The 49,643-nt window shown below is 58.1% G+C and carries 36 protein-coding genes; 20 read left to right on the plus strand and 16 right to left on the minus strand.

Annotated features, from left to right (window positions below; all coding sequences use genetic code 11):
• Positions 1 to 41 precede the first annotated feature (41 nt).
• From ACRESJ_RS15870 to purE, 4 genes are all read right to left on the minus strand, one after another.
• Positions 42 to 575 carry a DUF3299 domain-containing protein gene (locus tag ACRESJ_RS15870; RefSeq protein ID WP_023659290.1) on the minus strand — a complete coding sequence of 178 codons (534 nt, stop codon included), beginning with the start codon at positions 573 to 575 and terminating at the stop codon, positions 42 to 44.
• A gap of 78 nt (positions 576 to 653) precedes the next feature.
• Positions 654 to 899, minus strand: coding sequence for a GlsB/YeaQ/YmgE family stress response membrane protein (locus tag ACRESJ_RS15875; RefSeq protein WP_003213408.1), 246 nt, complete (start codon positions 897 to 899; stop codon positions 654 to 656).
• Positions 900 to 1,002: 103 nt separating this feature from the next.
• On the minus strand, positions 1,003 to 2,088 hold the full coding sequence (locus ACRESJ_RS15880; RefSeq protein ID WP_017476761.1) for a 5-(carboxyamino)imidazole ribonucleotide synthase: 1,086 nt from the start codon (positions 2,086 to 2,088) through the stop codon (positions 1,003 to 1,005).
• A 12-nt stretch (positions 2,089 to 2,100) separates the two neighbouring features.
• The gene (purE, locus tag ACRESJ_RS15885) at positions 2,101 to 2,592 is read right to left on the minus strand and encodes a 5-(carboxyamino)imidazole ribonucleotide mutase (protein WP_003213411.1); all 492 of its coding nucleotides are present in this window, start codon (positions 2,590 to 2,592) and stop codon (positions 2,101 to 2,103) included.
• A 394-nt stretch (positions 2,593 to 2,986) separates the two neighbouring features.
• On the opposite strand from purE, the gene ACRESJ_RS15890 reads away from it, so the two are divergent.
• The gene (locus ACRESJ_RS15890; RefSeq protein ID WP_431758747.1) at positions 2,987 to 3,574 is read left to right on the plus strand and encodes a reprolysin-like metallopeptidase; all 588 of its coding nucleotides are present in this window, start codon (positions 2,987 to 2,989) and stop codon (positions 3,572 to 3,574) included.
• Positions 3,575 to 3,667: 93 nt separating this feature from the next.
• On the opposite strand, the gene ACRESJ_RS15895 is transcribed toward ACRESJ_RS15890, so the two are convergent.
• On the minus strand, positions 3,668 to 4,576 hold the full coding sequence (locus tag ACRESJ_RS15895) for a LysR substrate-binding domain-containing protein (RefSeq protein WP_431758748.1): 909 nt from the start codon (positions 4,574 to 4,576) through the stop codon (positions 3,668 to 3,670).
• A 180-nt stretch (positions 4,577 to 4,756) separates the two neighbouring features.
• Here ACRESJ_RS15895 and aspA point away from each other — a divergent pair, with 180 nt between their 5' ends.
• From aspA to ACRESJ_RS15910, 3 genes are all read left to right on the plus strand, one after another.
• On the plus strand, positions 4,757 to 6,181 hold the full coding sequence (gene aspA / locus ACRESJ_RS15900) for an aspartate ammonia-lyase (RefSeq protein ID WP_431758749.1): 1,425 nt from the start codon (positions 4,757 to 4,759) through the stop codon (positions 6,179 to 6,181).
• A 427-nt stretch (positions 6,182 to 6,608) separates the two neighbouring features.
• Positions 6,609 to 8,057, plus strand: a complete 1,449-nt coding sequence (locus ACRESJ_RS15905) for an alanine/glycine:cation symporter family protein (RefSeq protein ID WP_431758750.1) — start codon at positions 6,609 to 6,611, stop codon at positions 8,055 to 8,057.
• 112 nt (positions 8,058 to 8,169) lie between these two features.
• Positions 8,170 to 9,174, plus strand: a complete 1,005-nt coding sequence (locus ACRESJ_RS15910; RefSeq protein WP_431758751.1) for an asparaginase — start codon at positions 8,170 to 8,172, stop codon at positions 9,172 to 9,174.
• A gap of 58 nt (positions 9,175 to 9,232) precedes the next feature.
• On the opposite strand, the gene ACRESJ_RS15915 is transcribed toward ACRESJ_RS15910, so the two are convergent.
• On the minus strand, positions 9,233 to 12,640 hold the full coding sequence (locus ACRESJ_RS15915) for a dermonecrotic toxin domain-containing protein (protein WP_431758752.1): 3,408 nt from the start codon (positions 12,638 to 12,640) through the stop codon (positions 9,233 to 9,235).
• A 219-nt stretch (positions 12,641 to 12,859) separates the two neighbouring features.
• Here ACRESJ_RS15915 and ACRESJ_RS15920 point away from each other — a divergent pair, with 219 nt between their 5' ends.
• The 5 genes from ACRESJ_RS15920 to ACRESJ_RS15940 all read left to right on the plus strand — a co-directional run bounded on the left by ACRESJ_RS15920 (position 12,860) and on the right by ACRESJ_RS15940 (position 25,596).
• The gene (locus ACRESJ_RS15920; RefSeq protein ID WP_431758753.1) at positions 12,860 to 13,858 is read left to right on the plus strand and encodes an AraC family transcriptional regulator; all 999 of its coding nucleotides are present in this window, start codon (positions 12,860 to 12,862) and stop codon (positions 13,856 to 13,858) included.
• A gap of 287 nt (positions 13,859 to 14,145) precedes the next feature.
• Positions 14,146 to 15,183, plus strand: a complete 1,038-nt coding sequence (locus tag ACRESJ_RS15925; protein ID WP_431758754.1) for a histone deacetylase family protein — start codon at positions 14,146 to 14,148, stop codon at positions 15,181 to 15,183.
• 5 nt (positions 15,184 to 15,188) lie between these two features.
• Positions 15,189 to 16,289, plus strand: a complete 1,101-nt coding sequence (locus tag ACRESJ_RS15930) for a polyamine ABC transporter substrate-binding protein (RefSeq protein WP_431758755.1) — start codon at positions 15,189 to 15,191, stop codon at positions 16,287 to 16,289.
• A gap of 159 nt (positions 16,290 to 16,448) precedes the next feature.
• Positions 16,449 to 21,023, plus strand: a complete 4,575-nt coding sequence (locus tag ACRESJ_RS15935) for a hypothetical protein (protein ID WP_431758756.1) — start codon at positions 16,449 to 16,451, stop codon at positions 21,021 to 21,023.
• Between the two features lie 28 nt (positions 21,024 to 21,051).
• A complete protein-coding gene (locus ACRESJ_RS15940) occupies positions 21,052 to 25,596 on the plus strand; it encodes a hypothetical protein (protein WP_431758757.1) in 4,545 nt (1,514 codons plus the stop codon).
• 35 nt (positions 25,597 to 25,631) lie between these two features.
• On the opposite strand, the gene ACRESJ_RS15945 is transcribed toward ACRESJ_RS15940, so the two are convergent.
• A complete protein-coding gene (locus tag ACRESJ_RS15945) occupies positions 25,632 to 27,185 on the minus strand; it encodes a PLP-dependent aminotransferase family protein (RefSeq protein ID WP_431758758.1) in 1,554 nt (517 codons plus the stop codon).
• A gap of 92 nt (positions 27,186 to 27,277) precedes the next feature.
• Here ACRESJ_RS15945 and ACRESJ_RS15950 point away from each other — a divergent pair, with 92 nt between their 5' ends.
• From ACRESJ_RS15950 to ACRESJ_RS15960, 3 genes are read left to right on the plus strand one after another with little or no spacing between them, the layout of a single operon-like run.
• Positions 27,278 to 27,901, plus strand: coding sequence for an FMN-binding negative transcriptional regulator (locus ACRESJ_RS15950; RefSeq protein WP_431758759.1), 624 nt, complete (start codon positions 27,278 to 27,280; stop codon positions 27,899 to 27,901).
• A 10-nt stretch (positions 27,902 to 27,911) separates the two neighbouring features.
• Entirely contained in the window at positions 27,912 to 28,358 is a 447-nt protein-coding gene (locus ACRESJ_RS15955) for an N-acetyltransferase family protein (RefSeq protein ID WP_431758760.1), read from the plus strand.
• A gap of 17 nt (positions 28,359 to 28,375) precedes the next feature.
• Positions 28,376 to 29,047 (plus strand): GNAT family N-acetyltransferase, encoded by a 672-nt coding sequence (locus tag ACRESJ_RS15960; protein ID WP_431758761.1) that lies wholly within the window; start codon positions 28,376 to 28,378, stop codon positions 29,045 to 29,047.
• A gap of 61 nt (positions 29,048 to 29,108) precedes the next feature.
• On the opposite strand, the gene ACRESJ_RS15965 is transcribed toward ACRESJ_RS15960, so the two are convergent.
• The gene (locus ACRESJ_RS15965) at positions 29,109 to 30,008 is read right to left on the minus strand and encodes a homocysteine S-methyltransferase family protein (protein ID WP_431758762.1); all 900 of its coding nucleotides are present in this window, start codon (positions 30,006 to 30,008) and stop codon (positions 29,109 to 29,111) included.
• 110 nt (positions 30,009 to 30,118) lie between these two features.
• On the opposite strand from ACRESJ_RS15965, the gene ACRESJ_RS15970 reads away from it, so the two are divergent.
• Together ACRESJ_RS15970 and ACRESJ_RS15975 are read left to right on the plus strand one after the other, a co-directional pair.
• Positions 30,119 to 30,940 carry an ABC transporter substrate-binding protein gene (locus ACRESJ_RS15970; RefSeq protein ID WP_431758763.1) on the plus strand — a complete coding sequence of 274 codons (822 nt, stop codon included), beginning with the start codon at positions 30,119 to 30,121 and terminating at the stop codon, positions 30,938 to 30,940.
• Positions 30,937 to 31,773, plus strand: coding sequence for an amino acid ABC transporter permease (locus ACRESJ_RS15975; protein ID WP_431758764.1), 837 nt, complete (start codon positions 30,937 to 30,939; stop codon positions 31,771 to 31,773). Before ACRESJ_RS15970 ends, ACRESJ_RS15975 begins: the two co-directional genes overlap by 4 nt.
• Positions 31,774 to 31,831: 58 nt before the next feature.
• Here ACRESJ_RS15975 and ACRESJ_RS15980 read toward each other — a convergent pair whose 3' ends face one another.
• The 4 genes from ACRESJ_RS15980 to ACRESJ_RS15995 form a co-directional block, all read right to left on the minus strand.
• Positions 31,832 to 32,110 carry a helix-turn-helix domain-containing protein gene (locus tag ACRESJ_RS15980; protein WP_431758765.1) on the minus strand — a complete coding sequence of 93 codons (279 nt, stop codon included), beginning with the start codon at positions 32,108 to 32,110 and terminating at the stop codon, positions 31,832 to 31,834.
• On the minus strand, positions 32,107 to 33,459 hold the full coding sequence (locus ACRESJ_RS15985) for a HipA domain-containing protein (RefSeq protein ID WP_431758766.1): 1,353 nt from the start codon (positions 33,457 to 33,459) through the stop codon (positions 32,107 to 32,109). The genes ACRESJ_RS15980 and ACRESJ_RS15985 overlap by 4 nt, the downstream gene beginning before the upstream one ends.
• 257 nt (positions 33,460 to 33,716) lie before the next feature.
• Entirely contained in the window at positions 33,717 to 35,525 is a 1,809-nt protein-coding gene (gene oadA / locus ACRESJ_RS15990; protein WP_431758767.1) for a sodium-extruding oxaloacetate decarboxylase subunit alpha, read from the minus strand.
• An 11-nt stretch (positions 35,526 to 35,536) separates the two neighbouring features.
• Complete coding sequence (locus ACRESJ_RS15995; RefSeq protein WP_431758768.1) at positions 35,537 to 36,952, minus strand: acetyl-CoA carboxylase biotin carboxylase subunit; 1,416 nt, start codon at positions 36,950 to 36,952, stop codon at positions 35,537 to 35,539.
• A 189-nt stretch (positions 36,953 to 37,141) separates the two neighbouring features.
• Here ACRESJ_RS15995 and ACRESJ_RS16000 point away from each other — a divergent pair, with 189 nt between their 5' ends.
• Positions 37,142 to 38,104: a LysR family transcriptional regulator gene (locus tag ACRESJ_RS16000; RefSeq protein WP_431758769.1), complete on the plus strand. Its 963-nt coding sequence runs from the start codon at positions 37,142 to 37,144 to the stop codon at positions 38,102 to 38,104.
• Here the strand turns inward: ACRESJ_RS16000 and ACRESJ_RS16005 are convergent.
• From ACRESJ_RS16005 to ACRESJ_RS16015, 3 genes are all read right to left on the minus strand, one after another.
• Positions 38,046 to 38,258: a PA3496 family putative envelope integrity protein gene (locus ACRESJ_RS16005; RefSeq protein WP_431758770.1), complete on the minus strand. Its 213-nt coding sequence runs from the start codon at positions 38,256 to 38,258 to the stop codon at positions 38,046 to 38,048. The genes ACRESJ_RS16000 and ACRESJ_RS16005 overlap by 59 nt on opposite strands.
• 157 nt (positions 38,259 to 38,415) lie before the next feature.
• Positions 38,416 to 39,282, minus strand: coding sequence for a transcriptional regulator HexR (gene hexR, locus ACRESJ_RS16010; RefSeq protein WP_431758771.1), 867 nt, complete (start codon positions 39,280 to 39,282; stop codon positions 38,416 to 38,418).
• 185 nt (positions 39,283 to 39,467) lie between these two features.
• Entirely contained in the window at positions 39,468 to 42,338 is a 2,871-nt protein-coding gene (locus ACRESJ_RS16015) for an EAL domain-containing protein (RefSeq protein ID WP_431758772.1), read from the minus strand.
• A gap of 256 nt (positions 42,339 to 42,594) precedes the next feature.
• On the opposite strand from ACRESJ_RS16015, the gene uvrD reads away from it, so the two are divergent.
• The 4 genes from uvrD to ACRESJ_RS16035 all read left to right on the plus strand — a co-directional run bounded on the left by uvrD (position 42,595) and on the right by ACRESJ_RS16035 (position 46,977).
• Entirely contained in the window at positions 42,595 to 44,778 is a 2,184-nt protein-coding gene (uvrD, locus tag ACRESJ_RS16020) for a DNA helicase II (protein WP_431758773.1), read from the plus strand.
• Positions 44,779 to 44,933: 155 nt separating this feature from the next.
• Entirely contained in the window at positions 44,934 to 45,374 is a 441-nt protein-coding gene (locus ACRESJ_RS16025) for an EamA family transporter (RefSeq protein WP_431758774.1), read from the plus strand.
• 179 nt (positions 45,375 to 45,553) lie between these two features.
• A complete protein-coding gene (locus tag ACRESJ_RS16030; RefSeq protein WP_431758775.1) occupies positions 45,554 to 46,432 on the plus strand; it encodes a Tim44 domain-containing protein in 879 nt (292 codons plus the stop codon).
• A gap of 137 nt (positions 46,433 to 46,569) precedes the next feature.
• Complete coding sequence (locus ACRESJ_RS16035) at positions 46,570 to 46,977, plus strand: SMI1/KNR4 family protein (RefSeq protein ID WP_431758776.1); 408 nt, start codon at positions 46,570 to 46,572, stop codon at positions 46,975 to 46,977.
• Positions 46,978 to 46,998: 21 nt separating this feature from the next.
• Here the strand turns inward: ACRESJ_RS16035 and ACRESJ_RS16040 are convergent, their stop codons facing one another.
• On the minus strand, positions 46,999 to 48,762 hold the full coding sequence (locus ACRESJ_RS16040) for a cation:proton antiporter (RefSeq protein WP_431758777.1): 1,764 nt from the start codon (positions 48,760 to 48,762) through the stop codon (positions 46,999 to 47,001).
• A 286-nt stretch (positions 48,763 to 49,048) separates the two neighbouring features.
• Between ACRESJ_RS16040 and ACRESJ_RS16045 the strand changes: the two genes are divergently transcribed.
• Complete coding sequence (locus ACRESJ_RS16045; RefSeq protein WP_431758778.1) at positions 49,049 to 49,531, plus strand: acyl-CoA thioesterase; 483 nt, start codon at positions 49,049 to 49,051, stop codon at positions 49,529 to 49,531.
• Positions 49,532 to 49,643 lie beyond the last annotated feature (112 nt).

Below are 49,643 nucleotides of genomic sequence, written 5' to 3' on the forward strand. Positions count from 1 at the left end.
TTCGCGAGCAAGCCCGCTCCCACATTAGGTTCTGCATCAGATCAGAGATCCGATTCCTTGACCGCCCGCACCTTCCCCGCATCCAACGCATACGCCGCATCGGCCAGGTCATTGTTGACCTTCTCCACCTTCAGCGTGCCCGTCACCCACAGCGGCGTGTAGATGTCATCCAGCTTCAAGCCCTTGGGATAACGCACCAGCACCAACTGGTTGGGCGGCGGTGGCGGCACGTGGATGCAGGCGCCCGGATAAGGCACCAGGAAGAACAGCGTGCTGCGGCCCTTGGCGTCGGTTTCCAGCGGCACGGGGTAGCCGCCAATGCGAATATTCTTGCCGTTCATGGCAGCCACCGTCTTGGTGGAATACATAACCGCCGGCAAACCCTTGCTCTGCTTCAGGCCACCCTTTGCGGTGAACGTGCCTTGGGCTTCCGGGGAGTTGTGGTCGATTTCCGGCATTTCTTCGAGGGCTTTCTGGTCCGACTTGGGCATCAGTTCCAGCCAGTCGGTTTCCGGCAGTTCGCCAGCGTGGGCCAACCCGGTGCATAGAAGAAGGGATAACAGAAGACGGCGCATGGAGAGGCTCGGCAAGGATTACAGTGCCGGCATTCTAGCCCTCTGCGCCTGCGCAGCGCAGAGGGCCTGGTCGCTAAATTACTTCTTTTTCAGCAGACCGTAGATCACCAGCAGCACCACGGCACCCACCAGCGCACCAATGAAGCCTGCGCCCTGGCCCGCCTGATAGATGCCCAGTGCCTGGCCACCATAAGTCGCAACCAGCGAACCGGCGATACCCAGCAGGATGGTCATGATCCAGCCCATGCTGTCGTCGCCTGGCTTCAGGAAACGCGCCAGCAGGCCGACGATCAAACCGATAAAGATGGTCCCAATGATACCCATGGCATTTCCCTCTGATTGAAGTGAATTCAGTCAAAGCCTAGTCAGACTTTGGCTTCCTGCAATCAGAGGGTGGCGGGTACCAATGGTTCCGCCCGGCCTTGGGTTATTGCTCGGCGATCAGCGCTTCGACCTTGAGGATCTGCGCTTGCAGCGTCGCGCGATCCTTGCAGCGCAGGTTGGCGTGGCCGACCTTGCGCCCGGCCTTGAACGCCTTGCCGTAGTGATGCAGATGGCAGTCATCAATCGCGATCACGCGATCAACCGGCGGCACCACGCCGATGAAGTTGAGCATGGCGCTCTCGCCGACTTTTGCCGTGGAGCCCAATGGCAAGCCCGCTACCGCCCGCAGGTGGTTTTCGAACTGGCTGCACTCGGCGCCTTCGGTGGTCCAGTGCCCGGAGTTGTGCACGCGCGGGGCGATTTCGTTGGCCTTGAGGCCACCGTCGACTTCAAAGAACTCGAACGCCATCACGCCGACGTAATCCAGTTGCTTAAGCACACGGCTCGAATAATCTTCGGCCAGGGCTTGCAGCGGGTGATCGGTGCTGGCCACGGACAGCTTGAGGATGCCGCTGTCGTGGGTGTTGTGCACCAGCGGGTAGAAACGCGTTTCGCCATCGCGGGCACGCACGGCAATCAGCGAGACTTCACCGGTGAACGGCACGAAGCCTTCCAGCAGGCAGGCAACGCTGCCCAGTTCGGCGAAGGTACCGACCACGTCGGCGGCGGTGCGCAGGACTTTCTGGCCCTTGCCGTCGTAACCCAGGGTGCGGGTCTTCAACACGGCCGGCAGGCCGATGGAGGCGACTGCGGCGTCCAGGTCAGCCTGGGACTGGATGTCGGCGAAAGCCGGTGTCGGGATGCCCAGGTCCTTGAACATGCTCTTCTCGAACCAGCGGTCACGCGCGATGCGCAAGGCTTCGGCGCTCGGGTATACCGGCACGAACTGCGACAGGAAGGCCACGGTTTCAGCCGGGACGCTTTCGAACTCGAAGGTCACCAGGTCGACTTCATCGGCCAGTTGGCGCAGGTGATCCGGGTCGCTGTAGTCCGCACGCAGGTGTTCACCCAGCGCAGCTGCGCAGGCATCTGGTGCCGGATCCAGGAAAGCGAAGTTCATCCCCAGCGGCGTACCCGCCAGGGCCAGCATGCGGCCCAGTTGGCCGCCACCGATTACACCGATTTTCATCAATCAACCACCTCAGGCAATGCGTGGGTCTGGATTGTCCAGGACGCTGTCTGTCTGCTCAGCACGGAATTTTTTCAGCGCCGCGTGGAACTGCGGGTGCTTGGCGCCGAGGATGCTGGCGGACAACAAGGCAGCGTTGATCGCGCCGGCCTTGCCGATCGCCAGGGTGGCCACCGGAATACCGGCGGGCATCTGCACGATGGACAACAGCGAATCCACGCCCGAGAGCATCGACGACTGCACCGGTACGCCCAGCACTGGCAGGTGAGTCTTGGCCGCACACATGCCTGGCAGGTGAGCTGCGCCGCCGGCACCGGCGATGATGACCTCGATGCCACGGGATTCTGCTTCATCGGCATACTGGAACAGCAAATCCGGAGTGCGGTGGGCGGAAACCACCTTCACTTCGTAGGGAATGCCGAGTTTTTCCAGCATATCGGCGGTGTGGCTAAGGGTGGACCAATCGGACTTGGAGCCCATGATCACGCCAACCAATGCACTCATCGTCGTGCCTCTTCTCTCTGGGCGCCCGCAGGCGCATCAAAAAACAACAAGCCACGCAGAATGCGTGGCTTGATTGTACGAATTATGGCCAGGCGAACCGGCCGAAGGCCGCGCAGTATACCTCAATGAAGCAGATAAACAGCCCCCGAGTTGACCATCTGTCGTGCGATCGATAAAGGCGTACTTCTTGACTATCAAGTCAATCATTTAGGCTCAGGCATGTAGTGAAGTGCTTGATCTCTTACTTCACTACATTCCACGATACTTATAACTTGCAGCTTCCATCTTTTTAACTTCAAACACATAAAAAAACAAATCATAACTAGAAAAATACTTACACCCAACCTAGTTTAAATTAACAAAACACTTAACTTAAACAGGAAGTTCAGCAACCATGAAAATGAGCATTACAATAATCATAGTCATTCATCGTGACCTGGAGAATTATCAAAAAAATACTTTATATACCGATTATTTTGTCTGGCTGAAAACAGAGCTTGAATCCATCTCGGGGCGTGAAGTCAAATTTGCAATATATCATTGGGACGAAGCTCCAATATTTGCAGAATATAACTATCAGAACGATGATATCTCTGCCGCCTTGCAAGGTTGGACAGACTTGTTACACGACTGGTATGCGAGTCATTCAGAGAGGGATCGTGATGAAACGAATCTCATGAAAACGCTGTTACTTACCCGTCACCCTATCAGCGTAAGGTTCGGTGGACTTAATAACATACAAGGCGTAGCGACACGGGAGGGTCACTGCGCAATTGCATCGATCAACTCTTACCGAGTTCCCGCACATGAAATAGGTCATATGTTGGGGGCTACCCACGAAGATAGCGATGTGATCTATGACGGATGGTGGCACGACACGATCATGCTCAGCGATGATTTTTCGCCTCTGCGCGGAAATGCATACCGTTACAGCGACAAAAATAGGGAAAACATTCGCCAGTACCTCAATCGCTTTCCATAAGTTCAGGCCGCGCAGTGACATTTACCCGGCTGACTATGCTTGACGCTCAAGTTCGTTAGCGGCAGAGCCATACGGCTCTGCGCTATTTAATTATTAATGACTGCTCGCCGCTCCACCCTCAAGCTTGCGCCACAGCAACCGCACGTTTGCCTTGCGTACCAGCGCACAGCGGTACAAACGAATCTCCAGCGGCACATGCCATTGCGGGCCGCCGCAGACCACCAACTCACCGCGCGCCAGTTCAGCACGCACACTCAGTTGCGGTACCCAGGCAATTCCCAACCCCTCAAGCGCCATGCTCTTGAGGCTGTCAGCCATGGCCGTCTCGTAAATGGTCGTGAAGCGTAATGCGCGCTGGCGCAGCAAACCGTTCACCGAACGGCCAAGAAACGCACCGGCGCTATAGGCCAGGAGCGGCACGCTAGCCTCGCCTTCCAGATCAAACAGCGGTTTACCGTCAGCATCCGCCGCGCAAACCGGCAACATTTCGGTGTGCCCCAAGTGCATCGAGGGGAAAATTTCCGGGTCCATCTGCATTGCCGCGTCCGGGTCATAGAACGCCAGCATCAAGTCGCAGCCACCTTCGCGCAATGCATGTACCGCATCGCCCACGTTGGTGGCCACCAATCGTGTGGCAATGTTCAAACCCTCATTGCGCAACTGTGCGATCCAGCGCGGGAAGAACCCCAGTGCCAAGGAGTGCGCAGCGGCGACTTGCATCACTTCACCCTGCCCGCCTTCCAGATGATGCAGATGGCGCAGCACTTCACCGAGCTGATCGACTACGGTGCGTGCTGTCACCAGAAACAACTGTCCCGCCGCCGTCAGTTCGATCGGCGTGCGCGAGCGGTTGACCAAGGTCAGTCCCAGCGCGGCTTCGAGACTGCGTATCCGGCGACTGAATGCAGGCTGGGTCACGAAGCGTCGTTCCGCCGCCTGGGAGAAACTACGGGTAGCAGCCAGGGCACTGAAGTCCTCCAGCCATTTACTTTCAAGATTCATCTAGCCCTCCCGGACACGCACCAAAACAGGTCACACGCTCGCCGCGAACACGGCGTCACACGGGCATTATGCCGAATGTGCATAGGCCAGTGTTTAACAGCATTGGCCCAAAATTCTTCACAAGCCTAGCATTTGCAGTGTTCCGGCACAGACCGGGTCCATATCGAGATGATTTCTATCATGTCCTCCGCTGCATCTTTCCGCACAGAAAAAGACCTGCTTGGCAAACTCGAAGTACCTGCTCAAGCGTATTACGGCATCCAGACCCTGCGAGCGGTGAACAACTTCCGTCTCTCCGGCGTTCCGATTTCGCATTACCCGAAGCTGGTTGTCGGCCTGGCGATGGTCAAACAAGCCGCCGCTGACGCCAACCGCGAGTTGGGTCACCTGAGCGAAGCCAAGCACGCTGCCATCAGCGAAGCCTGTGCCCGTCTGATCCGCGGCGATTTCCACGAAGAGTTCGTGGTGGACATGATTCAAGGCGGCGCTGGCACTTCGACCAACATGAATGCCAACGAAGTCATCGCCAACATCGCACTGGAGGCCATGGGTCACCAGAAAGGCGAATACCAGTACCTGCACCCGAACAACGACGTGAACATGGCGCAGTCGACCAACGACGCTTACCCGACGGCGATTCGCCTGGGTCTGCTGCTGGGTCACGACACGTTGCTGGCCAGCCTCGACAGCCTGATCCAGTCGTTCGCCGCCAAAGGTGAAGAATTCAGCCACGTTTTGAAGATGGGCCGTACCCAACTGCAAGACGCCGTGCCGATGACCCTGGGCCAGGAATTCCGCGCTTTCGCCACCACGTTGGGTGAAGACCTTGCACGCCTGAAAACACTGGCGCCAGAACTGCTGACCGAAGTGAACCTGGGCGGCACCGCGATTGGCACCGGCATCAACGCCGACCCGCGTTACCAGCTCCTGGCCGTTCAGCGCCTGGCCACCATCAGCGGTCATCCGCTGGTTCCGGCAGCCGACCTGATCGAAGCCACCTCCGACATGGGCGCTTTCGTACTGTTCTCCGGCATGCTCAAGCGTACCGCGGTCAAGCTGTCGAAGATCTGCAACGACCTGCGCCTGCTGTCCAGCGGCCCGCGCACCGGCATCAACGAAATCAACCTGCCGGCGCGTCAGCCAGGCAGCTCGATCATGCCTGGCAAGGTCAACCCGGTTATTCCGGAAGCCGTAAACCAGGTTGCGTTCCAGGTCATCGGTAACGATCTGGCCCTGACCATGGCGGCCGAAGGCGGCCAACTGCAACTGAACGTGATGGAGCCGCTGATCGCTTTCAAGATCCTCGACTCGATCCGCCTGCTGCAACGCGCCATGGACATGCTGCGCGAGCACTGCATCACCGGTATCACCGCCAACGAAGAACGTTGCCGTGAACTGGTCGAGCACTCGATCGGTCTGGTCACCGCGCTGAACCCGTACATCGGCTACGAAAACGCCACCCGCATCGCCCGTATCGCTCTCGAAAGCGGCCGCGGCGTGCTGGAACTGGTGCGCGAAGAAGGCCTGCTCGACGACGCCATGCTTGCCGACATCCTGCGCCCGGAAAACATGATTGCTCCGCGTCTGGTTCCGCTTAAAGCCTGATCCGACGCGTTATTGGTAGCACCGCTCACCAGGTCGAGGGACTAGACACCTCTCACCTTTTGAGGGCCTGGAGATCACTCTCCAGGCCCTTTTTTTATCCGCTGCCGATGCAATGACTGTGGGAGCGAGCCTGCTCGCGATGAACCTGAGGGCGCCGCGTTCCCAAGCGAATACGGCGTACTCCTGACGCCCATCGCGAGCAGGCTCGCTCCCACAGAAAAGCATCGGTATAGTGCCGCCCCTCTTCGCAGGGGCGGTCGTCGGTAGCGAGCCCACAACCCATGCGAAACCCGAACTCATAACAAACCCGCAATTTGGAACCGGGACGAAAAATCGCCTCGCCTGTTTTGCCGCGCGCAAACCGGTGTAACGCGATGTTTCTCACCACCCAGCATTTGCCTACATAAAAAACAGCGAGGAATAATCCATGCTCGAAGTCATTAACGACTTCCTCTCAGGGAAAGTACTGATCGTGCTCATTGTCGGGCTCGGTAGCTACTTCACGATCCGCTCGCGTTTCGTACAACTGCGTCACTTCTTCCACATGTTCGCGGTGTTCCGCGACAGCCTCAAAAGCAGCGCCGGGCAACTCAGCTCGTTCCAGGCACTGATGCTTAGCCTCGCCGGCCGCGTCGGTGCGGGCAACATCGCCGGCGTCGGTATTGCCGTGACCCTGGGTGGACCCGGTGCGGTGTTCTGGATGTGGGTGACCGCACTGGTCGGCATGTCCAGCAGCTTCTTCGAATGCTCTCTCGGCCAGCTCTACAAGCGCTGCGACTCCGAAGGCCAATTCCGTGGAGGTCCGTCCTACTACATCCAGCACGGTTTGCAGAAGCGCTGGCTGGGTATGATCATGGCGTTCCTGCTGCTGATCACTTTTGGATTTGCCTTCAACGGCCTGCAATCCCACGCCGTGACCCACTCGCTGAACAATGCGTTCGGTCTGGACACGACCTACACAGGTATTGCTCTGGCGGTACTGCTGGGCCTGGTGTTCATCGGCGGTATCAAGCGGATCGCCAAGGTCGCTGACCTGCTGGTGCCGGTCAAAACCCTGGTGTACATCGGCGTCACCATCTACGTCATCGTGCTGCAGTTTGACCATGTTCCAGCCATGTTGATGACCATCGTCAAAAGCGCCTTCGGGCTCGACCAGGCTTTCGGTGGCCTGATCGGTAGCGCCATTATCATGGGCGTGAAGCGTGGTGTGTTCGCCAACGAAGCCGGCCTGGGCAGTGCGCCTAACGTGGCTGCGGTTGCATCGGTCGAGCACCCGGTGGCGCAAGGCGTGGTTCAAGCCTTCAGCGTGTTCCTCGATACCTTCGTGATCTGCACCTGCACCGCGTTGCTGATTCTGCTCTCGGGTTTCTACACCCCGGGCTTCGAAGGCGACGGCATTGCCCTGACCCAGAACTCCCTGGCTGCCGTGGTCGGTGACTGGGGTCGGATGTTCATCTCCGTGGCGCTGGCATTGTTTGTATTCACCTCGATCCTCTACAACTACTACCTGGGCGAGAGCAACCTGCGCTTTTTGATTGGAGAAAACCGCAAGGCGCTGATCGGATACCGCGCGCTGGTGCTGGTGCTGATTTTCTGGGGTGCCATTGAAAACCTCGGCACGGTGTTCGCCTTCGCCGACATCACCATGACCATGCTGGCCTTCGTAAACCTGATCGCGCTGTTCCTGCTGTTCAAGGTCGGCATGCGCATCCTGCGTGACTACGATGACCAGCGCGCCGCTGGCATCAAGACGCCGGTTTTCGATTCGAGCAAGTTCCCCGATCTGGATCTGGACCGCCAGGCCTGGCCGGCAAACCCGCCTGTTGCTCCGCAGGCAAAACCAGTGTCGCTAGGCGTACCCGCAGCGCAACGCTGATTGGTAAAAAGCGGGCGCATCCCTTGCGCCCGTCAGCTAGAGTGCGCAAATCCATTGTGGGAGCGGCGGTGCGGCGATCCCACAATGCAGTCATTGTTTCGGAGAATCTCCCATGAATGCATCGATCTACCCTGCCGCCCAGCACGTCATGGTGCTCTACACCGGCGGCACCATCGGCATGCAGGCCAGCGCCAACGGCCTGGCCCCGGCGTCCGGCTTCGAAGCGCGGATGCACGACTATCTGCAAAGCCAGCCTGAACTGGTGGTGCCGCAGTGGCGCTTCCGTGAGATGTCACCGCTGATCGACAGCGCCAACATGACTCCAACGTACTGGCAGCAACTGCGTGAAGCCGTCGTTGATGCGGTTGATGTACAAGGCTGCGACAGCGTACTGATCCTGCATGGCACCGATACACTGGCCTACAGCGCAGCGGCGATGAGCTTCCAGCTGCTGGGCCTGCACGCCCGCGTTTGCTTCACCGGTTCGATGCTGCCGGCCGGCGTCACTGACAGTGATGCCTGGGAAAACCTCGGCGGTGCATTGGTGGCCTTGGGCAATGGCTTGGCGCCTGGCGTGCATTTGTACTTCCACGGCGAAATTCTGGACCCGACACGATGCGCAAAAGTGCGCAGTTTCGGTCGGCACCCGTTCAAGCGGCTGGAGCGTCAGGGCGGTGGCGTTAAAGCGTCATCGCTGCCGGCACAGTTGAATTACAACCAACCCAAGCAATTGGCGAACGTCGCCGTGCTGCCACTGTTCCCAGGCATCAGCGCCGGGATCCTCGACGGCTTGCTCGACAGCGGCATTCAGGGTCTGGTGCTGGAGTGTTACGGCAGCGGCACTGGCCCCAGCGACAACCCTGAGTTTCTCGCCAGCCTCGGCCGGGCGCGGGACAAAGGTGTCGTGGTAGTCGCGGTGACTCAATGTCATGAAGGTGGCGTTGAGCTGGATGTCTACGAGGCCGGAAGCCGTTTGCGTGGTGTTGGCGTGTTGTCCGGTGGTGGCATGACCCGTGAAGCGGCGTTCGGCAAATTGCATGCATTATTGGGCGCTGGGCTGGCGAGCGATGAAGTCCGTCATCTGGTTGAACAGGATCTGTGTGGCGAGCTGAGCTGAATCCCAACGCAGCCTTCCTGCTGGTTACCCGCAGGAAGGTTTGCGCTGCTCACCCAGGCTACACGTCGAGGAAGATCTCCTTCGCCATCGCCAGACCAATATCGCCTCGCCAAATGCCGGTCACTGAATGGCCGGTGGCTTCTTGATTCTTTTGAAATTTCAGACCGAGGCTGCGTTGTGCCGCTGTTTTGAGGTGGGCCTTGGTAAAGGATGCTGGCGGCGCGTCCTTTTTCAGGTAATGAAAATGGGCATACCACAGCACATTATTGTCGGTGTCGCGGATCTCGTATTCCTGCAGAAAATCAGTGCCCTTACCCGCAGAGCTATCCTTTCGCCCCCCTAGCTTGCGGATGCTTATCTCTTCTTGCCCTGACAGATACTGCACCGCGCCAGAGGTCGGGTTCCTCGACTTGTACATTTCAATGCGTGTTCGCCGTGCCAGCTCCGTAAGCCGCCTGGCTGTATCCCTCAACTCATCGACCACAGGCTGTAAGGACTCTTCACCCACCGGCCGGGTCAACCGCTCGATCTCGTCGGCAGCGGTTTCAATCGGGGGCACCTTAAGCAAGATGAGATCCTCTACGTCGAGTGGAGAACGATTGCTTTGGGACATCCTCTTGGCGTCAGCCACCTGCTCGCTGAACCCGGCCAACAACGTTCGTGCCTGCTTCTCCAGCTTCTTGAGTTTCTTCCTGGCCGAGACGCTCAGCCCTGCGCCTCCCAACAGGCGGGGGTGGTAATCGTAGGTCCAGCGCCCCTGCTCGTCAGCTTTGAGCCTGGGTCCCGTCCGCGCCACAAACTTCGGATCGATGATCACGGCACCGTCGAAAGTGCGTGACACTCGAAACCAGTTGCCTTCGACGCTGGCGTACCAGTTGCTGCCTTGTTGATAAAGTCCTCGAAACTCGCCGGTATTGATCAACGAACCTCCACGCGGTGGCACCGAGAGCTTGAATGTGTCGAGATTGGCCAAATCCTTGAGCGAAAATCGGCTTCGCGCGCTGGTCCATCCGTAAAAGAGCCTCGCTTTTCCTCCAAAAGGGGCTTGAGTCGTTGCCGAGACAGAGCGCCGGTCGATGGCGTTGTCGAGCGGGATAGGACGATCGAGCGACACTTCAGCACGCGCCAAGGCGCGCACCGGTGAACCTGTATGCACCAGTATCAAGGCCAGGTTCATCAAGACATCTGCCGCTGCTTCCCATCGGTTCTCTGCATTTTCGCTTTGGACGAGTACTTCAACGCTCGCCGTGAGTTGGACCAATAGCCCAATAGCTGCCAGCGGGCCGTCAAATAATGGCTGTAGCAAGTTGAACAATGCCCATCCGAAGTCCTTGAGCCGGTCCCAACGTGCCTCTGAGTTCGACACGGAATCGCCGTTGGCCTGCTCGATCAGCGCCTGGGCACAAGCTTGATACAGGGCGCTGAACACATCGACTGACAGCGAGCTACTGGCGAGCGAAACGCTTTGCGACTCAAGCGCGTCGAAGTCACCGAAAACCATCCGACCCACGTGAGGCTCCAGGAAACCGCCGTTCGCATAAACAGGTCGTGTAGTAGACGCGAGCCCTGCAAGCACGCTGCTCTGCAATGGCCCGTCTTTCTGAATGGCGCTTAACAGCGTTACCCAGGAGGCAAACTCGAGCATGGGTTCGTTCGATGCAGGCCGATAGAGAACATGTGGCCCGCGGCCAAACTCCTGCGGACCGATCACAAACATATTCAAGACGTAGTCAGGACTGGCGTCGGTTCCAACCTGGAACCCCAGTGGCCTTACCACCATGGCATGTCCCTCGACCTGGCGATCGACCAAGGCCGGTTGCAGTGCGGCGATAATCTGGCGGTAGGCCTGATTCGACAACTGCTTGCGGATTTTTAATTCCAACGCCAACAGCGGCAGTTGAATGCACATGCTGGCGCGAAACTGTTGTTGTCGGCGGCTGGCTTCATCAGGGTCGTCCAGCAATTCGCGTTGCAGCATGTCGCGATACTGCTGGCCGATGTCAGCGCGAGTAGTCAGCGCCCTCAAGTAGTCATAGGTCATCCACTGCGGGGGTTCGCCGTTGCGATAGCGAATCTGCGATTTAACCAGGGGCAAGGCACCTAGATTTTTCACGGCCAGTTGCGCAAATGACGAGGTAGTCGACTGGTAGCGAAGTTCGGGGATGGGTGGATCGATGATTTCAAATGCGCTGTTCGTCACCCGCTGCAACGTCACCTCGATGTCGCGCACATTGATATCTGAGCGGGTCGGATCGTCCGCAAGTATCAGCGCCTTCAACACTTGCTCGGCAAAGTCAGGCATCGGAGCAATACCCGACAGGAATGAGGTGCCGGTTCGATTTTGCTCCGCCAGCGAGGCCAGCAGGCGGCTGTAATCACTGCGCTGCGCCGCAGAGGCTTGCTTGAGCCATGACGGCAGCAAGTCTTCCAGGGTCGACAGCCTTGCCTCATGCCCTGACCGAAAGGCGCCAAGTAATGCAGTCGGGCTACTGATCTGCTCCAGCCGTCGTTCAAGACTTGGCAAGTCTGCGAAGGCTGTTGGATCGATCGTCGCGATAACCTGCAGTTGTCGCTCGAGAAGGCTCAGGGTCAACGCATCAAAGACGTCATGTTCAGGCAGGTAGTTTCGCAGTGACAAAGGCCCCGCGCGGCGTACGCCAAACCATGATTGCTCCATGGCTTGCGCAGAACTGAACACTTCAATCCCACCGGACAATGTGTACAGCAGCGCAATGGTTCGCTCTCCAATACTGCGGGCCATCGACAGCACCAGCACATCATCCGCAGACGAGGCACTGACGTCCTCGTACACGAAGGTAATGCCAGCCTGGGTCGCCGCATCACCCTGAACCCTCTCGCGTTCAGTGTTATCGGGGTCATCAAGTACGCTCTGGACCACCTGCAATGCTTCACCGACAAGTGCCTGAGAGGCTATGCGCAGTTGCTCTCGAAACAGGTCGCAAAGTTGCCGCCAGGGACTGGCGGCGCTCTCGCTCGGTTGACTCCAGAAGGCCGTCAGTTGTTGTTGATAGCACTCCAGCAATAGCGGGCCCCACTCATCGAGCATCTGCTGGATGTCGTTCAGACCGACTCCAACGGCTTGAGGAGTCTCTACATTGGCGTGCCGTGAGAGAAAGCTCGCATCACTGAATACCCGACAACTGCCTTGCCAATAGCGCTCAAGCAAAAGATCCGTCAGTCCATAGCTGCGATAACCTTCAAAGCCTGACTGGCCTTGGGTTGCACGCCATTGAGGCTCAAGGACGGCAGCGCTGGCGGCCTGAATATCGAAGTCGGGAAAACGCTCATCAAGGACTTGTTGCAAGGTCCTTTGTGCCGTTTCTCGCAGGGTCGGGCGATCGGCAAACAGGTGCAGAACGTCCAGGGCCAGTAATGCCACATCGGAGTCCGGCCCCAGGGGTCGCAGCGGTCGAGTAGAGGTCGGAATAAGGTCTGTAGGGTTCATGATTCAGGTCCATCCTTGGTGACGTGAAATGTCGTAACGACCGCCAACGCGCGGGCGCGCAACAGTCATGTCCAAGGTAAGCGCCTTGCTGGCGTGGTAGGCGGTATCTGGATATGGAGCTGGTGTCGGGCAGCTTCACCGGGTACTCCGTAAACCCAATCCATCAGGCACGGCACACAACTTGCTCCCCATTGCGGCAACCCAAGGCTGGAAATTCCTATGCTCCACTCCCATCTCACCACGCTCAATGCCGTCTCATTGGTGCTCAACGCCTTCAAGGCTGATGGCCTGTCCAGCGAAGCGTTGCTGGCCGGTAGCGGCATCAGTGCGGCCGATCTGAACCGTGCCGACACTCGTATTACCACCAATCAAGAGATGCGAGTCTGCGCCAATGCCGTTGCACTCAAGCGGGACATTGGCCTGGAGTTGGGCCGGCGAATGCACGTCTCCTGCTACGGCATGCTCGGTTATGCCCTGCTCACCTGTGCCACCTTCGGTGACGCTTTGCGTCTGGCGATACGCTACCCGGCGCTGTTGGGAACACTTTTTGAACTGAGCCTGGAGGACGACGGCGAGCGCGTCTGGTTCGCCGCCGCCGATTACCGCGAGAGTCCAGCCATGGCAGTGTTCAACGCCGAGTTCTGCCTGGTGTCGCTGAAAGTCACCTGTGACGATCTGCTTGGCCATCCATTGCCTTTGCTTGCTGCACGTTTCGAACATTGCGCCCCTGATTACGAAGCGTCCTACGCTCAACACTTTGACTGCCCGCTGCACTTTGGCGCTCGGAATAATGCATTCGCCTTCGACAAGCGCTGGCTCGACCAGCCACTGCCACTGGCGGACCTCATCACCCACCAGGCCATGGCTGAACGCTGCCGAAAACAGAACCTCGAATTCACCGGTCGTCAGGCATGGCTGGGGCGGATTCGGCAATTGCTCAGCGCGCAATTGAATGCCGCACCTGGGCTTGAGGGTCTTGCCGAACAAATGAATTGTTCGGCACGTACCTTGCGCCGTCATCTCAAGGATTTAGGCTGCAGCTATCAGGAATTGCTCGACGAATTACGCTTCGAGCAGGCCAAGCAAATGCTTTGCGAGGATCAGTTGCCGATCTATCAAATTGCCGAGGCGTTGGGCTTTAGCGAAACGGCCAGTTTTCGCCATGCGTTTGTACGCTGGAGCGGTGTGGCGCCCAGCCAGTTCCGGCCACACGGTTAGCTCTTGTGGGAGCGGGCTTGCTCGCGAAAAACCCATAGACGCCGCGACCATTCAAGAGGCTCGCGTTATCGTTAACGTTTTTCGCGAGCAATCTCGCTCCTACAATTCCTGGCAAGCCTGCTCCCACGGGTATTTCACTTCGCCAGGGTTCCCTCGCGCCAAAAAGGGGCGAATTTCGGTCAGAGTTATTGGCCATATCAATCCCCTTTTGGCCTTTCCTACCGTTTTCCAAAACTGTCTGCGCCGCAACACTGTGTTCAACCGAATCAGCCTGCGGAGAACAAGAAATGCTGACGATCTACTCGGATGATCACCACCTGCACCACGGCCGTTGCGAATTGATCGACGGCCAGCTCAAGCCTTGTTTCGAGATGCCGTCCCGTGCCGACCACGTATTGGCCCGCGTGCAGAACCAGAACCTCGGCCCGGTACAAGGGCCGAAAGACTTCGGCCTCGACCCGATTGCCCGCATCCACAGCCGCGACTACCTCGACTTCTTCAAAGGCGCCTGGGCCCGTTGGACCGAGTTCAACACCGACGGTGACTTGCTGCCCTACACTTGGCCGGCCCGCACCCTGCGCCAGAAAAAACCCACGAGCCTGCACGGCGAACTCGGTTACTACAGCTTCGACGGCGGCGCCCCGATCACCGCCGGTACCTGGCAAGCCGCCTACAGTGCAGCGCAAGTTGCCCTCACTGCCCAAGCCGAAATCCAGCGCGGCGCCCAGGCTGCCTTCGCACTGTGCCGCCCGCCGGGACACCACGCCGCCGGCGATTTGATGGGCGGTTATTGCTACCTCAACAACGCCGCCATCGCCGCCCAGGCCTTCCTCGATCAGGGCCATAAAAAGGTCGCGATCCTCGACGTCGATTACCACCACGGCAACGGCACCCAATCGATTTTCTACGAGCGCAGCGATGTGTTGTTCACCTCGATCCACGGCCACCCGGAAGCCGAGTTTCCGTTCTTCCTCGGCTACGACGATGAACGCGGCGAAGGCGCTGGCGAAGGGTTCAACTTCAACTATCCGTTGGCCGCCGGTTCAGGCTGGGACACCTGGAGTGATGCGCTGGAGCAAGCCTGCAAGGAAATCGAAAGCTACGGTGCCGATATCATCGTCGTATCCTTGGGCGTCGACACGTTCAAGGACGATCCGATCTCGCAATTCAAACTCGACAGTCCGGATTACCTGGCGATGGGCAAGCGCATTGCCGGCCTTGGCGTACCGACGCTGTTCGTGATGGAGGGCGGTTACGCGGTCGAAGAGATCGGCATCAACGCCGTGAACGTTCTTGAAGGTTTTGAAAGCGCCCAGGGGAAATGACCGACATGAACAGACTCACGCGTTTTATCGCGCCAGCGCTCTGCGCCACGGTGCTCAGTGGCGCCGCCCACGCCGAAGAGCGAACGCTGCGCGTCTACAACTGGTTCGACTACATCACCCCCAAGGCCCTGGAAGACTTCAAGGCGCAGAACACCCAGACCAAACTGGTCTACGACATCTTCGACACCAACGAAGCGCTGGAGGCCAAGCTGCTGACCGGCAACTCAGGCTACGACGTGGTGGTGCCGTCCAACGTGTTCCTCGCCAAGCAGATTGAAGCCGGCGTGTTCCAGCCGCTGGACCGCAACAAACTGCCGAACTGGAACCACCTCGATCCCAAGCTGATGAAGCTGATCGAAGCCAACGATCCGGGCAACAAATTCGCCGTTCCCTACATGTACGGCACCATTTTGATTGGCTTTAATCCGGACAAGGTCAAGGCAGCCCTCGGCGAAAACGCGCCAGTGGACAGCTGGGACCTGATCTTCAAGGAAGAGAACATCAGCAAGCTCAAACAGTGCGGCGTCGCCCTGCTCGATTCGCCATCGGAGATTCTGCCGCTGGCGCTGCAGCACCTCGGCCTGGACCCCAACAGCAAGAAGCCCGCGGATTACGAAAAGGCTGAAGCGCTGTTGATGAAAATCCGCCCGTACGTGACCTACTTCCACTCCTCGAAGTACATGGCCGACATCGCCAATGGTGACATCTGCGTCGCCGTCGGATATTCCGGCAGCTTCTCGCAAGCCGCCAACCGCGCCAAGGAGGCCAAGAATGGCGTGACCGTCGATATGCGCCTGCCGAAAGAAGGCGCGCCGATCTGGTTCGACATGCTGGCGATTCCCAAGGGTGCGAAAAACACCGAAGACGCCTACACCTTCATCAACTACCTGCTGCAACCCCAGGTAATTGCGCCGGTCAGCGACTTCGTCGGATACCCGAACCCGAACAAGGACGCCACGGAACTGGTCGACCCGGCGATCCGCAATAACCCGAACCTGTATCCGACCGATGCGGCAATGAGCACGCTCTATACCCTGCAACCGCTACCGCGCGATGCCGAGCGCGCCCGCACCCGAGCCTGGACCAAGATCAAGTCCGGCACCTGACACACCTCGAGATCCACCGACAAAAGACCTGCGCTAACGCAGGTCTTTTTTTGCCCGCGATATTTATATACCGCCAACATCACGCTACCCGTCACTACTGTGCGGTGGACCGTGCACCGACTATTCAACGGTGCTGCCACCCTCACAAAGGATGTGACCATGCCGGACGCAAACGACTCTGCCTCAACCGGGCTTCCAGCCGATCAAGAAGCCCTGCTCACCCAATTGGTGGCAGGGCCTTCGATCAGGGAAGTTGCCACCCAGGCACTGCTACCCGAACTGAAAGCGCTGTACCCAACCCTGCCAATCGATCCTCGCCTGGCCATGGTGGTAACGCCGACCTGGACTTTACACAAACAACACGTCGTCCCCGGGCCACGCCATTTCGAATCGCTGACCGACGCCCTGGTACGCCATGGAGTAACAGATACACCCGTGGTCTATCTCGATGGCGAGCATTTCCTCACGCTGCAACCTCAAGAAGCGACCCCGGCGCACCTGCCCGTCAGCATCGATGCCATCGGGCGCCTGCTCAATGAACTGGCGCCACTGCTGTTTGTCGCGTTCCAGGAGCAACAGGTCGAATACTGGAACCACATCACTGCTCCCTCGACGCCTCGCTGGCAAGGCCTGTCCAAATCTCTACGTGAATTCTGGAATGTAGAAACGAACCCCGAATGGGACAGCGACCAGATCGCCATGGCCCGCCACCTGTTCGCCCATCCAGACAAAAGCACACGCTCAGTGGGTGACCGCTTTGCTTCGCGCGCTTGCCTGATCGACCTTGACTATGCCAGCGACAATGTCTCGATCCACATCAATAACCTCGACGTCGCCGTTCTTATCGGGACTTTGGCCAACCGCACGCTGATTCTGAGTCACACCATCACCTTCGGCTTCCAGACCCACGACTCGTTGGAGTCGCTGGGCAAATCCTTGTTGACGTATCTCAATGGAGAGCCGGGCGACAAGCCCCTGCAGTGGCGGCTAATCGAGCCTGAAGGCAATTTTTTCGATCACCTGGCGTGCAACCTGATTGCCTTGCAAGCAGACGCCATTGCCTCGCTGGGGGACGACAGCAGTGGCGTGAGCCCCGACCTGGCACCTCATATCAGCCGCACGAACAACGATCTCGACCCAACGGACAAACAATCATCCTCACGATTCAAGCAGGTCGAGCAAGCGTTGCCGCAATGGATAGCCAGCGCTTCATCGAGCGACCTTACCGCGTACAGCCGACATTTGATGGATTTGACCACGGTCCGCAATCAGAACGCCGGGAAGTCGTTTCAGGATGGGATCAAACCGATCCGCGAATACACCCTGGATAAACTGCGTGAGGCCATGCTCAGACAGCATGCCGATGCCACACAGCTGAAGCTGGAGGACATCGAAATCGTCGTCGATAGCGTGGTGGTCTGGGGCAGTTTTACGCCACTGGTGGAACCTGAGCGCACCACCTTGAGCCTGGTCGATCTCGCACTGCAAAACCTGATTGCCCTGCCGCTGGGAAACAAATCCGTGCGCAGCTCCAGTGCCACCGCGTTGCCAACATGGATGACGGCGAGCTACCTGGAGGCGTTGATCGTCAGCGTCGACATCGGCAAGAACTACCCGGCATTGATAAAGAGCAAGCTGCTCGACAATCCCCTCGATAGCCTGCGCCGGCAAAACCTGTTTACCAGCCATTTGCGCGTCGAGCTGCCACTGCTGGCCTTGCAACAAAAGATTCGCGCACAAGGCGGGCTCGACGAATTGGGCTATCGCTATGTCGCTGCCGTGGTGCAGCCCCTTGATGCCAATCGCTGGGTGGATGGCCAGGAGATTGTCATTCGGCCATTGGCTTTTAGACCAGGCTGGCGCGCGGGAACCTCCACGGACGAGGTGACCAACATGTTCGTGATCGGGCCTCGACAGATGGATAAAGGACCCTGTCTGCTCTACCGCCCTTTACTTGTTCAACCATTGAGCCAATACCCGACGCCGGCCAACCTGGTCTACGCCATCAAGCATTCCCCGACGTTACGCCAATCGGTACTGGCCTGGCTGCCGGAAGGGGTGCGAGCCAATTACGCCAACTACGTATTCACCGGCGAACGGCCTTCGGTCTGGTCCGTATCGCAACTCCTGGCCGACCCACTGACCTCCCTGCAAATGAGTGGGCCGCTGTCTCTGGGCGCTCAGGTTATCGCTACCGATTACCTGACCACTTTGTACAAGGCCAACATCAATGCAATGGTCGGGCTGGCACAGCAACGATCGGTGTCCAATGCACAAAATCGCTGGGACACCTTCAAGCACGCCGCCTGGATGATCCTCAATGCGGCGCTGCCTTTCCTCGGTAAGACAATCGGGACGGCCGCCTGGATCTGGCAGGTACTGGATGACCTGCAAAACACCCTGGACGCCGGGGAAGCAGGCGACCAGGAACAACAGAAAACCGCAATGACGGACCTGTTGCTGACCCTTGCCATGGTGCTCGCCCACCATGCCAGCACGCGCAACTCAAGTGGCCGCAGACTCGAAGAAAAAAAGCCGACAATTGCGACGACCGAGATCAAGGAAAAACCGGCAGGCCCTATAACCATTTCTCAGAAAACCGACATTGTCGGCGAACTGCCTGCGCAACATCGTATTTCGGTTTTAACCGACGCCGCCCTCAGCCTGACCAAAACCCTGGATAGTTTCAGCATCACCCGACCCGAGCAACTCACGCCGCCCACCAGTGAAAGCGGCAACTATCGCTATCTCTATCGGCATGAGCAGAACTATTACGCCCCTGTGGGTGAACGCTGGTTCGAGGTGAACGTCGAGGATTCCGGCGAAGTATCGATCATCGATACTCGACAACAACCTGTGCGCAGCGGCCCAGCGCTGATCAGCAACACACGGGGCGAGTGGTTCGTCGATACACGCCTTCGGCTGCGGGGCGGCATGCCGAGCCGACGCAAAGTGCTGCAACAGGAAAAAAAGCAACGCATCGCCGAGCTCAAGCAGCAGCTGGCCGAATTTGATAACACCCGTGAACAGGCGCGCACAGAGCTGACGGACGCCCACAACGCGATGAAAAAATCGATCGGTGACGAAGCACTGCTGACCGCCCAAACGCAGTTTCTTGAGAAGCTCGAACGCCGCACTGAGGAGTACGCTGCTCCAATCGAACAATTGAAATCGCTGAACTTGCTCGACACCGTTCCCAGCTACCGAACCAGCATGGTTCAGATGATCGGCACCCAGTTGTTCTTCAACCAGTCATGGCTCGATCAGCGCTATCCAGCTTTCACTCAAACCCTGCGGGAAACCCTGGCGCTACTGGAAGCTGAAGAGTCAGCAGAGGGTACCGGCGACCATGCGACTTACAAGAAAATGGTCGACCTGACCGAGGGCGTGATTGGCAAAATCGAATTTGCCCAATCTCGCTTCCTCGAATTGAGTCGACTCGGTAGAAACGCCGAGGAGGTGGCTGCCACCTACCGGAAAAGTTTGCCCGGGTTCAGCCTTAACGACCTCAAGGCTCTTCAGGTTTCGCTGGCCGCGCAGGTCTGCCTGAAAGAGGGAGACAGCATTGCGCTAACCCAAGCCCGAAACGACCTCACACGTCTGCTCGACACTTCCAACCTGATCATCCAGACATCGCAGGAGCTGATGCTGGAAGAGGATTCTTGGCGTGTTGGCGAACGTACCGAAGGCCTCAGTAGCCTGGTCGAGCAGTTTGCCGCCATGGATCAGTCCTTCGAAGACTTTGCCCTCGCCCACAAGGATGCGGTGCTGGAGCAACCGTTCAGCCACTTGCGCACTCGAGTCAGCGACTTTCACCGTGAAGCCGAGAGTTTCCTGGCGCAGATGCTGCGAGCGCAACAGTCACTGGAGCCTCGCCCAGGCCCATCAAGGTCCGGACCGGCATCGCGAAAGCGAGTAATCAAAACGCGCTTCAAGGGAACGGTGGTGGGTGAACTACGTCCTTCGGCACCGGGAGAACCCACACTGCTCGATGTGAAAGCACCCATGACTGGCAAGGTGATTGCCACCTTTCATGAAAAACAACCAGGTGTCTGGCTTGAACGAGTAGACACCAGCCATCGACGTCCGACAGTCCAGACACCGGACCTCAAGACCCAAATCACTCAAGGCCGGACGTTGCTCGATGGTGTTGATAACTTCATTCGGCAAACTGAAGCGAGCGCAAAAAAGCCGGGGCGTATTCCAGTGGAGATCGAGGAGCTGTTCCAACACAAAGCTGACCACCTCGATGAAAGTGCCAAGGCGCTGGAACAAGCGCCGACCCACTCCAATTCAACCGACTCCGTGACAACGATGGTTACGGACCTGAAAAGCGAAAGTAATCGACTGTACGCCGAAGGCCACCGGGTTCGGGTCGAGATGATCAAGCAACAGCCGCCCACGGCTGCTCGTGTCGAATGGCTGTCGAGCAAAAATGAAATCGATATTGTGAGAAGTGGTAATCGACGCCAACTCAAAGGCGTGCGTAAGGACTATTTACAGGAGTACGAGATTCGCGAGCGTCGCAGCGGACAACCATTGTGGTACGCACATTTTCATTACACCACCCGCGATACCCCTGCCGAGGCATTTACTGCTGCCCACCTGAAGCTGCGTGAGCAACGGCTGATGGCCGGGGCATTCGACCTGACTTCGGCCTCCAGCAGCCAATTGATCGCCATCTATCGCAGCGAGATCAGCCCGCAACTGGCGCGCTCGCTGTTCTTTTCATGAGCCTCGCACGTCAAAAAGGAAAATGACGATGACTGAACAAACAGAAAACACCGAAACCCCCGCCTTACTGCAAAAGAGCCAGGTGGTTCACCAGATCAACCTCGGCCCCACTGTCGATCAAGTCGCCGCTCAACTGCTGCGTCAAGCACTGAAGACGCTGTATCCCGAGCGCGATATCGACCCCGACCAAACCTTGATCGGCACACCTCAATGGCGATTTTTCAACGGCACGCTCGTGGCCATGCCCACACAGTTTGAATCGCTGAGCCACGCGCTGGTCCGCCAATTCTTTACTGATTCCACTGCCAACTATCTTGAGGGCGAACACTTCCTGACCGTGAACCCATTGAGCACTCCGGTGGTGCATCTGGATATCGGTATCGAAGCCATTGCCAGATTGCTCAATGACTACTCACCGCTGCTTTTCGTTGCCTTTGGCGAGCAGCAACTGGCCTATTGGAACGATGAAGGGCGGCAAGCGCCGCACTGGCTGGAGCTGTCTGCAGCCCTGCGAAGAACCCTTGATGTGCAAAGCGTCAAAGGTTGGGATGAGGTTCAGTGCCGAGTAGCGCGGGCCGTCTCGCTTCATCCGGAAAAACAGGATCGTATGACCCATGAATCAGCGCTTTCGGACATTCGGGTCAGTCTCATAGACATTGACACCGTCCACGCGCAAAACAGTACCCGACACCTGACTCTCGGTGGAGTTGCGGCGATTACCGGGCGCTATGAACAGCGCGATCTTGTCATGATGTACTCCGTGGAAAACGGCTATGAAACGTTCGGTTCCCTGGATCAGTTGGGCGCTTCGTTACCCACCCGAATCGATGCGCTACCACCGGGGCAGAACCTGAAGTGGCAGCTGTTCGAGCCTGAGGGTAACTTTTTCGACCACATGGCCTGGGCCCTGATCGCCAGCCAGCTCGATGCGATTGCCGCGATCACAAATGAATATCCTGCGGCCCAAGCGGGTACCTCCATCACCTCTTCTGCGCTGATGGAAAATGCCAGCAGCCAACAGAAGAGCGCACTCATCGAACTGGATGACTCAATACCCGATTGGCTGTTCGGTGCCTCGGCTACCGACCTGGATCACTACAGCCAATCCATAAACGAACTGGGCAAACTGTACAAACAGACCGACAAAAAACTGTTTCGGATTCAGCCCATCACCACGTTCGCCCAGCAGCGCATGCGTGAAGCGATCATTGCCGATAAGCCCACCGCAGCTGGCCTACCGCTGGACAACCTGGAGATCGCCATCACCGACAGTTTCGAGGCAGGCGGCCTGACGCTGCCCAACCCGCTCGATGCCCACACTGAAACCCTGGGCGAATACGCGTTGCAAAACACTGCGCCGTTTCAAGCCACCCTTCGATTCAAACCGCCCCGAACAGTCCCCGCCTGGCTAAACGATGCTTACCTGACAACGATGTCGAGCAAGGTCGATATTGGCGAAGCGTACCCCCGCCTGATCCGCGACAAATTGATCGATGACGCCGGGCAAGCCACCCTGCAGCAGCAGTTCTACATCCGGCAATTGCGCGCCCTGCTGCCGTTGATTGCGCTGGAGTGCAAAATTCGCCGTATCGGCGGCATAGATGAGCAAGGTTGTCGCCATGTTCGCCAATGGCTCAACCCGACACCCGGGCACTCGCAAACGGTGGTCATCCGTCCCCTGGCCTTTGTCCAGTCCGAAGAAACTGACGGAGACACCGTTACCAACATGTACATCATCGGTCCGCGGCAGCCAGGCGCCGGCCCTTGCCTGCTTTATCGCCCGCTGTTCGACCAACCACTGCTGCAGTTCCCGTCAGCGCAAAATCTGCTATACGCCCTGCACCAACCGGGCGAGCTGAGGGATTCGGTGCTGGCGTGGCTGCCCAACACGACCGTCAGCTTCAAATACGCCCAATACACCTTCCCTATCGGCTATCCCAGCCCATGGCTGGGTGCGCAATTGCTCTCCGAACCCTGGACACCTTCGAACTGGGCCAGCCCTGTCAAACTCTCCTCAAATGAACTGAGCGGCGATGTTTTTCCCGTCCTGTTCAAGACCCATGCATTGGCCATGGCCGAACTCGCCGACCGCCAATCGTTATCCAATGCTCAACGACGTTGGGCCGTGCTTCAAGACAGCGGCTGGGCTTTGTTCAACATCGCCGCGAACTTTCTCAGCGGCCCGGCCGGGGCTGCAGTCTGGGTCTGGCAAAGCATCAGTGAAATCGACCTGGTACTGGATGCCCACGCGCGCGGTGACGCTCAAGCCGAATGGGGCGCCGTCGCCGATATGCTGTTGAACCTGGGAATGATCCTGGCCCATCACGCCTCTACTCGCCGCAAGACCGGGCTGCGAACGGCGCCAAAGGTGAACCATGACAAGCCGCCCAAGACCAACGTGGTCCCGCCAATAGTGCCTGCCAAGCCCACCGTGACGTTGATAGCCACGCCGCTGACAGGTGAACTTCCATCCAGCCATTTCTCCTCACTTGAGCCCCATGGTTCAGTGCCCCATCTTTCCCCCACGGCATTGGCAACTTATCTGGAAAGCCTGGCAGTACCGGCCGTCGACCTTACGAGTCCAACCCTGGAAACCCGCTTGCACGACACCGCGCCCTTGTATCGCCTGGACAATAAGTCCTATGCAAAAGTCGGCGAACGCTGGTTCCGTGTCATGGAAAACGACGATCAGCAGGTGCAAATTGTTCACCCGGCTACGCCCTCGAAAACCGGTCCGCTGTTGGTCCATAACCAAAAAAGCCAATGGTTTGTAGACACGCGATTGCGCTTGCGCGGCGGTGCCGGCGGTACCAGCCTGCGAAGCCAGCTCAGAGCAAATCGCAGAGCCAAAGAGCAGGAGAAGAAACGGCTGGGCGTTGTGCTGGAGACGTTCAAGCGCCAAGAGGCTGCCAACAATGCGGCTTTGAAAAAGGCTCACTCCGAGATGGAGGGCGCAACCGGGCCCGCGCACGAACAGGCAACACAGCGTTACCTCGGCCATTTGGAAACGCTGATCGGTGAGTATGATCAGGCGCTGAAAAACCTGGAGCAATGGCGCCTAAATGGCGGTTCCGAGGAGTATCTCAACGATTTGCAGCGCATGAGTATCGAGCTGCAAAAGAACCTCTGCATATGGTTCGTACTCAAGCGCGGCGCCTATGCAAAACTTGTCCAAACACTGGCAGAAGACACGGTCATAGAATCAAACGCTTTACTGCGGGCGCACGTACAGAGGGTCAGGCAGGCGTTGGCCTTGAGCCATGACATCATCGCCCGCCTGCAACTTTCCGAGGCATCACTTGGGACCCTCAATGCAGTCGGCAACGCAGGCATGACCACCGTGCAGAGCCTGCGAAAACTGCTTCCCGCCTTCAACCAGTGGGATCTGAAGTCCAATGAGATCGGCATGTCTCATGAAGTGTGCATGCGCGGTACCGCTGCTGAGGCCGATGAAGCAGCCCGTGAAGCGGTCGGCTTGTTGATTACCGATGCCGCAACAGCCACCCACCGGCATGCAGCCCTGATCAAAACATCGCAGAGCGGTGAGTCATCCATGCTTCACATCGACAGGTTGAGCCAGCTGATCGACGTCTACGCGGATGTGAACCAGCGCTTGGAAGACCTTCCTGGTCAATACCCGGACAAGGTTGAACCGACTGAGCTTGAACGGTTAAAAACCTTGATCGGCGAGTTCAAGCAACTGGCCCAGGAGCAACTCAGCGTGCTATTGCCCGAGGGTGGGCAAGCCGTCGAACCTGCCGTGCCGAAACCTGCCGTTGCAGGTCCATCCCGGCCAGTAGGTAAAGTCACCAAAACTCGGCCACGCAAACCGGCGCCTGCCGAAACCTCGACACCCGCCGAACTGCCCATCAGGGAAGTGCTTCCGGCCAGGAAAAAACCTGATGCACCCGCAGTGCTGGATGACACCGACATTGTCGACAACGCCCTGACACTGAATGAAAGCGTAGAAAGTTTTATTAGTCGCATCCGCAAGGACGCCTTCAGACCCAATCGTATCCCGGCGGACATGCAGGATTTGTTCGATCAGCAGGCTCAGCGCCTTGAGCAGTCAGCGGCCATTGTCGATCAGGCGTTGGAACGCTTACGTGCAAAAGGTGGATCGCGGCTCCCCGTGGGCGACTTGAGTGCGCAGCTCAATAGCGCAGCCGTCCGACTACGCGATCAAGGCATCAGCATCCGCGCCAGTCTGCTCAAGGATCGGCAACCCCGACAGGCGTATTTGCAGTGGCTACTGGATAACAAACAGGTCCGGATCGTCAGGAATGGACAGGGCCGGATCAAGACTAAGCAGCGCCGAGACTACTTTCAGGAATACCAGGTACTGGATATCACTCAACAGGACAAGCCGTTGTGGCTCGCGCATTTTCATTACGCAGCTGCTGATGCTCCGCTGGAGCAATACACCGCTGCGCACCTGAAAATCGCCGATTCGCATCTTCAGCAATTCACTGCCGAGCGTCGCCAGGCACTGTCCCAATTGACGCCTCTGGACTACGTCCTTCGGCGTATCGGCGATCCATCGCCATTCTTCAAACTTGAATCTAAACCCTGATGCTCGAAAACGGGCGGGCTTATCACCCGCCCGTTTCAGCGCGCACGCCATGCCGTGCGCAAGCGCTCCAGGGCCGCCTCGATCGATCGCTCAGGTACCGCAGCAAAGCCCAGCACCAACCCCGCGCGCTGATCGATCGGTGTGGTGGATTGCGGCAACCAATAGCTGCTCAAGTCGTTGATCTCGACATCGACGCCCTTCGCCAATTCGATCAGTTCTTGCTCACGCGCAACGCTATCGACGCGCACCGTCAAGTGCAGCCCGGCGGCGACTGTGGGTAACGGGCCGACCCCAGATATGTTCAGCGGCCAACCGCTGAGCAAAGTATTGCGCCGGCTCAGCGCCGCGCGGCGCATGCGGCGGATATGCCGCTGGAAGTGTCCGGCGGCAATGAACTCGGCCATGACCGCTTGGGTGCTGACTTCAGAGTGGCGAACATCCACCGCACGACGCTGGGCAAATGCGTCCACCAACCCCATCGGCAAGACCAGGTAACCCAAGCGCAGTGCTGGGAACGCCACCTTGCCGAACGTGCCGACGTAAATCACCCGCCCTTGCCGATCCAGTGCCGCCAACGGCGCCAGCGGTGCGCCGCTGTAACGGTACTCGCCATCGTAATCATCCTCGACGATCCAACCTTGCGTGCGCTCAGCCCAGGCCAGCAACTCCAGACGACGGGCAAGGCTCATGACCACCCCCGTGGGGTATTGATGTGATGGCGTCACGTAGGTCAGCCGACAATTGTCGAGCAGCGCCAGATGGCTGCAAACGATGCCCTCGCTGTCCACTGCCACACCGTGCAGCCGCGCGCCCGCCACGGCGAACGCATGACCCGCCGCCCGATACCCCGGATTTTCGATCGCCACCCCATCGCCAGGCTCTACCAGCAACTGTGCACAAAGGCTAATCCCCTGCTGCGCACCACTGGTGATCACAATTTGCTCAGGCGAACACTGCATGCCGCGGGAGCTACGCAAATAAGCAGCGATCATCCCCCGTAATCGTGCGTCGCCTGCCGGGTCGCCGTAACACAGCTGCTGAAAGTCCGGTTTACGCCAGAAAGCCGCATTCAGCTTGGCCCAAACCTCGAACGGGAACAGATCGAACGCCGGAACACCGACCCGAAAAGCTTTGGGTGGACCGCTGGGCGGCATGGGTAAATGGTTGTTTTGAACCCGCGTCAACGCACCGCTGTGGATAACTTTGCTGGATGAATTCACAGGTAAATCGAGCCAATTTGTGGATAAGACTGTGGATAAGCCTGTTGAAAACCCTGTGGATACTTTTGTGGATAGTTTTCTCACCGGCAACGTCGCCTGAGGCAATTGTGCAACGTACGTCCCGTCTCCCACCCGACTTTCGATAAACCCCTCGGCGTAAAGCTGATCGTAGGCGCGCACCACACTGTTACGGGAAATTGCCAGCGCTGCCGCCAAATCTCGGCTGGCCGGCAAACGTGTACCGCTGGCCAGGCGTCCGTCGAGTATTCGGGCCCGTAAAGCCTGGTAGAGCTGGCGACTAAGCCCCTGACGACGATCAAGTTCGATACCCGCCGGATTGAACGTCAAGGACAGTGGTTCGCCAGTCATCTCAATGGACCTATGAAATTGTTCATTAATGGCTCTTACAACAGACCAATAGCCTGCCTAGGATAAAGGCATTCGCCAAGGAAATATTTGCCATGTACACGCCGCGCGCTTTTGCCATCGAAGAATTGTCCCAACTGCACGAACTGATCCTCGCCACCCGTCTCGCCATATTGGTGACCCACGGCGAAAGTGGCCTGCAAGCCAGTCATGTGCCGGTGCTGCTGCATTGCGAACAAGGCGTGAACGGCACGTTGTACGGGCATCTGGCCAAAGCCAATCCACAGTGGAAAGACCTGCGCGACGGTGCCGAAGCCTTGCTGATTTTTGCCGGTGCCGACGCCTACGTCAGCCCCAGCTTTTACCCGAGCAAGGCCGAACACGGAAAAGTCGTGCCGACCTGGAACTACGTCGCCGTACACGCCTACGGCCGAGCCGAAACCTTTAGCGATGGCGGACGGCTGCTCGACATCGTCAGCACCCTCACCGACCGCCATGAAGCGGGCCGCGCCCAATCGTGGTCAGTGGCCGATGCCCCCGCCGATTACATCGACGGCATGCTCAAGGCCATCGTTGGTTTCGCCATTCCCATCGACCGCCTGGAAGGCAAGCGCAAGCTCAGCCAGAACCGCAGCCCCGCCGACATCGCTGGCGTCCGCGAAGGCTTGGCCGCCAGCTCGGACGTTAACGACCAGACCCTCGCCCAATTGATGCGCTAAGGAAATCACCATGAGTCAGATCGAGATCCGCCAGGTCAACGCCGACGACCACGCCGCGTGGTTGCCCCTGTGGCAAGCCTACCTGCGCTTCTACAACACCGAGTTGCCCGAGGCGGTCAGCCAGAGCACCTGGCAGCGTATGCTCGACCCCAGCGAACCGACCCACGCCGCCCTCGCCTGGGCCGACGGCAAAGCGGTGGGCATGGTGCATTTCATCTACCATCGTTCCAACTGGAGCATCGAAAATTCCTGCTACCTGCAAGACTTGCTGGTGGCACCAGAAACCCGTGGTACTGGCGTCGGCCGCCAGTTGATCGAATTTGTCTACGCCACCGCCAAGACCGACGGTTGCTGCAAGGTCCACTGGCTGACCCACGAGACCAATGCCACCGCGATCCAGCTCTACGAGCGCATCGCCGAACGTCCCGGTTTAATCCAGTTTCGCAAAGCCATCTAAGGTTCAAGGAGAACACCATGTCGATTTCACTCGCCGAATGGAAAGGCGTCCCGGCGCCTTCAGTACAAACTATTGAAGGTCGTTTCATCCGCCTGGAAAAACTCGACCCGGCGCGCCATGGCGACGACCTGTTCCGAGCCCTGCAAGGCCCCGGCGCCGACCCGAAACTCTGGGACTACTTGCCTTATGGTCCCTTCCCCGAGCGCAGCGTCTTCAATGATTGGCTGAACAATCACGCAGCCAACAGCGATCCGTATTTCTTCAGCGTGGTCGATCGCGCCAGCGGCGAGGTACAAGGCATCCTCAGCCTGATGTCGATCGTCCCGGCCCAAGGCCGCATCGAAATCGGCCACGTCACGTTCGGCGCGCCAATGCAGCGCTCGCCGAAAAGCACCGAGGCGGTTTACCTGTTGGCCAAGCACGCCTTCGACCTCGGCTATCGTCGACTTGAATGGAAGTGCAACAACGGCAACGGCCGTTCCAAGTATGCGGCCGAGCGGCTGGGTTTCAGCTTTGAAGGGGTCTTCCGTCAGCACATGGTGGTCAAGGGCCAGAACCGCGATACCGCGTGGTACTCGATCCTGGACTCGGAATGGCCGGCGATTGGGGCGGGGTTCGAGCAGTGGTTGAGCGATGAGAACCAGACTGAATCGGGACAGGTGAAAACGCTGGCGGAGTGTCGCGCATAGATACGGCTGTTATTGACGCCATGCATTCGCGGGCAAGCCTCAGGCTTGCCCGCGAATCACTTCACGTCAGTTGCTGGGCCAATACCGCAATATGCTCCGGCCCGATCCCGCAGCAGCCCCCCAGATGACTGGCGCCACGTGCTTTCCAATCCGCCGCCCATTGCAGGTATCCCGGTGGATCGAGGTCTTCGCGCAGCGGATCCAGTCCGTCATTGGCCGTGGCCTCTTTCGGTTGCGGCGGGAAGGCGTTGGCGTACGCTCCGATGTGGATCTTCACGCCCAATCGCTCAAAAGTGCTCCGTGCGGCATCAATTGCCGAGCCGATCACTTCCGGCTGACTGCAATTGAACAACAACGTCTCGACTCCCAGCTCTGCCGCCGCGACCGCAGCATCGGCCACAGGCTCACCTGAGCGTAAACGAGGCACTTCGTCTGTGTCCTCATCCTTTAAGGTAAACGACAACCAGAAAGGTTTGCCGTCCTGCGGCAAGCCCGCATGAATCGCACGCGCTTCGGCGATTGAGCTCTGGGTTTCCGCCAGCCACAGATCAACATGAGGCGCCAGACCGCTCACCAACGGCGCCAGTAATTCACTCGCTCGAGTGGCCTCAAACAGATCCGGGCGGTAAGAGCCAAACAGCGGCGGCAACGAGCCCGCGACCAGCACCGGCTTCGCTGCGGCGTTTACGGCGCGGCGAGCCAGCTCACCGGCCAGCGCAGCAAGCGCCTGACCTTCCTCGGCAAAACGCGCTTCGCCAATGTGAAACGGCACCACTGCATAACTATTCGTGGTGATGACGTTAGCGCCACTGTCGATATAAGCCGCGTGCACCGCCTCCACCGCCTGCGGCGCTTCACTCAAAGCCAGCGCCGACCACTCCGGTTGCTTGAATGGTGCACCGCGTCTTTGAAGCTCACGGCCCATGCCGCCATCCAGAATGACTGTTTTCAGTGCACCCATATGCTTTTCACTCATATGCTTATGAAAAAAACTCACTACAGAAGTAGTACTTATAACTATTTAATACGCATAATTTAGTTAATAACAAACTTTTTTATCAGGAATCGATTTTGAACTTTCAACCGCTACTGGCCTTGGGCCTGACGATTCTGGCTGCATCCTCCCAAGCCTTCGGCGGCGTCACGCTGGATCGAATCGAACAAAAGAAAGAACTCGTCGGCGTGTTGATGGAAAGCTATCCACCCTTCTCATTCCTGAATGACCAGAACCAGCTCGACGGTTTCGATGTTGATGTGGCTAAAGCCGTCGCGGACAAACTGGGTGTCAAATTGCGCCTCGAGACGCCGTCCTGGGATGTGATCGCTGCCGGCCGCTGGAGTGGACGTTACGATATTTGCATCTGCTCCATGACTCCGAGCAAGGCCCGCGCCGAAGTCTTCGACTTTCCGGTCGAGTATTACGCGTCGCCAGCAGTAATCGTGGTGAACGCCAAGGACAACAGCATCCACAGCGCCAAAGACTTGAGCGGAAAGAAAGTTGGCCTCACCAGCGCTTCCAGCTATGAAAGCTACCTCAACAAGAACCTCGTAATCGAAGGCGCAGAAGATACACAGTTGCAGTACCCGTTTGAAAACGTGCAAATCGCGCCGTATGACACTGATAACGTGGCATTCCAGGACTTGGGGCTGGGCGCCGGTGTACGCCTTGATGCAATTCTCACCAACCTTGTTACCGCCCAGCCGCGCCTTAGCGAAGACAAACGCTTCAAGCTCGCCGGCGAGCCGCTGTACTCCGAACCAAATTCGGTGGCCATCGAAAAAGGTGACGCGCAGTGGGACGCCAAAGTACGTGATGTGTTCGCTCAATTGAAACAGGACGGGACGCTGAGCAAGCTTTCACAAAAATGGATCGGCGCTGACATCAGTAAATGACTTCTTTCCCGTCACCTCCTCAGCCACCACAACCGGTGGCTGAATCCCGATTACAACGAATTTTCAGTTTCCGCACGCGGCTCTACCTGACGTGGGCGGCGATGTTCGGTTTGTTCGCCAGCTTCTTCCTAAGCTTCGACCTGAAGTTCTCAATTATCCTCGACAAACTGCCCAACCTGATCGGCCTGCATCTGGCACCGAATGGTTTTCTGCAAGGTGCGGCACTGACGCTGTTTCTGTGCCTGTGCTCGATCATTGCCTCGTCACTGCTGGGTTTCATTACCGCCATCGGTCGCCTGTCAAAAAGCGCCGTGGCCTTCGGAATCGCAAGCTTCTACGCCTCGTTCTTTCGCGGCACACCCCTGCTGATCCAGATATTGCTGATCTACCTCGGTTTGCCACAACTGGGCATCGTCCCAGGTGCCGTCGCCGCCGGCATCATTGCCCTGTCGCTGAATTACGGGGCCTACCTCAGTGAAATCTTTCGCGCCGGCATTCTCGGCGTTCACCGCGGCCAGCGCGAAGCGTCCCTGGCACTGGGGATGCGCGAAACCGTCATCTTCTGGCGCGTCACCCTGCCCCAAGCCATGCGTACCATCATCCCGCCCACCACCAATCAGTTCATCTCGATGCTCAAGGACTCGTCACTGATTTCGGTGATGGGGGTGTGGGAGGTGATGTTTCTGGCGCAATCCTATGGACGGTCGAGCTATCGCTACATCGAAATGCTGACGACCGCGGCGGTGATTTACTGGGTGATGTCGATCGGGCTCGAACTGATACAGGCCCGGATGGAGCGGCACTATGGCAAGGCGTATCTGAACAATCGATGAGCGGGCGATCAGCACAATGTGTGGGAGCGAACGCGCTCCCGGATTGCCCTGTAACTGCTTAATTGAAATCCCGTCGAATCCGTACCACACCCATTTTCAACCCAAATGGGCGGAACACGGCATTAAGTGATTTCAGCGTTTGATTGCCTTTGCCATGTTCGATATGCACCAGCGTACGCACCGAGATTTTGCACATTTTTGCGAACTGAGCCTGGTGCAAACCGGTCACCTCTACCCGCAAACGACGAACAGCTTCGCCTGTTTCCAGCGTGCCTTGAGCAAGCGCTTCTTGAATACTTTCGATGAGCGCCGTGCGCTCGACAACAGTCATGCTCACGTCAGACCCCACTCTTTCAAACGTTGCTGCAGATTTTTCAAAGCGATTCGCGGGTGATTCATCGTCACGTCGGGTAATCCGCTGTCAGTCAAAATGTCTGGAAGTGCCATCAAGTGCTTGGCATCTTCGCGCAGGCGCTCAAAACAACCCGACCAATCGCTCAACGCTGCCAGAGGTTCATTCGGATCAGCCAGATCGGCCAAGGCCTGGCACACACCACGCCAATTGACATCCCCAGCCCTTTCCAACGCCTTTGGCCACTTGGTGGTCCTTGTGACACCTTCGTCGTCCATGACCATCGGCGCCAAGTCATAGATCGGCGCCAAGCGGAACGAGGCCGTGTCACGAATGATTGCCGTGTTGCGTCCGTGGTTATCGGAATTGCCGAGGATTTTGTTGAGCAGATCCCGGCGCAAATATTCAGCAACAAGATCAGGGATCTGATCACCCTGCCCCGCATCCCTCCAGAGCCCAGCAAGCATGCGAATCACTTCAATGTGGTCCATCGCGCTACCGGGCGTAGTAATTTGCGCCAGCGAGTAGATCGACTCCACGGCAAATCGCTCAACCCCTTGAGGCGTCACCTGGCGGTCAAAACGGTGCATCCACACGCTGGGTTTGGTTGCTTCTTCCAACGCCAGCCCCTGCGCGGCCACCGTTTCGATGCCTAGTGTTTGCAGGGCCTTGTAGTAGTGATATTCGCTTCTGAGGATGTCCTGATCGTTCCTGGTCCCTTTGTTGCGAGAGAACTTCACAAACCAGTGCTGAATGACGTCTGCATCGTCCAGTACTGCATCGGGGTAGAAGTTAGCGTCCTTACTCTCAGCCAACAGCAGTTTCGGCGCCTCGCCGCCGGCCCCTGTCGCCCCTCCGATTGCAGCGCCTTGTTCATAGGCATACTCGAGAAACCGGTTATCACGGCTGATCACATCCTGGCGCCTAAACCCAATTGGCTCGCGCTGATCAACAGCCTCGACAGACTCTTTAATGCGCATATTGCCAATCGGCGCGGGTGTACTTCTGGCCAGTAGATAAAGATCGACGCTGATGTCTGCAGGCTTGTCACGGCCCATGTGGGCCAGGAGAAATCTTTTCGCCGCGCCAGCAGGCGCAATGTCATATACAAAGGCTGGCGTGTTGGATCTGCGGCCATCCCATTCCAGAGGGAACCTGGCACTCACAGCGGCGGCAAAGGGTGAGCCAATGCCCTCATGGTTTTCGAAAAGATATGCCTGTTCGTAACCAAAGCTGCATCGGTTTTCGAAGCCTTGTTCAGGGTTATCGAAGCTCAGGGTCATAGCGTCATGCCAATTCCCGCTCGTATAAATCTGTAGGGTCAGGTTGTACATATCGTCTTCACCTGCATTTAAATGCATTGCGTTGAGCGTAGTTCATCACAAATACGCAATATAATGCATATGCATCATTAGCAACGCTCCAATACATGCAATAAAGTGCATACCTGAGCCCATCAGTTCAACCAAAACTGCAAAATAATGCATCACAGGCCTGATCCCCCATAAACGTCAGTGCACAAACTCCAGGCGAAAAAAAAGGGGAGCACATGCCCCCCCGAGGTTTAAAGCGTTGTATCGAGGCTGTTAACTCAGCCTTCGATCTCGATCAGGATTTCGCCCGGGTTCACCCGGTCGCCCTTGGCGACGTGGATGGCGGTCACTTTGCCGGCGATGGCGGCCTGGACTTCGGTTTCCATCTTCATCGCTTCGGTGATCAGTACAGCCTGGCCCGCCTTGACGGTGTCGCCTTCCTTGACCAGCACATCAACGATGTTGCCCGGCATGGTGGTGCTGACGTGGCCCGGCGCAGAGGCTTGCTTGCGCTTGCTGCTGCCACCGCCGACGAACTCGTTGAGCGGTTCGAACACCACTTCTTCCGGCATGCCATCGATGGACAGGTAGAAGTGACGCTTGCCTTCGGCCTTGACGCCCACACCGGTGATATCGACGCGGTAGGTTTCGCCGTGGACGTCGATGACGAACTCGGTCGGCACGCCTTCGCCGCCAGCCGAGGCCACTTTGCCCGCTTCCGGAATTGGCAGCAGCACTTCAGGTGTCAGGGTGCCGGCAGCGCGTTCCTCAAGGAACTTGCGACCGATGTCCGGGAACATGGCGAAGGTCAGTACGTCTTCTTCAGACTTGGCCAACGCGCCAATGTCTTCACGCAGCTTGGCCATCTCCGGCTTGAGCAGGTCGGCCGGACGAACGTCGATCACTTCTTCGCTGCCGATGGCCTGACGACGCAGTTGCTCGTTCACCGGAGCTGGCGCCTTGCCGTAGCCGCCTTGCAGGTACAGCTTCACTTCGTTGGTGATGGTCTTGTAACGCTCGCCGGCCAGCACGTTGAAGAACGCCTGGGTGCCGACGATCTGCGAGGTCGGTGTCACCAGCGGCGGGAAGCCGAGGTCTTCACGAACACGCGGGATTTCGGCCAGCACTTCGCCCATGCGGTTCAGGGCGCCCTGCTCTTTGAGCTGGTTGGCCAGGTTGGAAATCATCCCGCCTGGAACCTGGTTGACCTGTACGCGGGTATCGACCGCGGTGAATTCGCTTTCGAACTGGTGGTACTTCTTGCGCACGGCGTAGAAGTACAGACCGATTTCCTGCAGCAATTCCAGATTCAGGCCGGTGTCGAACTCGGTGCCTTTGAGGGCCGCGACCATCGACTCGGTGCCCGGGTGGCTGGTGCCGGAAGCGAAGCTGGAGATTGCGGTGTCGATGTGGTCGGCACCGTTTTCGATGGCTTTGAGTTGGCACATTGCAGCCAGGCCAGCGGTGTCATGGGAGTGAATGAACACAGGCAGCGACTGTTCGGACTTCAATGCCCTGACCAGCTCACCGGTTGCATACGGCGTCAGCAGGCCAGCCATGTCCTTGATTGCCACCGAGTCGCAACCCATGGCTTCCATTTGCTTGGCTTGAGCCACGAAGGCGTCGATGGTGTGCACCGGGCTGGTGGTGTAGGCGATGGTGCCTTGGGCATGTTTGCCGGCAGCTTTCACCGCTTCGATGGCCACGCGCAGGTTACGCACGTCGTTCATCGCGTCGAAGATACGGAACACGTCGATGCCGTTAACCGCTGCCTTGGCGACGAAGGCTCTGACCACGTCATCGCTGTAGTGGCGGTAGCCCAGCAGGTTCTGGCCGCGCAGCAGCATTTGCAGGCGGGTGTTCGGCAGCGCGGCGCGCAGCTGGCGCAGACGCTCCCACGGGTCTTCTTTCAGGAAGCGTACGCAGGCATCGAACGTCGCGCCGCCCCAGCATTCCAGCGACCAGTAGCCGACTTTGTCGAGCTTGTCGCAGATCGGCAGCATGTCTTCGGTGCGCATACGGGTGGCGAGCAACGATTGGTGGGCGTCGCGCAGGATTGTGTCGGTTACGTGAATTTTCTTGCTCATTGTTCTATTCCTCACAGGCCTGCGTGGGCGGCGATGGCGGCGGCGATGGCCAGGGCCAGCTCTTCGGGTTTGCGCTTGATCGAGTAGTTGGTCAGTTCAGGATGGCTTTCAACGAAGCTGGTGTTGAACTGGCCGCTACGGAATTCCGGGTTGCGAAGGATTTCCTGGTAATACGCGGCGGTGGTCTTGACCCCTTGCACACGCATGTCGTCCAGGGCACGCAAGCCACGGTCCATCGCCTCTTCCCAGGTCAACGCCCACACCACCAGTTTCAGGCACATGGAGTCGTAGTACGGCGGAATGGTGTAACCGGTGTAGATCGCCGTATCGGTACGTACGCCGGGACCGCCGGGTGCGTAATAACGGGTGATCTTGCCGAAGCTCGGCAGGAAGTTGTTTTTCGGGTCTTCGGCGTTGATCCGAAATTGCAGGGCGAAACCACGGTGCTGGATGTCTTCCTGCTTCACCGAAAGCGGCAGGCCGGAAGCGATGCGGATCTGCTCGCGGACAATGTCGATGCCGGTGATTTCTTCGGTGATGGTGTGTTCCACCTGCACCCGGGTGTTCATCTCCATGAAGTACACCTCGCCCTCGGCGAGCAGGAACTCCACAGTGCCGGCGTTCTCGTAACCCACGGCCTTGGCTGCACGCACCGACAGGTCACCGATGTAGGCGCGCTGTTCCGGGGTCAGCTGCGGGCTCGGGGCGATTTCGATCAGCTTCTGGTTACGGCGCTGGATCGAGCAGTCACGTTCGAACAAGTGCACCACGTTGCCAAAGCTGTCGCCGAGGATCTGCGCTTCGATGTGTTTCGGGTTGACGATGCATTTTTCCAGGAACACTTCCGCCGAACCGAAGGCCTTGGTGGCCTCGGAAATCACGCGCGGGAAAGCCTGTTCGAGTTCTTCGCGGCTGTTGCAGCGACGGATACCGCGACCGCCACCACCGGACGTGGCCTTGAGCATCACCGGGTAACCGATGCGATCGCCTTCGGTCAGGGCTTCTTCGATGCCCGACACGTTGCCTTCAGTACCTGGGGTCACCGGCACGCCAGCCTTGATCATGCTGCGGCGGGCTTCGGTCTTGTCGCCCATGCGGCGAATGACTTCAGCCGATGGACCGATGAATTTGATTCCGCGCTCGGCGCAGATGTCCGCCAACTCGGCGTTTTCCGAGAGGAAGCCGTAGCCGGGGTGCAACGCATCGCAACCGGTTTCCACAGCCAGGTTCACCAGCTTGCGCGGGTTCAGGTAACCGGCCAACGGCTCGGCACCAATGCTGTGGGCCTCATCCGCACGCTTCACATGCAAGGCATGACGGTCGGCGTCGGAATAGATCGCGACCGAGCGAATGCCCATCTCAGCGCAGGCACGTACGATTCGTACGGCAATCTCACCACGGTTGGCGATCAGGATCTTTTTTATCACTTGGAGGTTCCCTTGAGCCGGTGGTACCCACGACCTGCTAGACCAGGTCGACGCGTGACCAAATGTTTCAATTCGGTCGCAGGGCCACACTAGCGCTCACAAGGGATTAACAAAAATGAATAATTATTGGGTCATGCATAAGTAAAGACTTATAGTTGACGTTCCGACCTGGACCGAGAGCGTCTAAAAATGCGTAAGTCATTGATGCGTATGACATTGCGTCAATTGCAGATCTTCAACGAAGTGTGCGACTTGAGGTCCTACAGCCGAGCAGCCGACGAAATGTCGCTCACGCAACCGGCCGTCAGCCTACAGATTCGTCAACTTGAGGAGCTGACTGGCCAGCCATTGTTCGATTACGTCGGCAAAAAACTGTACATGACGGAAGCGGCCGAAGCACTGCAACGCGCCAGCCGTGACATTTTCGGGCGCCTGGAAAACCTCGACATGCAGCTGTCGGACATGCAGGGCTCGTTGCAGGGTCAATTGAAACTGGCGGTGGAATCCAGCGCCAAGTACTTCGTGCCGCACCTGTTTGCCGCGTTCAAACGCCAGCATCCGGAGGTCAACCTACAACTGACTGTGGTTAACCGCGGCCAAGTGATTCGACGCCTCTCGGACAACCGCGACGACCTGGTCATCATGTCCATGGTGCCGCAAGACATGGGCCTGGAGTTCCTGCCGTTCCTCAACAACCCGATTGTCGCCGTGGCGCCGCCAGATCATCCGCTGTGCCATATGGGGCCACTGCGATTACAGGATCTTGAGCCCTACACGCTGCTGTTGCGCGAGCCCGGTTCCGGCACGCGCATGGCGTGTGAAGAGTATTTCAAAGAGAAACGCGTGCACTTCAACCAGACGCAAGAAGTCTCGTCAGCCGAAGCCCAGCGAGAATGCGTGCTGGCAGGCCTGGGCGTTGCGTTGTTGACGCGCCACGCCCTGAACCTTGAGCTGGCAACCGGCGGACTGATCGAGTTGCCGGTCGAAGAATTGCCGCTGTACCGCAGCTGGTGCCTGGTGCAGGCCAAGGCCAAAAGGCTGTCACCGGTGGCGCACGCATTCCTTGCGTTCGTTCGCAGCGAGCGGGTGCAGATCAGCGGCCTGGTTGAGCGTTTCGACGGGAAGCTGTCGAAGCCGCCTGCCAGTAGTTGAGTTCCAGATCTTCAGGAAAATCGCCGATTTCAGCCAAAAGTTGACGGCGCTCACAGCGATCTTCAATGGCGCGGCGAAATTCCATACGGCGTTGATCTTCCTGCTGGCGGCGGGTTCTGACAGCGCTGTTGCGTTCTTCGTAGGGCTGAGCCATTTCGAGTCTCCCAAGGCGAGTGCGGGAGTTTCAAGATAGGCGTGGGGGGTTACGCTTTGGCGGCGGGATCGTTACAGATGGATGAAAATCAAAAGATCGCAGCCTTCGGCAGTTCCTACAGATTTCTGTGTAGGAGCTGCCGAAGGCTGCGATCCTTTTAATCATCCAACGCTTTCACTGACTTGGGTGACAACCGCAAGCTGCGAAGACTGCGTTTGACGCTCTTGAGGTGATTCACCAGGCTCGGCCCGCGCGCCATGGCCACCCCCATCGCCAACACGTCGATAACCACCAGGTGGGCGATACGCGAGGTCAGCGGTGTATAGATTTCGGTGTCTTCGTGTACGTCGATTGCCAGGTTGACGGTCGACAGCTCGGCCAACGGCGTCTGACTTGGGCACAAGGTGATCAACGAAGCACCGCTCTCACGCACAATGTTGGCCGTGATCAGCAAATCCTTGGAGCGCCCGGACTGGGAAATGCAGATCGCCACATCGGTCGGCTTCAGGGTCACCGCCGACATCGCTTGCATGTGTGGGTCGGAATACGCTGCCGCTGTCAGCAGCAAACGGAAGAACTTGTGCTGCGCATCCGCCGCTACCGCACCCGATGCGCCGAAACCATAGAACTCGACACGCTGGGCCTGGGACATCAGCGTCACCGCCCGCTGCAACTCCAACGGATCGAGCTTCTCGCGAACCTCCATCAGGGTATGCAGAGTGGTGTCGAAGATTTTCAGGCTGTAATCGGCGACCGAATCGTCTTCATGGATCGCGAACTGCCCGAAACTTGCACCGGCGGCCAGGCTCTGGGCCAGCTTCAATTTCAGGTCCTGGAACCCGGAACAACCGATAGCGCGGCAAAAGCGCACGATGGTCGGCTCACTGATGCCCACGCTGTGGGCCAGGTCGGCCATGGAACTGTGCATCACGGCCGCGGGGTCAAGCAGCACGTGATCGGCGACCTTGAGCTCCGACTTGCGTAACAGGTGGCGAGACTGGGCGATGTGTTGCAGCAGATTCAAAGGGCTGGACTCTTTGTTATTGGCAGGTGCCGGGGATGTAGCAAGCTTGTAGTTATACTACATGAAACGGCTTTTTGCCTGCTCAATGCGTAACCGTATCCCTCGATTTCAGGTGCTCGCGCTTCATGTAGCCCAATCGGCACCTGTCCAGGTCCTATCGAGCCGTCCCGCAGGGCGCTTGCTCGTCAACTTGCGGCTTGCGCGTACAGCAAGCCGGCCAGGGTTTGCGCCTCAACCGGGCGGCTGATCAGGTAGCCTTGCACTTCGTCACAGCGCTCGGTTTTCAGAAACTCAAGCTGCTCCTGCCGCTCCACCCCTTCCGCCACGACCTTCAACGACAAGCCGTGAGCCATGGCGATAATGGCCCGGGTAATCGCCGCGTCTTCGCTGCTCTCTCCTAAACCGCGGATGAACGCCTGATCAATTTTTACGTAATCCACGGGAATCCGTTTGAGATAGCTCAGCGACGAATAACCGGTACCGAAATCATCGATCGCCAGCTTCACCCCCAAGTCACGCAACTGCTGGAAGGTCGCGATGATGTGTTCGACGCTGTCCAGCAATTGGCTTTCAGTGAGCTCCAGCTCCAGGTAGTGCGGCGCCAGCCCGGTTTCCTCCAGCACTTGGCGCACCAGGCTGACCAGTTTGCCCTGTCGCAATTGATGCACCGACAGATTCACCGACACCCGAATCCCTTCAAGCCCCTGCCGCTGCCACTCACAGGCTTGCCAGCAGGCTTGGCGCAACACGAATTCGCCGATCGGGCCGATCAGGCCGGTTTCTTCGGCCAGCCCGATAAAATCCCCCGGCGGCACGCGGCCCATGGTCGGATGGTCCCAGCGCACCAAGGCCTCGGCGGCGTTCAGCTTGCCCGTGGCGAGGCACAGCTTGGGTTGGTAGAACACCTTCAGCTGCTTCTCTTCAACTGCTTTACGCAATTGGTTTTCCAGCTGTAGGCGTTCCAGCGTGCTGGCTTGCAGGCTGTCGGTGTAAAACTGGAAATTATTGCCGCCCAAATGCTTGGCGTGCTGCATGGCCATGTTCGACTGACTGACCAATGCAGAAATTTCCCGCGCGCTATCGGGCAATAGACTGATGCCCATGGACGCACTCACCACCAACTCATGGCCATCGATGGTCAGCGGTACACGCAACTTGTTCGCCAGACGAGTTGCCACCCGCGCCAGGCTCGAAAGATTGCCATAGGCGTTGAACAGCACCGCAAATTCGTCACCGGACAAGCGCGCAATGGTGTCCGCTTCGGGTAATGCATTCACCAGTCGCCGGGCCATTTTCTGCAACAACTGGTCGGCGACCTCGTGACCAAGGCTGTCGTTGAGTTGCTTGAACCGATCGAGGTTAATGTGCAGCAACGCAAGGCTGCGATAACCGCCCTGACGCACCCGTTGGTGCGCCTCGTTAAGCCGTTCGCGGAACATCGAGCGGTTGGCCAGGCCCGTCAGTTCGTCGTAATGGGTCAAGTAGCGCATGCGCTCCTCGGCTTCTCGCCGGGCCGAAAGATCAGCGAAGAAGCCCACGATATGGCTCACATTGCCCCGCAAATCGCGCACGACATTCAGTTGAAGCCATTGCGGATACATCTCGCCGTTCTTACGGGTTTCCACCAATTCGCCTTGCCAACTGCCCTGCTGTTCCAGCGCCTGATGTATCGCCGCGTAGTGCCGACGCGCATCGCGACTGCACGGCAGCTCGACCATGTTGCGACCGAGCATGTCTTCGATCTCATAGCCGGTCACTCGACTGAAGGCTTGATTGATTGCGATCAGGGCGTAATTCGGGTCGAAAATCACGATCCCTTCGCTGGCCGCCTCGAACACGGTCGCCGCCAATTGCTGTTGCTCTTCCAGGATCTTGCTGGCGCTGATATCGCGGCGAGTACCGACCATGCGGATCACCCGACCGTTGGCGGCTCGCTCGACCGCTCTGCCACGATCCTCGATCCAGACCCAGTGGCCATTGCCATGACGTACGCGGTACTCGACCTGATAGTCCTCGGTGCGACCCTTCAGATGCTCGACCAGCGCCCTTTGCAGCGCAGGGAGATCTTCGGGGTGCAGGCGGGGTTTGAGGTGACGAAGCAATCCCGTCACCTGCTCCGGCTCCAGACCAAACAGCTCCTGAATCAGCGTGTGATGGACTTCGTCGGTTTGCAGGTTCCAGTCCCACAGCCCAAGTTCGCTGGCCTTCAACGCCAGCGCCAGGCGAGCTTCGCTCTTGCTCAGCGCCTGGTTGGCGGCGTCCAGCTCCAGGCTGCGCTGGGCGACACGGTCTTCCAGGTCGACCTGGATTTCCCGCAATTCATCCTCGGCGCGTCGGCGCTGCTCGATTTCCTTGGCCAGCTTTTGATTGAGCTGGTTACTACTGCTTTGTGCCCGTTGTAGATGCTCGATCAATGCCTGATTCTGAAAACGTCGCACTAAACCCTTATGGATCAATCGATTGACCTGCCAGGCAACCACGCTCAATGCGCCCAGCAGAATCAGACCGAACCAGCCCCAGCCGTGCTGCTGTTCATCGCCGCTCCAAAACATGTAGGCGATGGCCGGCAACAGGCACGGCAAGGTGAAGGACAGGAAGGCCGGCAAACTGACGGCATAGGCCACGCTGGCCGAGAGTGCCGCGGCCCCGATGAGGCCAAAGACCCAAGCTTGTTGAATGAAGTTATCGGCGGGAACAAGGGCAATGCCGGCGACCGCCAGGGTCAGGCCGGTGAGACCGGAGCCCAGCAGAAACATCCGTCGCCAAATGGGATGGGCCTGTCTGTTGGGGATCGCCGAATCGAATGCGGCAACCTGAATCACCCGCAATGCCACCAACGACAACAACCACACCAGCCAGACACTGACCAGGAAGTAGCGCTGTGGCCGCCAGAGCAAACCGGCACAAACCAGCCCATTGATCAACATGAACAATGTAGGTAGCAAGGAACCCTGATAGAGCAGGCGCGTGCGTTCGACCGCCATCTCCATGGCGTACTGTTTGCGTATCTCCCGGGGCTCCACAATGGGGCCCGACAGGTCGAGGCTGAGGGTCATAAGCGATGTTCTTGTTCTTATAATGATGAGCATGAGCCCGAAACGTCGACGGAGCATACACAAGCAAAGGCGCGGACCAAACTGCTGCTGATCAATAAATCGCCATATCTCAGTGCCCCTGATGCTGCCAAAAAAGCTGTGAGCACGTCCTGCCAACGTCTGCAGCCGATGACTGACCGGTCGTCCACGGCTATCTTTCATCGGTAAAAGCAAAGCGGAGTTTGCCCGGTGTGGCGCTGCCCCCTAGAATGCCCCGATGCGCGATGATCTCTCCCTTCTGCTGAACTCCCTCAACGATGCCCAACGCCAGGCCGTAGCTGCCTCCGTGGGTCGTCAGTTGGTCCTGGCCGGTGCTGGTTCCGGTAAAACCCGAGTGCTGGTGCACCGTATCGCCTGGTTGATCCAGGTCGAGAACGCCTCGCCCCACTCCATCCTGTCGGTGACCTTCACCAACAAGGCTGCTGCGGAGATGCGCCATCGCATCGAGCAGCTCATGGGTATCAACCCGGCCGGCATGTGGGTTGGCACCTTCCACGGCCTGGCGCATCGCTTGCTGCGAGCGCACTGGCAGGAGGCCGGGCTGAGCCAGACTTTCCAGATTCTCGACAGCGATGACCAGCAGCGATTGGTCAAGCGGGTGATCCGCGAACTCGGCCTGGACGAGCAACGCTGGCCGGCTCGTCAGGCCCAGTGGTTCATTAACGGGCAAAAAGACGAAGGTCTGCGTCCGCAACACATTCAAGCCAGCGGCGATCTGTTCCTGGCGACCATGCGCAGCATCTACGAAGCCTATGAAGCCGCTTGCCTTCGCGCCGGCGTCATCGACTTTTCCGAGCTTCTGTTACGAGCCCTCGACCTGTGGCGCGATCACCCCGGACTGCTGGCGCACTATCAAAAGCGCTTCCGACACATTCTGGTGGACGAGTTCCAGGACACCAACGCCGTGCAGTACGCCTGGTTGCGTCTGCTGGCCAAGGGTGGCGACAGCTTGATGGTGGTGGGCGACGACGATCAGTCGATCTACGGCTGGCGTGGCGCGAAGATCGAGAACATCTATCAGTATTCCGATGATTTCCCGGATGCCGAGATTATTCGCCTGGAGCAGAACTACCGCTCCACAGCCGGCATCCTCAAAGCCGCCAACGCCTTGATCGCCAACAACACCGGACGCATGGGCAAAGAGCTGTGGACCGAAGGCGGCGATGGCGAAGCGATCAACCTGTACGCCGCCTTCAATGAACACGATGAAGCCCGCTACGTTGTCGAAACCATCGAAAGCGCGCTGAAAACCGGCTTGGCCCGTAGTGATATCGCGATTTTGTACCGTTCCAACGCCCAATCCCGGGTTTTGGAAGAAGCCTTGCTGCGCGAGCGTATTCCGTACCGTATCTATGGCGGACAGCGCTTCTTCGAACGGGCAGAAATCAAGAACGCCATGGCCTACCTGCGACTGCTCGAAGGCCGTGGCAACGATTCCGCGCTTGAACGGGTGATCAACGTGCCAGCCCGTGGCATCGGCGAGAAAACCGTCGAAGCGATTCGCGACCACGCACGCCACAGCGATGTGTCGATGTGGGAAGCGATGCGCCAGCTAGTGGCCAATAAAGGCCTGACCGGTCGCGCAGCGAGCGCTCTCGGTGCCTTCATTGAGCTGATCGAGAACCTCGCAGCCAAATGCATTGAGATGCCGCTGCATCTGATGACCCAAACCGTCATCGAGCAGTCCGGGCTGATTGCTTATCACGAAGCGGAAAAAGGCGAGAAAGGCCAAGCCCGGGTAGAAAACCTTGAGGAATTGGTCAGCGCCGCGCGTAACTTCGAAAACAGTGAAGAAGACGAGGACCTCACGCCACTGGCGGCGTTCCTCGGTCACGCGTCGCTGGAGGCCGGGGACACCCAGGCCGATGAGCACGAAGACAGCGTTCAACTCATGACCTTGCACAGCGCCAAAGGCCTGGAATTCCCTTACGTGTTCCTGGTGGGCATGGAAGAAGGCCTGTTCCCGCACAAGATGAGCCTGGAAGAGCCAGGGCGTCTTGAGGAAGAACGTCGTCTGGCCTATGTCGGCGTTACCCGGGCTATGCAGAACCTGGTGATGACCTATGCTGAAACCCGACGCCTGTATGGCAGCGAGACCTACAACAAGGTGTCGCGATTCGTACGCGAAGTGCCCAAAGGCCTGATTCAGGAAGTGCGGCTTTCCAACAGCGTCAGCCGTCCGTTTGGTGGCAACCAGTCAATGAGCGGCGGCAGCCTGTTCAGCGGCAGCGAGATCCCGCAAACAGGGTTCAGCCTCGGTCAGGCAGTACGCCATTCGGTGTTCGGCGATGGGGTGATCCTGAATTTCGAAGGCTCTGGCGCACAGGCGCGGGTTCAGGTGAACTTCAGCGAAGGCAGCAAGTGGTTGATGCTGGGGTATGCGAAGCTGGAAGCCATCTAAAGAACGGCAAGGACCCATGTGGGAGCGGGCTTGCTCGCGAATAGGGTGTATCAGTCACTATTGATGTTGCCTGACCCACCGCTTTCGCGAGCAAGCCCGCTCCCACAGGGCTCTGTGTAAGGCCCAACCTAATGTGCGCGATCAAGGAGTCGGTCATGGGCTCAGGTTTCTTTTCTTCCTGGACATTCTGGGCCCTGTTATCTGCTGTGTTCGCAGCGTTGACCGCCATTTTCGCGAAAATCGGCGTCGAGAACGTCAACTCGGACTTCGCCACGTTGCTCAGAACAATAGTGGTACTGGTCAGCCTGGCCTTGATTTTGTACGCCACGGGCCAATATCAGGCATTAGGATCGATTTCTGCCAAAAGCTATCTGTTCCTTTTGTTATCGGGGTTGGCGACGGGGGCATCGTGGATTTGCTACTTCCGTGCCCTCAAGGTCGGCCCGGCCTCGCTGGTCGCTCCAGTAGACAAACTCAGCGTGGTCCTGGTGGCCGTACTCGGCGTGATTCTGCTGGGCGAAAAACTCGACCTGCGCCAATGGGGCGGGATTGGCCTGATCACGGCCGGGGTGGTCATGCTGGTGCTTCGACGCTAGAGACCCTTCCTACAGAACTAATCCACTCATCCTACAGACCAAAGTTAACCAGCCTTATTGCCTTGACTGAAGCTGAATACAACCTGTCAGGCAAAAGCCCGAAACACTCTGCCGCTAGCCAGTAACACTTCAGCTGTGCAACATGGCGCGCGTGCCTTCCACAAACGGGAATTCCCTTTATGAAACGTTTTCTTAGCATCGCCATGGCGTTGTGCATCGGCCTGACGATGAGTCTCGACGTCAATGCCGCCAAGCGCTTCGGTGGTGGCAAAAGCGCAGGCGCTGCGCCGACTCACCAAACCAGCCAGATGGCTCCTTCTTCTCCAGGCATGGGCGGCGCTGCGGCGACCGCTGGTGCTGCCGGTGCCGCTGGCGCTGCTGCCAAGGCCGGCGGTGCTTCGCGCTGGCTCGGCCCTCTGGCCGGCATCGCCGCCGGTGGCCTGCTGGCATCCATGTTCATGGGCGACGGCTTCCAGGGCATGCAGTTCTTCGACATCCTGATCATGGCGGTCATCGCGTTCCTGGTCTTCCGCTTCATTGCCGCCCGTCGTCGCAAGCAGCAGGAGCAATACGCTCCGGCCGGCCACGCGCCAATGCAGCGTGAAGCGTTCGAACACAAGCCAGCCGGCGGTTCGATCTTTGGTGGCTCGGCAGCACCTGTCGCCGCTCGTCCGGTGATCAATGCCCCAGCCTGGTTTAACGAAAGCAACTTCATTGAAGCCGCGCGCAACCACTTCCAGTCCCTGCAACAACACTGGGACGCCAATGAAATGGACAAGATCGCCGAGTTCGTAACCCCACAAATGCTGGAGTTCCTCAAGCGCGAACGTGCTGACCTGGGCGACGGCTTCCAGTCGACCTACATTGATAACCTCAATGTACAACTTGAAGGCGTGGATGATCGCGCAGACAAGACCATCGCCACACTGACCTTCAGCGGCGTATCGAAAAACTCGCGTTTCGACCAGGGCGAAGCGTTCAGCGAAAGCTGGAACATGGAACGTGCCCAGGGCGAAAACCAGCCTTGGCTGGTTGCAGGTATCCGCCAGAACGGCTGATTACTCTGCGCCCTCCATCTGCTGCAATGAAAACCCCGGCTTGCCGGGGTTTTTCTATTTCGCAGTTGCATCTATAGCAAGCTACTGTATAAACCGGCCCATATAAACCGCGCCATACGAGCAAGAGGATCCCGGACGTGGAAGAAATCATCGAACAACTGCGAGAAGCCAACGAGCCGGTACCGGTCCCCTTGGAATTGCCTGACGAAGACATGCTGGTGGAAATCGAAGAGCAACTGTTCATCGACATTCCGTTCGTCTTCAGAGAGTTTCTGCTGACCGTCAGCGACGTTGTCTACGGCAGCCTGGAGCCGGTGACCGTCACCGACCCACAATCGCATACCTACCTGCCGGACGTTGCCGCGAACGCCTGGGATGCGGGCGTCGATCGCAGCATGATTCCGATTTGCCAGGACGGCGACGATTATTACTGCGTCGAAGAAGACGGCACCGTGGTGCTGTGGTCCGCTGAAGAAGAACTGGTGACCGAAGAAACCTGGGAATCGGTATGGCACTGGGCACGGGACGTCTGGCTGGAAAGCTGATTCAGTTGACGCCTCCCGGTGTCAGTGCCCTGGCGAATCCTTGTGGTTTTCCAGGGTATCGAGCAAAGCCACCTGCATCCGTGTGTGCACGCGAATGAACCAGCGCCATAGCAGCGCCGCCACAGCGGCCGCTACTACGGCGATCAGGACCAGCAACTTGTTGGTCGGCAGAATACTGGCCGACAAGGCTGAAACCAGCAGGAAAATCACCAATAGCGAGAGAATCGGGATCACCTCGGCGATCACCCGACGCACTCGCTGCGTGTGGCGGCCGGCCATTTCAGGCTTCACGCCCATTTCCGCCAGCAACATCGATAGCGCCTTGAGCTTGCGATAGGCAGCGATCAGGAATGGCAGCGAAAGCAGCAGTGCTCCACCCCAGATCAACGCCTTCTGCCAACTCGGGTCGCTGATCCAGGCTTGCAGGTAGTCGGACATGCGTTCTGCGAAGAAGGCGCCCGAGAAGAAGATCGAGATCACCAACGCCAGATTGACCCCCACTTGCAGCAAGATTCGTCGAATCATCGACGCCAGCAACGCCCCCTGACCCTGCGGCTGGATGCTGCGCAACCATTCGCCATACATTCCCAGCACGCGCCCCAGTCGCTGCGGCATCACCGCGGCCAGCTTTATCGACAACGGGTCTGCTGCACGAATCAAATAAGGCGTCAGCAACGTGGTGATCACTGAAACCGCCACGGCCACCGGATAAAGGAAGTTGCTGGTGACCTGCAGGGTCATGCCCAGCGAAGCAATGATGAAAGAAAATTCGCCAATCTGTGAAAGCCCCATCCCGACGCGCAGTGAAGTGCGACCATCATTGCCGGCGATAAAGGCGCCGAGGCCGCAGGACAGCATTTTGCCGAGCACCACCGCCACGGTGATCACTGCAATTGGCCAGGCGTATTGCAGAAGGATGCTTGGGTCGAGCATCAACCCGATCGCCACAAAGAATATCGCACTGAACAAGTCGCGAACGGGTTCGATCAGGCGCTCGATTTTAAGCAATTGCCGGGATTCAGCCATGATCGCACCGATAAGGAACGCGCCCAGGACCATGCTGTATTCAAGCTTGACCACCAGCAGGCAGAAGCCAAAACACAGGCCCAGCACGGTAATCAGCAGCATTTCGTTGCTTTCGAATTTGGCCACATAGGCCAGTAATCGCGGCACCAGCAAGATGCCAATGACCAGCGCAACGATCATGAACAACGAGAGCTTTCCGACCGTGGAGAACACTTCGCCCGAGCTGACAGTGCCACTGACTGCGATGCTCGACAGTAAGGCGATGATGCCGATACCGAGTATGTCTTCAACGATCAGCACACCAAAGATCAGCTGTGCAAAACGCTGGTTCTTCATTTTCAGATCGTTGAGGGCCTTGACGATGATGGTGGTCGAGGAGATCGCCAGGATCGCGCCGAGGAACAACGAGTCCATGGTGTTCCAATCGAACCAGCGGCCGATTTCGTAGCCGATCCAGATCATCAGCACGATTTCCAGGAATGCCGCGATAAATGCCGTGGCGCCGACCTTGAACAGTTTGCGCAGGCTGAACTCCAGCCCGAGGCAGAACATCAGGAATATCACCCCGAGTTCTGCCAGGGTTTTGATGGTTTCTTCGTCGTGGATCAAACCGAATGGCGGGGTATGTGGGCCAATAATGAAGCCGGCGACGATATAGCCGAGCACTACAGGTTGTTTGAAGCGATGGAAAAGCACGGTCACCACGCCTGCGACCAACATGATCACTGCCAGATCCTGAATAAAACTGATGGCATGCATGGTGTGAGGCTCCTTGGGTGACATTGCTCAGACGGCGGACGTGGGAAACATCTGTTTGAGGCGAGTAAAAATCCGCTATCGGCATAGGAATTTCGCCCTCGAGAGCGGGCTTTTGAAGGGTAACACCGGGACTTCCGCTAGAAAGGCGGTGCAATATATGGAAACAGATCGATCCGGCGTGACGGCGATCACGCGCCCGGCGTCCCGATAACTGTTGGTTTGAAAAAACCACGAGGCACCCGTAGAGGTGCGCCCCTCCAACCCAGCCTTGAACCGTGAGAGTGCTATGGAACCCGGAAATGCCCAACTGTCGATGACAGTACTGATGACACCCGACATGGCCAACTTCTCTGGCAATGTTCACGGCGGCACCCTGCTCAAGTACCTCGACGAAGTCGCCTACGCCTGTGCCGCCCGCTATGCCGGCCGCTACGTAGTGACTCTGTCGGTGGATCAGGTGATTTTCCGCGAGCCGATCCATGTCGGCGAACTGGTGACCTTCCTCGCCTCGGTCAACTACACCGGCAATACTTCCATGGAGGTGGGCATCAAGGTGGTGACCGAGAACATCCGTGAACGCTCGGTGCGCCATACCAACAGCTGCTTCTTTACGATGGTTGCGGTGGATGACCAGCGCAAGCCGGCATCAGTGCCGCCACTGCAACCGGTAAACAGCGAAGACAAGCGCCGATACATGCAGGCCCAGCAACGCCGTCAGATTCGCCAGGAGCTGGAAAAGCGCTACCAGGAAATCAAGGGCGACGTATAACGTCCGTCGAGTGACAGCCTTCGCGGGCAAGCCTTAATGCCAGTCAGTTAAGCGATGAAGGTCAACTGTAGGAGCGAGCTTGCTCGAGAAAAACGTTAACGATAACGCGAAA

This window comes from Pseudomonas sp., from assembly GCF_050739655.1.
Taxonomy (GTDB): Bacteria; Pseudomonadota; Gammaproteobacteria; order Pseudomonadales; family Pseudomonadaceae; genus Aquipseudomonas.

Bases quoted from the DNA above. Each gene is read 5' to 3' on its own strand.
- ACRESJ_RS16040 (WP_431758777.1), bottom strand. From the start codon at position 48,762: ATGCATGCCATCAGTTTTATTCAGGATCTGGCAGTGATCATGTTGGTC.
- uvrD (WP_431758773.1), top strand. From the start codon at position 42,595: ATGCGCGATGATCTCTCCCTTCTGCTGAACTCCCTCAACGATGCCCAA.
- ACRESJ_RS15890 (WP_431758747.1), top strand. From the start codon at position 2,987: ATGAAAATGAGCATTACAATAATCATAGTCATTCATCGTGACCTGGAG.
- ACRESJ_RS15930 (WP_431758755.1), top strand. From the start codon at position 15,189: ATGAACAGACTCACGCGTTTTATCGCGCCAGCGCTCTGCGCCACGGTG.
- ACRESJ_RS15915 (WP_431758752.1), bottom strand. From the start codon at position 12,640: ATGAACCCTACAGACCTTATTCCGACCTCTACTCGACCGCTGCGACCC.
- ACRESJ_RS15960 (WP_431758761.1), top strand. From the start codon at position 28,376: ATGTCGATTTCACTCGCCGAATGGAAAGGCGTCCCGGCGCCTTCAGTA.
- purE (WP_003213411.1), bottom strand. From the start codon at position 2,592: ATGAGTGCATTGGTTGGCGTGATCATGGGCTCCAAGTCCGATTGGTCC.
- ACRESJ_RS15880 (WP_017476761.1), bottom strand. From the start codon at position 2,088: ATGAAAATCGGTGTAATCGGTGGCGGCCAACTGGGCCGCATGCTGGCC.
- ACRESJ_RS16005 (WP_431758770.1), bottom strand. From the start codon at position 38,258: ATGGCTCAGCCCTACGAAGAACGCAACAGCGCTGTCAGAACCCGCCGC.
- ACRESJ_RS16030 (WP_431758775.1), top strand. From the start codon at position 45,554: ATGAAACGTTTTCTTAGCATCGCCATGGCGTTGTGCATCGGCCTGACG.
- ACRESJ_RS15985 (WP_431758766.1), bottom strand. From the start codon at position 33,459: ATGTACAACCTGACCCTACAGATTTATACGAGCGGGAATTGGCATGAC.
- ACRESJ_RS15955 (WP_431758760.1), top strand. From the start codon at position 27,912: ATGAGTCAGATCGAGATCCGCCAGGTCAACGCCGACGACCACGCCGCG.
- ACRESJ_RS16045 (WP_431758778.1), top strand. From the start codon at position 49,049: ATGGAACCCGGAAATGCCCAACTGTCGATGACAGTACTGATGACACCC.
- aspA (WP_431758749.1), top strand. From the start codon at position 4,757: ATGTCCTCCGCTGCATCTTTCCGCACAGAAAAAGACCTGCTTGGCAAA.
- ACRESJ_RS15975 (WP_431758764.1), top strand. From the start codon at position 30,937: ATGACTTCTTTCCCGTCACCTCCTCAGCCACCACAACCGGTGGCTGAA.
- ACRESJ_RS15920 (WP_431758753.1), top strand. From the start codon at position 12,860: ATGCTCCACTCCCATCTCACCACGCTCAATGCCGTCTCATTGGTGCTC.
- ACRESJ_RS16015 (WP_431758772.1), bottom strand. From the start codon at position 42,338: ATGACCCTCAGCCTCGACCTGTCGGGCCCCATTGTGGAGCCCCGGGAG.
- ACRESJ_RS15925 (WP_431758754.1), top strand. From the start codon at position 14,146: ATGCTGACGATCTACTCGGATGATCACCACCTGCACCACGGCCGTTGC.
- ACRESJ_RS15910 (WP_431758751.1), top strand. From the start codon at position 8,170: ATGAATGCATCGATCTACCCTGCCGCCCAGCACGTCATGGTGCTCTAC.
- ACRESJ_RS15870 (WP_023659290.1), bottom strand. From the start codon at position 575: ATGCGCCGTCTTCTGTTATCCCTTCTTCTATGCACCGGGTTGGCCCAC.
- ACRESJ_RS15965 (WP_431758762.1), bottom strand. From the start codon at position 30,008: ATGGGTGCACTGAAAACAGTCATTCTGGATGGCGGCATGGGCCGTGAG.
- ACRESJ_RS15895 (WP_431758748.1), bottom strand. From the start codon at position 4,576: ATGAATCTTGAAAGTAAATGGCTGGAGGACTTCAGTGCCCTGGCTGCT.
- ACRESJ_RS15935 (WP_431758756.1), top strand. From the start codon at position 16,449: ATGCCGGACGCAAACGACTCTGCCTCAACCGGGCTTCCAGCCGATCAA.
- ACRESJ_RS15875 (WP_003213408.1), bottom strand. From the start codon at position 899: ATGGGTATCATTGGGACCATCTTTATCGGTTTGATCGTCGGCCTGCTG.
- ACRESJ_RS15940 (WP_431758757.1), top strand. From the start codon at position 21,052: ATGACTGAACAAACAGAAAACACCGAAACCCCCGCCTTACTGCAAAAG.
- ACRESJ_RS15905 (WP_431758750.1), top strand. From the start codon at position 6,609: ATGCTCGAAGTCATTAACGACTTCCTCTCAGGGAAAGTACTGATCGTG.
- ACRESJ_RS15950 (WP_431758759.1), top strand. From the start codon at position 27,278: ATGTACACGCCGCGCGCTTTTGCCATCGAAGAATTGTCCCAACTGCAC.
- ACRESJ_RS16000 (WP_431758769.1), top strand. From the start codon at position 37,142: ATGCGTAAGTCATTGATGCGTATGACATTGCGTCAATTGCAGATCTTC.
- ACRESJ_RS16025 (WP_431758774.1), top strand. From the start codon at position 44,934: ATGGGCTCAGGTTTCTTTTCTTCCTGGACATTCTGGGCCCTGTTATCT.
- oadA (WP_431758767.1), bottom strand. From the start codon at position 35,525: ATGAGCAAGAAAATTCACGTAACCGACACAATCCTGCGCGACGCCCAC.
- ACRESJ_RS15945 (WP_431758758.1), bottom strand. From the start codon at position 27,185: ATGACTGGCGAACCACTGTCCTTGACGTTCAATCCGGCGGGTATCGAA.